Source organism: Apilactobacillus ozensis DSM 23829 = JCM 17196 (genome assembly GCF_001435995.1).
GTDB classification, from domain to species: Bacteria; Bacillota; Bacilli; order Lactobacillales; family Lactobacillaceae; genus Apilactobacillus; species Apilactobacillus ozensis.
The window spans coordinates 1-49,078 of the sequence record NZ_AYYQ01000036.1; the positions used below are offsets into that span (position 1 = coordinate 1).

General features: G+C 31.7%; 52 protein-coding genes. 19 read left to right on the plus strand and 33 right to left on the minus strand.

All coding sequences use genetic code 11. The features are described from left to right. The 3 genes from FD06_RS07685 to FD06_RS06645 all read left to right on the plus strand — a co-directional run. Nucleotides 1-396: MFS transporter (locus FD06_RS07685; RefSeq protein WP_162256017.1), on the plus strand; the 396-nt coding region annotated here is incomplete at its 5' end. Between the two features lie 106 nt (nt 397-502). Beyond that, nucleotides 503-934 (plus strand): MarR family winged helix-turn-helix transcriptional regulator, encoded by a 432-nt coding sequence (locus FD06_RS06640; RefSeq protein WP_056966948.1) that lies wholly within the window; start codon nt 503-505, stop codon nt 932-934. A 5-nt stretch (nt 935-939) separates the two neighbouring features. Then, nucleotides 940-1,374, plus strand: a complete 435-nt coding sequence (locus FD06_RS06645) for a GNAT family N-acetyltransferase (protein WP_054658105.1) — start codon at nt 940-942, stop codon at nt 1,372-1,374. Between the two features lie 36 nt (nt 1,375-1,410). On the opposite strand, the gene FD06_RS06650 is transcribed toward FD06_RS06645, so the two are convergent. After that, a complete protein-coding gene (locus FD06_RS06650; RefSeq protein WP_056966950.1) occupies nt 1,411-2,271 on the minus strand; it encodes an NAD(P)-dependent oxidoreductase in 861 nt (286 codons plus the stop codon). Between the two features lie 448 nt (nt 2,272-2,719). Between FD06_RS06650 and FD06_RS06655 the strand changes: the two genes are divergently transcribed. After that, nucleotides 2,720-4,057: an FAD-dependent oxidoreductase gene (locus tag FD06_RS06655; RefSeq protein WP_056966951.1), complete on the plus strand. Its 1,338-nt coding sequence runs from the start codon at nt 2,720-2,722 to the stop codon at nt 4,055-4,057. 120 nt (nt 4,058-4,177) lie between these two features. On the opposite strand, the gene FD06_RS06660 is transcribed toward FD06_RS06655, so the two are convergent. Further along, nucleotides 4,178-4,408 (minus strand): hypothetical protein, encoded by a 231-nt coding sequence (locus FD06_RS06660; RefSeq protein ID WP_054658107.1) that lies wholly within the window; start codon nt 4,406-4,408, stop codon nt 4,178-4,180. Nucleotides 4,409-4,786: 378 nt separating this feature from the next. Between FD06_RS06660 and FD06_RS06665 the strand changes: the two genes are divergently transcribed. Continuing rightward, complete coding sequence (locus FD06_RS06665; protein WP_056966953.1) at nt 4,787-5,380, plus strand: tyrosine-type recombinase/integrase; 594 nt, start codon at nt 4,787-4,789, stop codon at nt 5,378-5,380. Nucleotides 5,381-5,467: 87 nt separating this feature from the next. Beyond that, nucleotides 5,468-6,913, plus strand: a complete 1,446-nt coding sequence (locus FD06_RS06670) for a catalase (RefSeq protein ID WP_056966955.1) — start codon at nt 5,468-5,470, stop codon at nt 6,911-6,913. Nucleotides 6,914-6,966: 53 nt separating this feature from the next. Here FD06_RS06670 and FD06_RS06675 read toward each other — a convergent pair whose 3' ends face one another. Both FD06_RS06675 and FD06_RS06680 read right to left on the minus strand, forming a co-directional pair. After that, nucleotides 6,967-7,668, minus strand: coding sequence for a CPBP family intramembrane glutamic endopeptidase (locus tag FD06_RS06675; protein WP_054658112.1), 702 nt, complete (start codon nt 7,666-7,668; stop codon nt 6,967-6,969). A 97-nt stretch (nt 7,669-7,765) separates the two neighbouring features. Next, nucleotides 7,766-8,287 (minus strand): hypothetical protein, encoded by a 522-nt coding sequence (locus tag FD06_RS06680; RefSeq protein WP_056966957.1) that lies wholly within the window; start codon nt 8,285-8,287, stop codon nt 7,766-7,768. A gap of 163 nt (nt 8,288-8,450) precedes the next feature. On the opposite strand from FD06_RS06680, the gene FD06_RS06685 reads away from it, so the two are divergent. Beyond that, the gene (locus FD06_RS06685) at nt 8,451-9,104 is read left to right on the plus strand and encodes a nitroreductase family protein (RefSeq protein ID WP_056966959.1); all 654 of its coding nucleotides are present in this window, start codon (nt 8,451-8,453) and stop codon (nt 9,102-9,104) included. Between the two features lie 48 nt (nt 9,105-9,152). On the opposite strand, the gene FD06_RS06690 is transcribed toward FD06_RS06685, so the two are convergent. The 4 genes from FD06_RS06690 to FD06_RS06705 all read right to left on the minus strand — a co-directional run bounded on the left by FD06_RS06690 (nt 9,153) and on the right by FD06_RS06705 (nt 12,592). Next, nucleotides 9,153-9,479: an AzlD domain-containing protein gene (locus FD06_RS06690; protein ID WP_056966961.1), complete on the minus strand. Its 327-nt coding sequence runs from the start codon at nt 9,477-9,479 to the stop codon at nt 9,153-9,155. Beyond that, nucleotides 9,466-10,173 (minus strand): AzlC family ABC transporter permease, encoded by a 708-nt coding sequence (locus FD06_RS06695; RefSeq protein WP_056966963.1) that lies wholly within the window; start codon nt 10,171-10,173, stop codon nt 9,466-9,468. Before FD06_RS06695 ends, FD06_RS06690 begins: the two co-directional genes overlap by 14 nt. Nucleotides 10,174-10,282: 109 nt before the next feature. Continuing rightward, entirely contained in the window at nt 10,283-12,016 is a 1,734-nt protein-coding gene (locus tag FD06_RS06700) for a hypothetical protein (RefSeq protein ID WP_056966965.1), read from the minus strand. 114 nt (nt 12,017-12,130) lie between these two features. Further along, entirely contained in the window at nt 12,131-12,592 is a 462-nt protein-coding gene (locus FD06_RS06705) for a MarR family transcriptional regulator (RefSeq protein WP_054658124.1), read from the minus strand. A gap of 114 nt (nt 12,593-12,706) precedes the next feature. On the opposite strand from FD06_RS06705, the gene FD06_RS06710 reads away from it, so the two are divergent. Beyond that, complete coding sequence (locus FD06_RS06710) at nt 12,707-13,312, plus strand: NADPH-dependent FMN reductase (RefSeq protein ID WP_056966966.1); 606 nt, start codon at nt 12,707-12,709, stop codon at nt 13,310-13,312. A 14-nt stretch (nt 13,313-13,326) separates the two neighbouring features. Next, nucleotides 13,327-13,899 carry an NAD(P)H-dependent oxidoreductase gene (locus FD06_RS06715; RefSeq protein ID WP_056966968.1) on the plus strand — a complete coding sequence of 191 codons (573 nt, stop codon included), beginning with the start codon at nt 13,327-13,329 and terminating at the stop codon, nt 13,897-13,899. On the opposite strand, the gene FD06_RS06720 is transcribed toward FD06_RS06715, so the two are convergent. From FD06_RS06720 to FD06_RS06730, 3 genes are read right to left on the minus strand one after another with little or no spacing between them, the layout of a single operon-like run. Further along, on the minus strand, nt 13,894-14,850 hold the full coding sequence (locus FD06_RS06720; RefSeq protein ID WP_054658127.1) for a zinc-binding dehydrogenase: 957 nt from the start codon (nt 14,848-14,850) through the stop codon (nt 13,894-13,896). The genes FD06_RS06715 and FD06_RS06720 overlap by 6 nt on opposite strands. A gap of 9 nt (nt 14,851-14,859) precedes the next feature. Further along, complete coding sequence (locus tag FD06_RS06725; protein ID WP_056966971.1) at nt 14,860-16,371, minus strand: ABC transporter permease/substrate-binding protein; 1,512 nt, start codon at nt 16,369-16,371, stop codon at nt 14,860-14,862. 50 nt (nt 16,372-16,421) lie between these two features. Further along, nucleotides 16,422-17,144, minus strand: a complete 723-nt coding sequence (locus FD06_RS06730) for an ATP-binding cassette domain-containing protein (RefSeq protein WP_056966973.1) — start codon at nt 17,142-17,144, stop codon at nt 16,422-16,424. 148 nt (nt 17,145-17,292) lie between these two features. Here FD06_RS06730 and FD06_RS06735 point away from each other — a divergent pair, with 148 nt between their 5' ends. After that, the gene (locus FD06_RS06735; RefSeq protein ID WP_056966975.1) at nt 17,293-17,748 is read left to right on the plus strand and encodes an Rrf2 family transcriptional regulator; all 456 of its coding nucleotides are present in this window, start codon (nt 17,293-17,295) and stop codon (nt 17,746-17,748) included. 100 nt (nt 17,749-17,848) lie between these two features. Here the strand turns inward: FD06_RS06735 and FD06_RS06740 are convergent, their stop codons facing one another. Together FD06_RS06740 and FD06_RS06745 are read right to left on the minus strand one after the other, a co-directional pair. Further along, nucleotides 17,849-18,043, minus strand: coding sequence for a hypothetical protein (locus FD06_RS06740; RefSeq protein ID WP_054658131.1), 195 nt, complete (start codon nt 18,041-18,043; stop codon nt 17,849-17,851). A gap of 132 nt (nt 18,044-18,175) precedes the next feature. After that, a complete protein-coding gene (locus FD06_RS06745; RefSeq protein ID WP_054658133.1) occupies nt 18,176-18,841 on the minus strand; it encodes a type 1 glutamine amidotransferase in 666 nt (221 codons plus the stop codon). Nucleotides 18,842-18,959: 118 nt separating this feature from the next. On the opposite strand from FD06_RS06745, the gene FD06_RS06750 reads away from it, so the two are divergent. Next, complete coding sequence (locus FD06_RS06750; protein ID WP_054658135.1) at nt 18,960-19,361, plus strand: hypothetical protein; 402 nt, start codon at nt 18,960-18,962, stop codon at nt 19,359-19,361. Nucleotides 19,362-19,579: 218 nt separating this feature from the next. Here FD06_RS06750 and FD06_RS06755 read toward each other — a convergent pair whose 3' ends face one another. The 10 genes from FD06_RS06755 to FD06_RS07610 form a co-directional block, all read right to left on the minus strand. After that, on the minus strand, nt 19,580-21,214 hold the full coding sequence (locus FD06_RS06755) for a peptide ABC transporter substrate-binding protein (RefSeq protein ID WP_420834755.1): 1,635 nt from the start codon (nt 21,212-21,214) through the stop codon (nt 19,580-19,582). Nucleotides 21,215-21,543: 329 nt separating this feature from the next. Further along, nucleotides 21,544-22,815, minus strand: a complete 1,272-nt coding sequence (locus tag FD06_RS06760) for an NRAMP family divalent metal transporter (RefSeq protein ID WP_237757244.1) — start codon at nt 22,813-22,815, stop codon at nt 21,544-21,546. Between the two features lie 62 nt (nt 22,816-22,877). Continuing rightward, nucleotides 22,878-24,278: a Fe-S cluster assembly protein SufB gene (gene sufB / locus FD06_RS06765; protein WP_056966978.1), complete on the minus strand. Its 1,401-nt coding sequence runs from the start codon at nt 24,276-24,278 to the stop codon at nt 22,878-22,880. Beyond that, complete coding sequence (sufU, locus tag FD06_RS06770) at nt 24,268-24,708, minus strand: Fe-S cluster assembly sulfur transfer protein SufU (protein ID WP_056966980.1); 441 nt, start codon at nt 24,706-24,708, stop codon at nt 24,268-24,270. Before sufU ends, sufB begins: the two co-directional genes overlap by 11 nt. Next, entirely contained in the window at nt 24,698-25,912 is a 1,215-nt protein-coding gene (locus FD06_RS06775) for an aminotransferase class V-fold PLP-dependent enzyme (protein WP_056966982.1), read from the minus strand. Before FD06_RS06775 ends, sufU begins: the two co-directional genes overlap by 11 nt. Next, on the minus strand, nt 25,902-27,065 hold the full coding sequence (locus FD06_RS06780; RefSeq protein ID WP_054658147.1) for a SufD family Fe-S cluster assembly protein: 1,164 nt from the start codon (nt 27,063-27,065) through the stop codon (nt 25,902-25,904). Before FD06_RS06780 ends, FD06_RS06775 begins: the two co-directional genes overlap by 11 nt. Beyond that, nucleotides 27,065-27,838, minus strand: coding sequence for a Fe-S cluster assembly ATPase SufC (gene sufC / locus FD06_RS06785; RefSeq protein ID WP_054658149.1), 774 nt, complete (start codon nt 27,836-27,838; stop codon nt 27,065-27,067). Before sufC ends, FD06_RS06780 begins: the two co-directional genes overlap by 1 nt. An 18-nt stretch (nt 27,839-27,856) precedes the next feature. Further along, entirely contained in the window at nt 27,857-28,438 is a 582-nt protein-coding gene (nrdG, locus tag FD06_RS06790) for an anaerobic ribonucleoside-triphosphate reductase activating protein (RefSeq protein WP_056966985.1), read from the minus strand. Further along, the gene (gene nrdD, locus FD06_RS06795) at nt 28,383-30,560 is read right to left on the minus strand and encodes an anaerobic ribonucleoside-triphosphate reductase (RefSeq protein ID WP_056966987.1); all 2,178 of its coding nucleotides are present in this window, start codon (nt 30,558-30,560) and stop codon (nt 28,383-28,385) included. Before nrdD ends, nrdG begins: the two co-directional genes overlap by 56 nt. A 377-nt stretch (nt 30,561-30,937) precedes the next feature. Beyond that, complete coding sequence (locus FD06_RS07610) at nt 30,938-31,105, minus strand: hypothetical protein (protein WP_156403109.1); 168 nt, start codon at nt 31,103-31,105, stop codon at nt 30,938-30,940. A 469-nt stretch (nt 31,106-31,574) separates the two neighbouring features. Here FD06_RS07610 and FD06_RS06805 point away from each other — a divergent pair, with 469 nt between their 5' ends. The 3 genes from FD06_RS06805 to FD06_RS06815 are packed head-to-tail and all read left to right on the plus strand — an operon-like array spanning nt 31,575 to nt 32,302. Next, entirely contained in the window at nt 31,575-31,814 is a 240-nt protein-coding gene (locus FD06_RS06805) for a hypothetical protein (protein ID WP_054658151.1), read from the plus strand. Between the two features lie 12 nt (nt 31,815-31,826). After that, a complete protein-coding gene (locus FD06_RS06810; protein WP_054658153.1) occupies nt 31,827-32,045 on the plus strand; it encodes a hypothetical protein in 219 nt (72 codons plus the stop codon). 11 nt (nt 32,046-32,056) lie between these two features. Further along, nucleotides 32,057-32,302 (plus strand): hypothetical protein, encoded by a 246-nt coding sequence (locus FD06_RS06815; protein WP_056966990.1) that lies wholly within the window; start codon nt 32,057-32,059, stop codon nt 32,300-32,302. An 86-nt stretch (nt 32,303-32,388) separates the two neighbouring features. On the opposite strand, the gene FD06_RS06820 is transcribed toward FD06_RS06815, so the two are convergent. Continuing rightward, nucleotides 32,389-34,017, minus strand: coding sequence for a malolactic enzyme (locus FD06_RS06820; RefSeq protein WP_056966992.1), 1,629 nt, complete (start codon nt 34,015-34,017; stop codon nt 32,389-32,391). Between the two features lie 128 nt (nt 34,018-34,145). Here FD06_RS06820 and FD06_RS06825 point away from each other — a divergent pair, with 128 nt between their 5' ends. After that, nucleotides 34,146-35,024 (plus strand): LysR family transcriptional regulator, encoded by an 879-nt coding sequence (locus FD06_RS06825; RefSeq protein WP_056966994.1) that lies wholly within the window; start codon nt 34,146-34,148, stop codon nt 35,022-35,024. A gap of 68 nt (nt 35,025-35,092) precedes the next feature. Further along, entirely contained in the window at nt 35,093-36,769 is a 1,677-nt protein-coding gene (locus tag FD06_RS06830; RefSeq protein ID WP_056966996.1) for an alpha-glucosidase, read from the plus strand. A 40-nt stretch (nt 36,770-36,809) separates the two neighbouring features. Here FD06_RS06830 and FD06_RS06835 read toward each other — a convergent pair whose 3' ends face one another. The 3 genes from FD06_RS06835 to FD06_RS07615 form a co-directional block, all read right to left on the minus strand. Continuing rightward, complete coding sequence (locus FD06_RS06835; protein ID WP_056966998.1) at nt 36,810-37,664, minus strand: phytoene/squalene synthase family protein; 855 nt, start codon at nt 37,662-37,664, stop codon at nt 36,810-36,812. Next, nucleotides 37,657-39,165 carry a phytoene desaturase family protein gene (locus FD06_RS06840; RefSeq protein ID WP_237757245.1) on the minus strand — a complete coding sequence of 503 codons (1,509 nt, stop codon included), beginning with the start codon at nt 39,163-39,165 and terminating at the stop codon, nt 37,657-37,659. Before FD06_RS06840 ends, FD06_RS06835 begins: the two co-directional genes overlap by 8 nt. A gap of 203 nt (nt 39,166-39,368) precedes the next feature. Continuing rightward, on the minus strand, nt 39,369-39,521 hold the full coding sequence (locus FD06_RS07615) for a hypothetical protein (RefSeq protein ID WP_156403110.1): 153 nt from the start codon (nt 39,519-39,521) through the stop codon (nt 39,369-39,371). 331 nt (nt 39,522-39,852) lie between these two features. On the opposite strand from FD06_RS07615, the gene FD06_RS06845 reads away from it, so the two are divergent. Further along, complete coding sequence (locus FD06_RS06845) at nt 39,853-41,202, plus strand: dihydrolipoyl dehydrogenase family protein (protein ID WP_056967000.1); 1,350 nt, start codon at nt 39,853-39,855, stop codon at nt 41,200-41,202. Between the two features lie 50 nt (nt 41,203-41,252). Here the strand turns inward: FD06_RS06845 and FD06_RS06850 are convergent, their stop codons facing one another. After that, on the minus strand, nt 41,253-42,224 hold the full coding sequence (locus FD06_RS06850) for a hypothetical protein (RefSeq protein ID WP_056967002.1): 972 nt from the start codon (nt 42,222-42,224) through the stop codon (nt 41,253-41,255). A gap of 112 nt (nt 42,225-42,336) precedes the next feature. Continuing rightward, nucleotides 42,337-43,848, minus strand: coding sequence for an ATP-binding cassette domain-containing protein (locus tag FD06_RS06855; protein WP_156403111.1), 1,512 nt, complete (start codon nt 43,846-43,848; stop codon nt 42,337-42,339). Nucleotides 43,849-44,041: 193 nt separating this feature from the next. On the opposite strand from FD06_RS06855, the gene FD06_RS06860 reads away from it, so the two are divergent. Then, on the plus strand, nt 44,042-44,659 hold the full coding sequence (locus FD06_RS06860) for a hypothetical protein (protein WP_056967006.1): 618 nt from the start codon (nt 44,042-44,044) through the stop codon (nt 44,657-44,659). A gap of 44 nt (nt 44,660-44,703) precedes the next feature. Here FD06_RS06860 and FD06_RS06865 read toward each other — a convergent pair whose 3' ends face one another. The 4 genes from FD06_RS06865 to thrC all read right to left on the minus strand — a co-directional run bounded on the left by FD06_RS06865 (nt 44,704) and on the right by thrC (nt 48,332). Further along, nucleotides 44,704-45,369, minus strand: a complete 666-nt coding sequence (locus tag FD06_RS06865) for a CPBP family intramembrane glutamic endopeptidase (protein ID WP_056967008.1) — start codon at nt 45,367-45,369, stop codon at nt 44,704-44,706. A 167-nt stretch (nt 45,370-45,536) separates the two neighbouring features. Next, complete coding sequence (locus FD06_RS06870) at nt 45,537-45,971, minus strand: ACT domain-containing protein (RefSeq protein WP_054658195.1); 435 nt, start codon at nt 45,969-45,971, stop codon at nt 45,537-45,539. Next, a complete protein-coding gene (gene thrB / locus FD06_RS06875; protein WP_054658197.1) occupies nt 45,964-46,854 on the minus strand; it encodes a homoserine kinase in 891 nt (296 codons plus the stop codon). The genes FD06_RS06870 and thrB overlap by 8 nt, the downstream gene beginning before the upstream one ends. Continuing rightward, nucleotides 46,851-48,332 (minus strand): threonine synthase, encoded by a 1,482-nt coding sequence (thrC, locus tag FD06_RS06880; protein ID WP_056967010.1) that lies wholly within the window; start codon nt 48,330-48,332, stop codon nt 46,851-46,853. The genes thrB and thrC overlap by 4 nt, the downstream gene beginning before the upstream one ends. A gap of 102 nt (nt 48,333-48,434) precedes the next feature. On the opposite strand from thrC, the gene FD06_RS07750 reads away from it, so the two are divergent. After that, the coding region (locus FD06_RS07750) for a homoserine dehydrogenase (RefSeq protein WP_237757246.1) at nt 48,435-49,078 on the plus strand (644 nt) is incomplete at its 3' end.

Consider the following 49,078-nt stretch of genomic DNA (forward strand, 5'->3'; position numbering starts at 1 on the left):
ACAGTTCTGGGCGGTGTTACTAATTTTAAGCTCATTGATCAATTATCATTTAAAGTAACTACAGTGTTTGAAACAATACTACTTATTTTGATTTTCGTAAACTTTGCACTGCTAAAAAATTATTGGATATTGCTTGTGATGCTCTTTCTAGGTGCGTTTTTTGTTAGTAAGGCTAATGCTAAAATTAATGCTTTAATTATTGAGATGACTGAACCAGATATGTTAGCTACAGTGAGCGGCACTATTACTAGTATGGCCATGATTGCGGTTCCAGCTGGTACTATAACGGTTGGAGTTTTATACAATGTGGTTTCCCCCATTGTAACTTATCTGTTTGGGATGGTTGTTTTAATAATCGCATTGGGTTGTGCTGTCTTTTCCAAAAGTAACGCTTGATGCTTAATAAACTATCTTATCTTAATAAGATGGTTTATTTTTAAGCATTTAGTTGACAATGTCAACTAAATGCTATACTTTATTAAACAAAGGAAGAAGTGATTGTTTGCTAAATCAAAAAGAGTTAGAAAAAATCCGCCAATTTAACCGTCAATATACTAATAAATTAGGCATTATGAATAAGAATATATTTGAGACTGGTTTAAAATGGTCTGAAGCTCGTCTATTGTTAGAAATATATTTAAATCATTTTAAAACACCTAAGGATTTGGTTAACCAATTAAACTTGGATAAAAGCTATGTTAGTCGGACGGTTAATAGTTTAGTTAAAAAGCAGATGCTTAATAAGGTTCAATCAAAATCAGATTTGCGTGCAGTTAATTTGGCGCTAACTGAAAAAGGTATATCAGTTAGCAAAAGGTTAAACAATGAATCAAACGAGCAAATTATTTCGATGTTAAGTAATTTGAGCGAGCAGGAACAAAATAGTTTTTATAATAGTATATCTAATATAAATTCAATACTATTTAAGGAGTGATTATTATGTGGAAAATTAAAAATTTTAATGATTTAAGTATAGAAGAATTTTACAAAATTATGCATTTAAGGATTGAAACATTTATTGTCGAGCAAAAGCGTATCTATCAGGAACTGGATGCGCATGATTTAAAAGCAAAGCATATTTTCTATGAAAAAGACGATGAAATTATAGCGTACGCACGTATTATGGAAGAAGATGTACACGTAACTTTTGGAAGAGTCGTAGCTAGTTCTAAGCACCGTGGAGAAGGCTTAGGGAAACAACTTTTGGACAACATAATGAAAGCTATTAAGCAGTATTTCCCTAACAAATTAATTGAAATAGAAGCACAACAGCAAGTGGAAAAATTCTATGCTAAAGCTGGCTTTACATCGCAAGGCGACTCATTTATTTTTGCTTCCACTCCACACGTAAAAATGATTCATCAACCTTTATAGTAAAAAAATTCACCTAATACATAGGTGAATTTTTTACTATTTATATACTTTTATAAGTCCTTGAGTTCCATCATTTCCTAAATGCATCTGATCAACCATTTTTTCATACAGTTTTTTGGCTAATTTAGTTGATGGTAGTTGAATGTTCATCTCTTGAGCACATTCTAGAGCAATTCTCAAATCTTTTAAGAAATGTTTAGCAGCAAAGCCGGGTTTAAAATCGTCCTTTAACACTCTAGGTGCATAGTTTTTCAAACTCCAGTTTCCAGCGCTTCCATTTTCCACAATGTTGACTAACTTATCTAAATCTAAGCCGGCTGCTTTACCATACTCAAGCATTTCGGTCATTCCAGTCATCGTACCGGCAATCATGATTTGATTTGCCATTTTGGTGTGTTGACCGCTACCAGCGGGTCCGAAGAAATTAATTTGCTGTCCCATTGATTTAAATATGGGCATTACGTTTTCAAAAGTTTCACGATTACCGCCTACCATAATGGTAAGCGTACCATTTTTAGCACCGACATCACCGCCTGATACAGGAGCATCTAAAGCACTGATGCCATTATCTTTAGCTACTTCGTAAATCTTTTTGTCTAAACTAGGTTTACTTGTTGTGGAATCAATTAATACTTTACCTTCACTAGCACCGTTCATAATTCCATTGTCACCAAAATAAATATCTGCAACATTTTGGGGAGTCCCGACCATAGTGATTATTACGTCATTTTCCTGTGCAACTTGTTTAGGCGTATCTATCCAATTGGCCCCTAATCCCATTGCGTATTCAGCATGAGCTTTGGTGCGGTTAAAGACACTAACTTGGTACCCAGCTTTAATTAAATTAGCTATCATACCATTACCCATAACACCTGTTCCGATAAATCCAATTTTCATAAAATCACTTCCATAAGCATAATGTTATTCCTATTAACAATAATTGCAAATGTTTGGATTATAATTTTACTTATTATTAGAGGAGTTGAACATATTAGTAATTAAAAAGAATATAAACAGTCCCACTATCGATTCAAAAACTTTGCTAAAATTAAGCCATGGGAAATTAACATGTCCAATGTAATGTAATAACGGTAATAGAATAGCCGAAAACATTCCTGCTATAATTACTACAATTAACCATTCTATAATTGTATTCTTTAATATATCTAAAATTTTATGAATATAGCATTCCCCTAATTATATATTTATAAAGCAATTTTAACATATCTAAAATTTTACTTAACTTCGCGTTAAATAATTGTGTTTTTTTTCACAAAGTTTATAATTATGTTTGTAAACTAATGTGTTAAAAATAATTTGCACATTATACAAAGGAGTTAAGAATATGAAAATTATTGTTATTGGATGTACCCATGCTGGTACTTTTGCAGTAAAACAAATTTTAAAAGAGCATCCAGATGCTGAAGTTACTGTTTATGAAAGAAATGACAACATCTCCTTCTTATCTTGCGGAATTGCTTTATATTTAGATGGAAAAGTTGCTGACCCTAAAGGGTTATTCTATTCAAATCCACAAGAGTTAAGCACGCTAGGTGCTAATGTTAAAATGTTACACAGTGTAGTTTCAATTGATAATAAAAATAAAAAAGTTGAAGTCAAAGATATTAAAAAAGATAAAGTCTTTACAGATAGTTACGACAAGTTAGTTATGACCACCGGTTCACTACCTGTTTTGCCACCAATTAAAGGCGCCGATAATAAACGAGTTCATTTTTGTAAAAATTGGTATGATGCTCAAAAGTTATTTAAGATTGCTAAAGATAACAAACGTGTAGCTATTGTTGGTGGTGGTTATATTGGAGCAGAGTTAGTTGAAGCTTATTCTAACCATGGCCATGATGTTACTTTAATTGATACTAATGACCGTGTTATGCATAAGTACTTTGATAAATCCTTTACTGATAAAATTGAAGAGAGCTATTTGGAACATGGTGTAAAGCTTAATTTAGGTGAACGGGTGCAAAGCTTTACTGGTGATGATGAATTGACTATTACTACTAACAAAGGGAATACAGTTGTAGATATGGCCATTTTATGTGTAGGATTTAAGCCTAACACGGATTTACTCAAAGGGAAGGTAGATATGATGCCTAACGGTGCTATCATTACTAATGAGTACATGCAAAGCTCTGATCCAGATATATTTGGAGCTGGTGACAGTGTTGCAGTTCACTATAATCCAACTAATACATCTGCTTATATTCCATTAGCTACAAATGCCGTACGTCAAGGAATTTTAGTAGGTAATAATATCGAAAAACCAACTACAAAATATATGGGAACTCAGTCATCGTCTGGTTTAGAACTATACGGTCATACAATTGTTTCGACTGGTTTAACCATGAAAATGGCAGAAGACGATAATGTGCGGGCACATCAAGTAGTTATTAAAGATAATTATCGTCCTGAATTTATGCCAACAACTGAAGAAGTATTAATGTCATTAGTATATGATCCAGATACGCGTCGTATACTAGGTGGAGCATTAATGAGTAAACATGACGTTTCACAATCTGCAAACGTTTTATCTGTATGTATTCAAAACAAAAACACAATTGACGATTTAGCTATGGTTGATATGCTATTCCAGCCAAACTTCGACCGTCCGTTTAATTATTTAAATATTTTGGCGCAAGCAGCTCAAGATAAAGAAAATAAATAATTGTTAAAAGAACTCTTAAACGAGTTCTTTTTTATTTAGTTAAAATGTCATTTGTTACTTTAACAAAATAAAAAATAAATAAAAAAATAGCATGACTCATTTCATGCTATTCGTCAATGCTCAGAATTTTCTTTCGATTTTATATGCTTTTGCTTTATCTTTGTCACTGTCTCCTAATTGATCGCGCATCTCAAATAAAAAGTGTTCATTATTATTATGATCTTTAACCATTACCAAAGTATCTTTTTGTTGACGCTTATCTGCAGTAATTTGTGCGGTACGAATAATATCATTTGGATTTATATCTGAAACAATTGCATTACCTGGATTAAATAAAATATCTTCATTCATAATTGTCCCCCCTATTAACTGACTTAATAATATTCCAATGGTTCATTCATAGCTAGTAATTAGGCTAAAAAATCATCGCGCTTTTAAACGCTTATGTTAATACAATTACTCATCAAAATTTTGAACGTGTTGTTAGAAAACGCCTATAAATTTTAGAATATTTTATTTACAAAACACTAGCTAGAAATATAATTATAAGTTTGAATTCCTACTTTTGCCTAAAACAAGGAATTCAAAAGGCTGATATATCAACGAAATAGTAAAGTTAGAAAAGTTTATGAATTTCTTATTGAATTCCTAAAAATGTTGTTATTTAAATAAAAATAGGAATTAAATATGGTATACTTAGCTTTAATAATAAGTATCGGAGTCATTAATATGATAAACAATCGCAAGAACAAAAAGCTATTAATAACTGATGTACAACCATTAAGAACCAAAGAAGACATCGCAAATGTTAAAAAGTTTTTAAGTAAGGGGCATTTCGGCGAACGAGATTTAATGATCTTTATGGTAGGCATTAATACCGGGTTACGGTGTAGCGATATCGTACAACTCAAAGTTGGAACAGTCTTACATGATAAAACCCCTTATATATATGAACAAAAAACTGGTAAAAAACGTCAAGTTAATTTAAACAATATCGCCAAAGAGTTGAATTTATATATTAGACATCAAGATTTTACATCACCTGATGATTATCTGTTTCCTTCTAGAAAGCATAATGTTTCCCAACATATTACTGTAAATGGATTTTATAAAGTTATTCGACGCGTTGAATTTCAAATGGGACGACATGATTTAGGAACGCATACTATGCGTAAAACTTTTGGGTATCATTTTTATAAAAAAACCAATAGCATTGCAATGGTTATGCAAGTACTTAATCACAGTAACCCATCAATCACCAAACGTTATATTGGAATTTCAGATGAAGAAGTTAATAATCAATTAAGTGATTTTGTGTTATAAAAACTTTCAGTGTGAGCTAAATCCTTTAATATAAAAGATATATCAGATATAATTTATTGGAATATAATTAAAGAAAGAAGTAATTTTATGTCTGATAAGTTAACTACTAACGAAGGACAACCATGGGCTGACAATAATCACTCACTAACTGCTGGCAATCGTGGTCCTGTACTTATGCAAGATTATCAACTAATTGAAAAGCTTGCTCAATTTAACCGTGAACGTATTCCTGAAAGAGTTGTACATGCTAAAGGTGCTGGTGCTAAAGGTATTTTTACATTAACTCATGATATGAGTAAGTATACCAAGGCTGACATTTTCAACGGTAATAATAAAAAAACGGATATGATTGTTCGTTTTTCAGAAGTTGCTGGAGAATTAGGATACCCTGATACTTTACGTGATGTCCGTGGATTTGCCTTGAAATTTTACACTAATGAAGGTAATTATGATATTGTTGGTAACAATACTCCTATTTTCTTTATTAATGATCCGCTAAAATTTCCTGACTTTATTCATTCGCAAAAACGCGAACCTGATTCACACTTACGTTCTCAAGATATGCAATGGGATTTCTGGGCTCATTCTCCTGAATCTGTACATCAAGTTACTTACTTAATGGGTGACCGTGGTAATCCAGCTAGCTATGCCAATATGAATGGCTATGGTTCACATACATTTAAGTGGGTTAATGAAAAAGGCGAACAATTTTGGGTTAAATACCACTTCATCTCAGAACAAGGCGTCAAAAATATGACTGAAGAACAAGCTACAAAGACTGCTTCATCTAACCCTGATTATTTAATCCAAGACTTGTATGATCGCATTAAACAAGGCGATTTCCCCAAATGGAAAGTTTGTGTGCAAATAATTCCATTTAAAGATGGATTAAACTATAAAGATGATATTTTTGATGTAACTAAGACAGTATCTCATAAGGATTATCCTTTGCAAGAGGTTGGAGAGTTTGTTTTAAATCAAAATCCTGATAACTATTTTGATGATGTTGAAGAAGCTGCTTTTTCGCCTGCAAACTTAGTTCCCGGTATTGAGGCTTCACCTGATAAATTGCTTCAAGGTCGCTTATTTGCTTATAAAGATGCTGAACGTTATCGTCTAGGTGCTAATTATGAGAAGCTACCCATTAATCGTCCTAAAAATAATGTCAAAAATTATTCTAGAGATGGTTTTATGTCCCAAGGTCAAGATGGTTCTGTAAATTACGAACCAAATAGTCAAAATGGTCCTGTGGAAGACTCATCAGCTAAAACTGCCCCCTTTGATATTAGTGGAAATGCTGGCAACTATAACACTTACGCCAATGATTATTACTCTCAAGCGGGTGCTCTATATAATGTTTATTCAGAAGATGAAAAACAACGTTTAATTGAAACTATAAAAAGCACTTTAGGTTCAATTAATAGTCATGAAAATAAGGTTTTAGAAACTAAACAATTTTATCAAGCAGACCACGACTACGGAACTAGAGTAGCAAAGGCTTTAAACTTAGATTTAAGTGAAATCACTAATTAGAAAAAAACAAAAAATCGACTAACTTAGAGTTAGCCGATTTTTTATTCAATAAGTTAAATAGTTCCAATAATTTTAAATACTATCAATATAACTGTAGAAACTACTGCTATTCCATTAAATAGCATGTGAGTAATTATAGGAACCCATATGTTTTTACTTACTATATAGGCAATAGATAAAACAACCCCAGCTACTGCATAAGAAAGTGATGCAATCAGACTTCCACTGAAATTGTAGTAGTGAGAAAATCCAAATAACAAACTTGATATGACAACGGACAATATCATTAGAGATTTGTTACTTCCAAAACGGTACATCATTTCATGTCTAAAAGCTAGTTCCTCAACAAAGGCAACTCCTAAGTTAACAACTCCTACATATATAGACATTATTAATCCTATCCAAGTCTCAACTGGGAAACCATAGCTAGGATATGGGTTATGTGCTGGTGCAAATCCATTAAAAATCTTACCAGCTATCATGACAGCTATTTGCAAAATTATATAAAATAATGCTATTGCTATTATATATTTCAGCTTATTTTGCTTAAATGCTTGCCATTGTTCACTAAGATAAGACTTAATATGCTTTAATTCATATATTAATACTCCCAGGAACCAAACTGATAATATAGCTATATATACATAAGAGTTACTACCAGCTATTTTAATATCTATAGTTAGAATAACTAAAGACATAATAAAGTATATAAAAATCGCTTTCAGAAATCTTAAATCATATTTTTGACTAAACATAAATTTCACCTCCAATTTTCAAGTATATCATTATATAAAAGCCTTTTAATTTATTTAAGACAAAATAAAAAAACGTTATAAAAACGTCTTTTTTAAATTATTTTTGTAATGGTGGTAAAGTTATGGTTGTTTTACCGTCATTAACTTCTAAAATTACCAGTAACCAACGTTTAGCTTGTTGTGTTAAATTATTTAAATCAGATGGTTTAACTTGAGTAAATGCCTTGTACATTGCTTTTAATTCACGATTTAAAGCTTTAGTTGACACTTTTTGAGCTTGTTGGTTATTTTTCATACCTTGTTTAAAAGCTTTTTTAAAGTCTTTTTTGAACTTCTCTTTAGAAGTATTTAAGTCTAACATTTGTAACATTATGTCTCTAGTTTTTTTACCCTGTTCGGTTGTAGGTTGGTAATCTCTAACTGTTGGTAATAAGTCTAAGCTCATTACGGTTACAGCATCATACATCTTATTAGAAATTTTGTTAACAACTACTTTTTGTTCTTTTGTTTGAGACACATTTTTAGCATTAGCATTGCTTAATCCAACTGTACTTAGTGTTAACGGTGCAATCAATGCAACAATTGCCGTTCCTTTTAGTAATTTTGCTTTGATACTCATTAATAATCCACCTCATAATTAAGATTATTTTAATGTTATCATATATTTCTAATTTATCAAGTCCATTTGTTAAAGTAACAACGTACAAAACTAGGTATTTGAAGTATCCTGAATTATCTTGTACTATATTTTAGTAAGTAAACATGGAGAGGAGAATTTATTTATGGATGCAATTAGCGCCATCAATCATCGTAAATCAATTAGAGCTTTTAATGAAAAAGTTCCTAGCGATGAAGATTTATTAGAAATCGTAAAAGCAGCTCAAAAGTCACCTTCTTGGATTAATTCCCAACCTTCTAGAATTGTGATTGCTAAGGGGGATAAGTTAAATCAAATTCGTAAAGAGCACAAAAACCTTAATGAAAATCCTGACATCCACACTAAATCTGATATAAAATTCACGCCCATTAAAGACTGGGATATTGAATCTCAAAATAATATGAGTAATAAACGTAAATCAGATTTAGAAATGTTTGGTAATGAATTTGATAACATGAAGCAAATTCAGGCTAATAATCTATTTGATGCTCCTGCTGTCGCTTATATCACATTACCTAGTAACTATACAGAATGGTCATTATACGATGCTGGTGCTATGGGAGAAGCATTAATGATTGCTGCTCAAGACAAAGGCATTGATTCAATGCCTGCATTTGAATTTATAAAATACCCTGATCGTTTACGTGAACATTTAAATGTTCAAAATCGGGCTTTCTTATTGGGTATTGGATTAGGTTTCCGAGATGAAGGTAATCCGATTAATAAAATTGAAGGTAATCGAATGAACTTGTCTGATGTTGTAACAATCATAAAATAATATACGAAAAAAACCTATCAAATATTTTGTTGATAGGTTTTTTTATTTTTAAAAAATGATCTGTACTATCGCTAAAGATATAACACCAACGATTACGACTACTAATAAGCTGCGTGTTAATATTGCACTTACAATTGTTGGGAATGTGGCTAATAGATTATTGTAATCTATTAAAGGTAGTTGACCCAGCCTTTGATGAAACAAATTCTCAAACCATAGCGCTGACATAATTACGATTGGAACAAAGCTTAAAAACTCTACTACCTTGTTAGAAAGTTTAAATTTTTTAAGTAAAATAAACGGTAACACACGTGATAAAAAAGTAACCACCCCACTAGCTATAATTGTGGTCACTATAAAGTTAAAAGAAGGCATGTTTAATCACCATCCCTAATGAGCATCCCACAATAGTTACTGCAATAATTAATAAATTACTGGGGATAAAAATTAACCCTAAGTAAACTAATCCTAACACTATCAAAACAACTATCAGTTGTAGTTTGAATGGAAGCTCTTTATCACCAATCATTTGTAAATATAATAATCCAATGAACATAGCTACTAAAGCAAAATTCAGACCTAACTTATCTGGATTAGTTATAAATCCACCTAATAATGCTCCTAATATTGAAGATAATACCCATGTACAATATGAAACAATATTAGCCGTATTTAACCAGGAAAAATTTAAAATCTTGTTAGTATAGTTAACTTTACTCATACTTAAAGCAAAACTTTCATCAGTTAACAAACTACCTACTAAAATATTTTTTAGCATCGATTCTTGCTTTAAAAATGGTGCTACTGTCATACTCATTAAAATCATTCTAGAGTTTACTAAAAAAACTGCTAGAACAATTCCAAGCATTGCATTCCCAGATGCTAACATACTAACTAATATAAATTGCGCAGAGCCAGCATATGTAATAATGGAAACTAATGCAACTAATAGTACATTCAAACCAGCTGCCTTTGCTACAATTCCAAAGGCTAACCCAATTCCAATATATCCAAAAACCGTTGGTAATGCATCCCTCATCCCTGATGAAACATCTAACTTATCATCCATTTTATCACTCTCCCACCAGTATTATCATTGAGTATATCCACATATAATCAAAAAGGCAATAATGAATCCATAATAAAAGAACCGTAAGTAAATACGGTTCTTTAGTTATTTAAAAGTTAGCCTTAAATTCAGTTACGCTACCATTGGATTCATCTTCCACTACACTAGCTTTAAATTCAACCTTATCACCTGGTCGAATTAAAGCGGTGCGGTTATTCTGAGCTGGATTAGCAGTAAAAATAGTTTTATTGCCTTTTAACATAAACTCAACTACTGACTTTGAACCATCATTTACAATAGCCATCCGGTCCACAACTCCTTGATACTTTTTATAGTTCATCGAGTTATGGTTCCCGTTCGTCCCAGCCTTAGTAATTAAAGCTTGTCGAAAGGCAGCTAAAGTAGCATTAGCAGTTGAACTATTAGCGTATAAGTTCTGATTAGCAGCGTCTAAATAGTAATATCCACGTAGTGTATTGGTGTTATCTAAAATGCTCATAACCCAAGTAGGATGTCCATAAACATTGTATAAAATTGGCATTTTAGCTTGCCATTTTTGAGCTCGATAATTTTCATTCGCATTATCAGTTGCCGAATCCGAATCCATTACGTTTTGTAATTTATAGTACGTAATTTTACCAGTACGAGCATCAGTAGTTGAATACCCAATAGCTGATTTACTAGAATCACTACTGGTATAATCTTCAACATATTGAATTCGACCATTTTTATCGAACATACTAGTAACACCGTCTTCAGTTCCGTTATGCGTAGGTTTAGCTACCCCTTGCTTAGCACCAAAAATAGTAGTATTCCAAAAGCCATGATTATATTTACCATATATATCATTCATTCCAGAAGCCACGTCAGAAGTAAAACCTTCATCAATAAATTTAGGCGCATCTTGCGGTTTATATAAAGTAGACTTACCGGTTTCGGCGTTCAATACAGCAATTTTAACTTGTTTGTAGTTTACACGACCATTAATGTTCCCCTTTTTGTAAAGTGTATCTACATAGTAAGGAGTTCCATTATCGTCAATCTCTAATTGTTCACCATCACTTAGTTCCTTGTAACCCAAACTTTGACGCGCAATAGCTCGGTCTGATTTGTGATTAAACCAAAAGCTTGGCGCATACTTAATTGGCTTTTTGATGAATTGCGGTTGTGCGTCTGGATCAGTTGCACTAATCATAAAATATCCTGGTAATTCGTGCATCTTGTTATATTGCATAAAGCCTTTAAAGTCAATTCCAGCAATGTATACTGGTTTACCCTTGTAGTATTGTGCTTGGATATTGTCATTCAATACATAGTACTGTGAATTATCAATGTCACTCATTGCCTTACGCATTTCTGAGCGGGCTGTATCCGTTGAAATAGCCACTGGTGTTTCGTCTTTTTTCATAGTCGGTACATCTTCGGTATGTGCAGTTTGCGTGGTCAATGAATTATAACTAGTCATTGGTGATAATGCAGTTGCTGCTAAGATTACGAATGACAGTAAAATACTTAGTCCAAAAACTGTCCCGAACAGCTTATAACGAAAATTAGCTAACTTATCACTGATGCTCGTCTTTTTAGCTAGATCTAGTAACACGAATGGTAATACATAGAATATAGCGGTAAAAAAGATACTAGCAAAACAAATGATTCCTGTAATGTTAACTAATAAAAATGGAATATAAGCCAACACCGCCAGTGATATTGCCATTAAAATAAGTCTAATTAGACTGCCCAATAGCGTGAAACGTTTCTTATACTTAAAGTTGGCAATGTTTAATAATATTTCCATAATTATTGGAACTATTAAGCCAATCAAAATGATATTAAAATAACCCATAAATAAAATAATCTCCCCCTAATTGAAATAATCAATTAATAAGAAAGATAATAACATACTTATTACTACAATGGAGAAGTATCTCAAAAATTGCTAAATATATTTTAAGATAAATTAAACTTTACTTAACTTCTGTAAGACTTCAGTTACTTGATTAATCTCTTCAGATGAATATTTAGCTAAAGCCTGCGTTAATCTATGATTAATATGAAGTTCTAATTGTGCATGAATTTCAGCAATTTTATTACCTAAGCTAGTTAAATTAACAATGATTTCTTTACCGTTATGTGTGGCTTTATAGCGTGATAATACATTCATCCCGGCTAATTTATTAATGGCACGTGAAATCGTCGGTTGTGATAGTTTTAGTTTGTCGGGTAATCTTTTAACTTGCATTGGTTGCGATTGATAAATTTCAGCAATCACATGTAAATCACGGGTACTTAATTTATTAATTACGTTTCTAGCATTTTCATTATCCATATGCTCAATTAACCATGCTTTTTCATGGTCTTGCTGACTGTCTTGATTAATTAAATTATCAAGGGCTTGTTTTAGGTGTTTAACATCTGGCAAATTCTCTACTCCTTTTTTATTCAAGTGAATAAATATTTGACATATATACATTTTAAACTATAATAACTTTGTATTCAACTGAATAAATAATACGAATTAAAGGAGTAACAGTATATGACTAAAATTAATATTATCCTGGGCAGCTCTAGACAAACTGCGCTTGGAAAAAACGTAATTAACTTTTTAGAAGAAAATGTTAGTGCATACGAAAACTTAACCGGAGCACAATTTAACTTTATAAAGTTACAAGATTATCAATTACCATTCTTCTATGAATCAATTCCTCCAATGGCTAATAAAAATCGTCAGCTACCTGATAACGAACAACAATGGATTAATGATATGGAAGATGCCGATGGCTACATTTTTTTAACTCCTGAATATAATCACTCATTTCCAGCTATTTTAAAAAATGCTCTAGATTATTTATCTAATCAAATTAGTGGAAAAGCTGCTTTTATTATCTCCTACTCAAATAATATGCGTGCTGGTCAATTTGGTGGTTTAGAACTATCAACTGTGTTGTCAAAATTAGGTGCTTTTGTAATGCCATCAACTGAAATGATGTCCATTCGTAATGTTCAAGATACTTTCGAAGCCAATGGTGAGCTAATTAGCGGCTCTGCATCAGCTGACTATTATTCAAAGAAGTTAACAACCACCATTCGTAAATCCGTGTTTTATAGTGAATTATTTCAAAACAATAAATTTAAAAATTAAGAGGTAACTTAATTATGAACATTTTAGTTATTCAAGGGCATCCCGATTCTAAATCTTTTACACGTCAAAACGCCCTAGCTTATTATAAAAAAGCTAAACAACAAGGTAATACAGTAACCATAGTAGATCTCAGTCAAAGTGATTTTAATCCAGTTTTACAATACGGCTATCGACAACACATGTCAGACGAAACATATCCTAAAAGGGTCCAACAGCTAATTCAACAAGCTGACCATTTGGTATTTTTCTTTCCGGTCTGGTGGTCTGCTGAACCAGCCATCTTAAAGGGACTAATCGATCGAGTTTTTACCCCTGGTTTCGCATATAAATACGATAAAGATAGTGGCAAGCAAATTAAGCTTTTAAAAGGTAAGACTGCCGACATCTTTATGTCCAGCCACGCTCCATCCTTATTCTACAAACTAGGGCTTAATTTAGTTTTTAGATGGAAAAAGTTAGTCTTAGGATACTGTGGTATAAAAGTTAAAAATGTACTTATCTTAGGTAGCATGGATAAAGCTAAGGATACCGCACAAAGAAGGCAAACTTTTATACAAAAGTGTATCAATACGATTAAAATTCTATAAAAATGAAATTACTACTTTGCCAAAGCTTTTTTTGCTAGATAAATAGTCGTGGGCCTCTTTTATTTGATTCAATTTAAAAACTTTATTGGGCTTAACACTAACACTATGTTCATCAATAAAGTCAAACATTCCTTGCAATAAGTTGGTATCAACGTCCCCAGAATAAAAACTTGTTAGATATTTATCATTAGGAATATCAAAAATTGGGTCAAATCGTTCAATATTCCACTGATTACCCAGTTCTCCAGTTTGCGATAATATACCTTTTTTGTCTAAATGTATAAAAGAATCAAATATAGTTTTAGGTCCTATTAAATCTAAAATTTTATCGTACTTATTTTTTGTCTGGAGTTGATAATTGTGATCTAAAACAACTTTTTTTGCTCCAGAACCAATTAAAAGTTCTCTCTTTTTCATAAATCTTGTCGTGGCTGTAATATTTATGAGCTTACTGGATGATTTGGCTAAATTAATTGCAGCTACACCGACACCACTGGTTCCTCCCCGGATTAAAAGATTATCTCCATTTTGTAAATTTAGACTTTTTAATGATCCATATGCCGTGTAATATGTTTCTGGAACTGCAGATAAATCTTCCCAATTTAACTTAGTTTTTATTGTATATATTTGATTATTAGGAATTAAGACATACTGAGCATAACTTCCATTAAACTCACGACCCATCTCTCCCATGATAGAAATAACCTTTTTACCTACAGGAAGTGATAACTCATCAGTAGTTTTATATATTATGCCAGCAACTTCAATACCTAAAATTATCGGAAACGATACACTCGGTGACTTCCCCTCTCTAGTAAATATTTCAGACCTATTGATTCCAAAACCTTTAACCTTAATTATTGACCAACCTTTTTTTATTTTAGGAATTGGAACATCCTTAAGCTCTAAAACATCAGAACATCCTGGTTTGTTAACAACAACTGCTTTCATATAAAACACCTAATTTCTTATAAGTTTTTTTCTTAACAAATATTTTCTAGCAACATCACTTGCTTTTTGATGCTTTGTATTAACCAAATAATTCATTCTAATCATGTCTTTGTTTGTTATTTTATTTTGCAATACTTTTAAGCTCTTTACTATTTTATAGTTTTTATTATAGAAATCATTTCTAACTAGAGGTGCTCCTTGATAAGGCGGAAAAAAGTTTTTATCATCTTTTAAAACTAAAACATTTTTGCTCCTCAGTTGCGAGTCTGTAGTGTAAGCGTCAGTTATGCTTATCTCTTTTTTGTTCAGAGCTTTATACTTCAAGCCAGCATCCATAGATACAACTTTTCTAAACTTAAGATTATATGTTTTTCTTAACCCCTTATTGCTAGTATATTCTTTCATAAAATCGGGATCAAACCCAGCTGTTAAACTACTGTTTTTTAAATCAGATATTGTTTTAATATTATAAAATGATGCGTCTTGTTTATTTATCGCCAAGCAATATCTATTTTGATATTTCATAGGCTTTAAATAAACTAAATCGTATCTTTTTTTTAATTCATTTTTTGATTTTAAATAATAAGAAAGCGGATTCTTAGGAATATTTTCATTAGTTTTTAGAACATCTTTTATAACTGTACCAGTAAATTCAGGGTAAATATCAATACTATGATTTCTTAATGCATTGTATAAAAAAGACGTTCCACCAAAATTTGGTTTTAAAACAACATCAATGTTATTGGAATTTTGAATTAATTGCTTATACATATTAATTATTATTTCTGGTTCACTCCCCATTTTACCTGCTATGGTTATGGTTTTTTTACTAGAAAAATTATTATACAATGTTAAAGAAGAAACGATTAGTAATACTGAGATAGAAGTTAAAATAACCATTTTATGTGAAATTTTACTAATTAAATTAATTAAAAATGAAAATAGCAACGTTAGTAACGCTGATATAGTTGCTCCAACTATTATTTCTGAATTGTTATTGGTTTGTATTCCAGACATAATAAAAGTACCTAACCCACCACCTCCAACAAAAGAGGCTAAAGTTGCAGCACCAACAGTCATAACAGTTGAAACTCTTATACCGGCTAAAATATCTTTGTATGCTAATGGCAATTTTATATGAAAAAGTTGAAAAGTTTCTGAAAGTCCCAAAGATTTTGCAGAAACAAGTAGTTTAGGGTCAATATTATTTAAGCCAGTATAAGCATTTTGGAATACAGGCATAATTGCATAAACTACTAAAGCTATTATGGATGGTTTACTTCCTATTCCTACGATAGGAATCAAAATTCCTAGAATAGCTAAGCTAGGGATTGTTTGTACAACTCCAAATAAGTTCAAGATAATTTGACTAACTTTCTTATGATTTATTAATAAGCAAGCTAAAAATATAGAAATAAAAGTTGCAATCACAATAGCTGTTATAGACATAATAATATGTTCTTTTATTGCCAAAATAATTTCGTGATGTTGATTGACTAAAAAATTTTTTATTGATTCCATAGACAGTTCCTTTTAATAAATATTATTATAAATAAACTAATTTAAAGATTTTAATAATAGTTTTCAAAAAACGATGATACAAATTTATTTTTAGGGTTATTAATTATAACTTCAGCTGTATTAACTTGTTGTAAATTGCCATTATAAACGATAGCAATTCTATCACCTAATTTAACAGCTTCATTCATATCATGAGTTACAAAGACTATGGTTATTTTATATTTTTTATGAAGTTTAAGAATTAATTCCTGCATTTTATTTCTTGATATAGGGTCTAAAGCACTAAATGGCTCGTCCATTAATACAATACTATTACCCGTAGACAGTGCTCTAGCTATAGCAACTCTTTGTTGTTCTCCTCCTGACAACTGAGAGGGCATCTTATTAGCATATTTCTCATAATATAGTCCGACTTCATCTAATAAATGTTTCACTTTGATTTTGCGGCTTTTAAGACCCATCCCAGAATATCTAAGCTTAATACCTGTATTTTGTGCAATATTCATATTTGGAAACAATTCATATGACTGTAAAACATACCCAATACTGTAACGTAGTTTTTTCAAGTCGTAATCTTTATTATCTTTCAAGTCAATGCATATTCTACCATTCGTGGGCTCTACTAAACGATTAATCATATTTAATATTGTAGTCTTTCCACTCCCACTAGGCCCTATCAATACAAAAAATTCGCCACTTTTTATATTAAAATTCAAATTATGCACAATTACTTGATTATTATATTTTTTTGAAATATTATAAAAACCAATCAATTTATTTTCACTTCCCAAACTTAATTTATATTACTTGGTAATTCTAGTATCATAAAAAAATTTTTTCTAGAAAAAAAGCTAATATTACAAATATATAAACAAAATAGTGTAAAATATATGTAACTTTTGAAGTTACAGGAGGTTAAAAATGAGAGTTTCTACAAAATTTAGCGATTCTATACATCTGTTAGCTTTTATTGAGGTGTACAAAGATATAAAAATAACAAGTAGTGTGATAGCAATATCTATTAATACATCACCAGTTGTAGTAAGACGTTTAATTATTAAATTAAGGAAAGCTAATATTATTGTTAATGATGAAAATAAACAACCGTCAATTAATGGTGAACCCAAAAATATATCTCTTTTTGATGTATTTATGGCTACTGAAGGCTATGCTGATTTATTTAAGATAGATAAAGATACAAATCCATTATGTATAGTGGGGAGAAACATACAGGATATACTAAAGAAATATTACACAGAAGCTCAGAATGCCGCATATTCTAAACTAAATAGTTTAAATATGCAGGATGTTATTGATAATATGTTAATTAACGATAAAATAAAAAAACAAACAAAAAACAGCTCTGAATTTAAATGATTAGAAATCCATACCATACTAATTTCATTTTATTAAAAATAATTTACGTGCTAATTAAATAAAACAAAAAGCGGCAACCTAATCGTTACCGCTTTAATTTTTAGTTTAATTTTAAACTGCGTCTATAGAATGGTAGGGCAATCACCGCTATTAGTATCGAAAGTGTTGTAGCTGATAATTTGTCATTAACATAGGTACCAACCATTATCGCTAGCATTAGTTGAACCATCCCCACTAACGATATAGCTATGATGACTTTCATCAATGAAGCACGTTTATTTTTATCTAACTTCATAGTTATCCCCACCTTTTCTATCATGGTGTCCCACATTATAAACGCAACCAATATAATTTAAAAGAATTTAAATTACAAGTTCATTATAACGTTAGCACATTAATTGATTGTAAAAGTTGGGTAAAATAATTGTTAAGCGTTAATGTAATCCAATAGTTTATACATAACCGCTTTATTTTCAGCAGGTACCGAATGTGAAAGTATATCATCAGCACTTTGTCCTAAAACATTGTCCCTAGCATAACTTCCATCATTTACAACAATTTCGCGAACATCATTTTCCGTGGGCTCAAAATGAAATTGTAATCCGATAATTCGATGATTCATGACAAAACCTTGATTGATAAGGTGGTCGCTAGAAAACAATAGTTGTGCTTGATGTGGTACTTCAAACATTTCTTCGTGCCAATGTAATGCAGTTAACTGCTTAGGAATATCTTTAATTACATCACTTTGTAAGTATACCGGTGCCCAGCCAACTTCTTTAACCGGTCCCTTAGTAACACGATACCCTAGTGTTTTAGCAATTTGTTGAGCTCCAAAACAAGCTCCAAATATAGGAATATCTTTTTGAATAGCTGCTAAAATCAAGTCACGCTCTTTGCGTACCCAATCTGAATCATCATTAGGACTCATCGGTCCGCCTAAAATAACTAACATATCTGTTTCATCAATGCTAGGTAAAATACCAAATTGATAGGGATGGTAAACAAACATTGAATGATTATGATTTTCTGCCCATAATTTAATTGAACCAGGGCCCTCATTAGGAGTGTGTTGCAATACATTAATACGCAAAATAATAACCTCACTTTACTTATTTTATGTAATTATTATAAACTTTCTAATCAAAAACTAGAAATATATCGCATAAACCTTTATAATTTAAATCAAATAATGGAGGTTTGTTACGAATATGAAAGTCAAATTAACAGCGTTAATCGTTATTATTTTAATAATATTTGGAATTACGAGTTTTAAAAGAGTAAACCGACTCAGCAAGGGCAATTATATTAACATTTATAATGCTAAATCGGATTTAGTAAAAAAAGATTATAATAAAAATAACGTTAATTTTTTAACTAATTTTATTAACCAACAGGTAAACAATAATCTCAAAAGTGATGCAAGTTTACCGAAAAAAGCCCAAAAAGAATTTAGGTATCGTGTAGTTAATGTCAATAGTGATTCAGCACTATCAATAACTACTTACAAAAATAAATATGCTAAGCTGACCTCTAAAAGCTCGCACTCATACATTGATTTTTATGTTAAGTTAACTGATAAAGAGTACCAACAAATTAATAAAATACGCTAAAAAGGAAATTTCATGAATAGAGTCACTATTTCAATATTGATTGTCTTAATTTTAACCACATTATATATTTTGATTAAAACAAGCGATTCAAATAATTTGTTATTAAAATATATAGCTTTAATAATCTTTATAGCTATTGGAATTATATTATATAATGCTTTCCAAAAGAAATAATAAAAGACCATTTACAGTAGTTGTAAATGGTCTTTTTGCTAACACTATTTAATGTAAGTGTATTTATAGCTCCATTGTGTTCCGGCAGTATTATGAATAACACCTTCTACCTTTGGTTGTTTCAAGTAGTAAGTGTCATCTTGGAACAGTGGTGAAACCCCTTGTGTAAGATTTAGTTCCTTACTTGCGTTTACTAAATCTTGCCAACGCTTACCGGCATCATTAGAATCAACGTTTTCAGCTTTGTTAACTAAATCATTGTATTTCTTACTGTCATATTTACCATAGTTATAAGAAGTCCCACGTTGTGGAATTTGTAAGAAAGTAATTGGGTCATTAAAGTCACCACCCCAAGTGTCTAAACTGATGTCAAAATCGCCACTTTGTTCACGTTGACTAGCAATTTTAGATGGTACACTTGTAAGGTTTAAAGTTAAGCCAGACAAGTTACTTTCTAATTGTTCTTTCAAGTATTGAGTAGCTACAGTGGAATTAGCATTTTCATTACTAGTTAACAAGTTAAGTGATATATTTTTAACCCCTAATTCCTTTAATCCTTTGTTCCATAATTGTTTAGCTAACTTAGGATTATAATCTAGTGTGTCTTTAACACCTTGTTGGTCAGCAAAATCTTTCCCTGTCTCAGGGTCACGAGCTAAACCTTTAGGTACAAAACCAGTAATTGGGTCTGATTTCAAATATAGTACCTTTTGTGATAACACTGAACGATTAATTGATAATGAAATAGCACGACGAATATTATCATTATTGATAATAGCTTTCTTTTGAGCATCCTTATCATTAAAGTTGTATCTTAAATATGAAATCATTGAATATGAGTAATCTTTTAAGTTTGGATCATTTTGATAATTCTTTAATTGATCAGTTGCTAATGGAGTAATATCAATACTACCCTGGTTGTATAGGTTTAGGCTTGTTGCTGGGTTGCTAACTAAACTGTAATTAATCCGGTTTAATTTAACTACTTTTTTATCCCAGTATTGATTATTTTTAACATATGCCCATTTATCACCAGTTCCGTTCCAGTTAATCATCTTAAAAGGTCCAGAATAAACCATATATTTAGAATTAGTACCGTATTTATCACCGTATTTTTTAACCGCTGCTTCACTTTGTGGTCCAAATAAAGGATAAGCCATTAAAGTCTTAAAGTATGCGACTGGCTTAGTTAAATGAATTTTAACCGTATGTTTATCAACGGCTTCAATCCCTAATTTATCTGGATTCATCTTACCAGAACGAATGGCATCCCCGTTTTTAACTGCATTGAATAAGTAAGCATATTGTGCTTTAGTGCTAGGGGTAACTGTTCGACGCCATGAGTATACAAAGTCGTTAGCGGTAATTGGACTACCATCACTAAATTTGGCATCCCTTAATTTAAAAGTCCATGTTTTACCGTCTTTACTACTATAACCCTTAGTAGCTAAACCGGGGGTTATACTACCTTTTTCACCCAAGCGATAAAAACTTTCATAAACGTTTCCGGTTGATCCATAGCCACCCGCTTTAGAAATATCAATAGTATCTAGCCTGGTACTGGCTGCTAAATTCAAAGTCTGTGTCTTAGCATCATTACTAGATTGACTATTATTTTTAGAACCACAAGCAGTTAAACCCACTCCTAAAGCAACTGCAACTGCTGATAAGCCTAATATATTACGTATCTTCAATTTCTTTCACTCCTAAAATATATATATTGTACTAATAGTTAAAAAAGAGCCACCACTTTCAGACTAACGTATCCGCTAGCTTGAAAGCAGTGACTCTTTTATCATGAAATCTTCACAGATTAAATCATTGTCAAATTAATCTTATAAAGAATCGCACCTTAAAAGGGTTACCACATTCGTGCTAACGTACATTTGACAACAACATTCGCATTGGTTAAACATAGTTTTCATCATGTGATAATCCTCCCTCAACTAATTTAGTATCATAACTATAATTAATTTATTAATAAATGTCAATTATAAAGCTCTCACTTTTACCAAATCCCAATCATAGGACCCACCATATATAATCCAAATGCCATCACAACAAGGGATAATCCAATAACTACCCAACGATAAATCCCATGCATCCGATATTTATCTGGTAAAGCTTTTGCTTCTAAAATTAGTAAAAATCCCAAAACAATTGGAATCATTAGTGCATTAATAACCTCAACTGTAATCGAAATTGAAACAATATTTTTACCTAGTAAAGACGTAAAAGCACTAACTACAATAATTAAAATATACATCGTATAAAATCCAAAATTATGCTTATTAAGTTTTTCATTTAGACTATGACGCCATTTCAAAGTTTCAGTAATGCCCCAAGCTCCCGCAAGCGCAACTACTAAAGCGGCTACTAAGGCCCCACCTAGCAAACTAGAACCTAATATCAGGCGTGCTGCATCCCAACCAATGTAACTAGACAATGAATTAACGAGATTAAAGACCGTTTCTTCAGTTGAGTTAGTGTTATCTTTAAACACAGTTGCTGCAAATAATACTACAAAACCAATCATAATTCCTTGGGTAATAAAAGTTCCTATCAGCGTATCACCTTGTTCTTTACGAATCATGTTAGGTTTCAAGTGTTTATCCACGACCGCACTTTGTTGATAAAAAATCATCCATGGCATAATTACTGCTCCTACATTCGCAGCTAGTAAATAAACGTATGAGTTATTATGTAAAGGCATTGATTTCATTCCTTGATATATCTCATGTACTGATGGATGAACCATAAACAGTCCAATAATAAAGGTTAACTCAAATAATCCTAAAGTAACCCCAATCTTCTCTACTCGTCGATAGTTTCCAGTCAAAGCAATCGCAATTAAAAATAGTGCAGTTATAGTTACTGTAAACCATTTTGAAATTCCAAATAATTCGCCTACGCCGATAACTCCGATAAATTCAGTTAACAAAGCCCCCATGATTGAAATTAATAGCGTTCCGGCTGATAAATAGGCCCAACCTTTGCCAAAATAATCTCGAATAAGTTCACCATGGCCCTTTTGAGTAATAATACCTAACCTAACTGTAATCTCTTGAACCATAAATAAAATTGGAATTAATAAAATTTGTGGTAAAACCATTGAATATCCAAAGCTACTGCCTGACTGTGCCGCTGTGATTAGACAGCCAGCATCGGTATCTGCCAACATTATAATTAAACCTGGCCCCATAACTGTTAACCAACTTTTTAAACGTTGCTTAAAAGTATTATCGTATGTATTAACTGCGGATTTATTAAAATTTAGCATATTCATCACCCTTTTTTGTAAAATAAAAACACCCTAGTTCAATAACTAGAATGTTCAATAAATTAACCGACTGAATCTTCCATCTGGTAATCAATCAAACGATTTAATTCAACTGCATATTCCATTGGCAATTGTTTGGAAAATGGTTCAATAAAGCCCATAATAATCATTTTAGTCGCTTCCGTTTCGGTTAGCCCACGACTCATCAAGTAATACAAGTCATCTTCTGAAATTTTAGAAACTTTTGCTTCATGCTCCAAAGTAGTATCACCATTTTGGATAATATTAGTAGGAATAGTATCGCTTTTAGAATCATCGTCCATAATAATGGTGTCACATTCAATATGTGACTTAGAGCCTTCACTATTTGGACGCATTCTAATCTTTCCACGATAGTTACAAACCCCACCATTTTTACAAATAGATTTAGAAATCACATTTGAAGATGTAAACGGTGCATTGTGTCGCATGATGCAACCAGTATCTTGATAAATATGATTACTAGCAAACGCTATTGATAACATCATTCCAGTTGCATGCGGACCATTTAAATCCACACTAGGATACTTCATCGTAACTTTAGAACCCAAATTGCCATCAACCCACTCCATTGTGGCATTTTCATCCGCTGAAGCGCGTTTAGTTTCTAGACTGTAAACATTATCAGACCAATTCTGAATCGTGGTATAACGTGCAAAGGCATCTTTTTTTACAAAGACTTCGACAATCGCCGCATGCAAACTATCTTCTGAATAATTAGGGGCCGTACATCCCTCGACATAGTTAACACTAGCCCCTGCTTCTACTACTAAAATTGTTCGTTCAAATTGTCCGGTACTTCCGTTATTAATTCTGAAAAAACTTTGAATAGGAATTTTACAATGAACACCTTTTGGCACATATAAAAAAACGCCCCCAGACCAGACGGCTGTATTCAAAGCCGCAAATTTATTATTTTCTGGACCGATTAATTTACCAAAGTATTCTTTAATAAGCTCTGGATATTTTTGTAATGCAGTGTCCGTATCGCAAAAAATAATCCCTAACTTAGCATATTCTTGCTTTAAGCTAGCATATACAGCTTCAGATTCATATTGAGCCTCTGCGCCAGCTAGATACTTTCGTTCAGCTTCTGGAACTCCTAATTTTTCAAAAGTTTGTTTCATACTATCAGGGACATCTTCCCAATCACGTGCCACTTGATCTGTAGCCCGTTGAAAATAATTGATACTTGATAAATCTAATTTAGATAAATCTGGACCAAATTTGGGCATCGGTAACTTTTGATAAATTTTAAAAGCTTTCAAACGTAAATCTAGCATCCATTTAGGCTCATTTTTATGAGCTGAAATTTCACGCACAATTTTTTCATTTAAACCTTTCCCAGTTGAATATACTGGCTGATAACTATCTTTGAATCCATACTGATATTCGTCATTACTATTCAAAATGTCATCTTGCATTGTTTTCACCTTCATTCAAAACTTGATAAATGGCTTTCCAGGGTAACATCGCACACTTAATTCGTACTGGTAGTTTCACGACTGATTGTAGAGCTATCGCATCGCCTAAGTTTTCAATATCATCAATATCTTTTTGCATCATCATTTGAGAAAATTGGTATTCTAAACGCTTAATTTCTGATATTGAACGGCCTAAACAAATTTTATCCATCATTGCGGTAGCCGCTTTGAAAATCACACAACCATCCGCTTGATAAGCAATTTTACATACTTTGTCATTCGATATTAATACACTTAAAGTTAATTCATCGCCACAAGTGGGATTATTTAAACTAATTTGATAAGTGTTTAAACCACTTAGGAGCGAATTGTTATGTGCTTTAATGGCATAGTCCATAATTGTTCGTTGATAAATTTCATTAATGTCCATAGGAATTAAAAAACTCCTTTGTTAAATTAATCGCTTCAATAAATCGATCAATTTCATTTTCAGTGTTATAAAAATAAGTGCTGGCCCGCACGGTTGAATTGGTATGTAAAGCCTTGATTAATGGTTCTGCACAATGATAACCGGCTCGCACCGCAATTCCACGTAAATCAAGAGCTGAGGCTACATCATGAGCATGAATACCATTAATATTGAAAGTTACAATTCCAGTATCACGAATGGTACTACCATATACAGTTACATCATCTAATTTGGATAAACGATTATAAATTTTTTGGCCCAGCATCTGACAGTGCTCTTGTACATTTTGCATTCCAACCGAATTTAAATATTCAATCGCAGCGCCTAAACCCAACACTCCCATCACATTAGGAGTACCTGCTTCAAGCCGAATGGGAATTTGCTGTTGCGTAAAATGTTCACGATCAACACTTAACACCATTTCGCCACCCACTGCTGGTGGTAAAATTTGTTCTAATAAATCTGGTTTACCATACAAAACTCCAACTCCAGTCGGTGCTAACATTTTATGCCCCGAAAAAACTAACCAATCTGGTTTCAGTTCACTAACATCAATAGGCATCTCGGGCGCCCATTGTGCTGCATCAATTAAAATTTGTGCATGGTGTTGATGCGCTAGCGTAGTTAATTGTTCAATTGGATTAAGTGTTCCTAAAACATTGGATACTGCAGCGACTGCCACTAATTTAGTGCTATCATTAATAACTTCAGCAGCTTGATTTATGTTTAATCGACCATCAGTTGTTATTTCAATGTAGCGTAAATGCGCCTGCTTTTGTTTAGCAATTCGTTGCCAAGGCAATAAATTACTATGATGTTCACTAATTGCAACTACTATTTCATCACCAGCTTGAATCTGATTAATAAAGTAACCATTGGCAACTAAATTAATTCCATCAGTTGTACTATTAGTGAATACAATTGATTTATCATTTTGGGCTCCAATAAATTTAGCAACCGCATGTCGAACGTTTTCATAGGCATCGGTAGTCTTTTGAGCTGCCATATAATTACTACGGTGGACGTTAAAGCTATTATTTACATAATCATTAGTTAAACGGTCAATGACCATTTGTGGCTTTTGGGTAGTAGCCGCGTTATCTAAATAAATTAAATCGTTATCCTTAAAAAAGGGGAAATCATTGCGAATCTCATCATTTAACATTAAAACGCGCCTCCAATTTAGCTAACATTTGATGTCGCATTTGCTTGTTAGGAAAAGAATCGATTAATGGTAATAAAAAGCCGCGTGTTAATAACAACTTTGCTTGGCGTAGGGGAATTCCGCGACTATTAAGATAATACAATTGGTCAGCATTCACTTTCCCTACGCTAGCTGCATGTCCAGCCACTACATCGTAATTATCAATTAGTAAAACCGGATCAACTTGACCTTGACTAGTGCTGTCTAAAGTTAACAAACGACTAGCTTGGTCGGAATAAGCCCCATAACCAGTTTTTGAAATAACTCCATTAGTATGAAAATTAGTCTTAGCTTGATTAGCTACAATTCCACGTTCTTGAATTTCACCATGAGTGTTACGACCATTATTGACAATTTCAGCATTAATAGTTTGTTGTTGGCTATCAACACCTAAACTAATAACGTTTAGATAGCCTTCACTTTGTTCACCATCAAGGTTAAAACTACTATCATAAAGTGTATTATTAGAATTAAAAATACCCACAAAGATTTTTAGTGAAGCATTGCGCGCAAGGTAAGCATTTAATACCCGATGATGATAATCACTGTTGGCGTTGCTATCATCAAAATATTTCACATGCGCATTATCACCTAGTAAAACCTCAACCATTAAACAATCTTTAGTATTTGAACTAGTCTTGTCGTTAAAAGTAAAGGTTACCTCTGCATTAGCCCCCACAATAATTAATAAATGTTTTTCAACCTGCTGATGATTAATTAATGTTGAAAGATTAACTGGTTCTTCACACACTACATTGGATGGTATAAAAATAAATGCTCCTGAATTTAAATAAGCTAAATGGCGTGCGTTTAAAGCATTCTCACGCCATGGAATGGCTTTTTCCATTAAATTTTCTTGGATAAAAGTGGGGTATTGTTGAGCAGCAGCTAATAAATCCATCATAATAACTCCACTCGCTTTTAAGCTGGTTGATGCTAAATTATCATAATTAACGTTAGTAGCATTTAATTTAGGATTTGGAATTTGATATGGTCGTTGTTGAGCATTTAAAGGTAGCGATTGGTAAATTTCACTTGCTACCTGACGTTTTGCCATCAGCCAGGCGGGTTCACCATGACTTTTGGAAAATTGTTCAATTGTTAATTCGGTCATTATTCATCCACCAACTTAATGTCTAGGCCTAACTTGTCACGCAATTGTGCATAACCACCTTTTTCCAAGCTTTCAGCCAAATCCATCCCACCACTTGCCACAACTTTACCATCCATCATCACATGGACTACATCTGGTTTAACATACCTTAAGATACGATCATAGTGAGTAATTATCAAAGAACTAAAATGAGCACCACGCATCGTATTAATGCCCTTTGAAACCACTTTAAGGGCGTCAATATCTAATCCTGAATCAATTTCATCCAGAATCGCTAACTGTGGTTTAATCATCATCATTTGTAGAATTTCGTTTCGTTTTTTTTCACCACCAGAAAAACCTTCGTTCAAGTAGCGACTGGTGCAATCAGATTTAATATCCAATACATCCATATCATGTTCTAAAGACTTCATAAATTCTAAGACACTTGGTTGTTCATCATTTGGTCGCATAGCATTTACAGCTGCGCGGATAAAGTCAGCATTTTTAATCCCAGGAATTTCAGTTGGATACTGCATTGCTAAAAATATTCCTAAACGAGCACGTTCATCAGTTGATAGTTCAGCTAAATCAGTCCCATTAAATTTAATCTGACCTTGTGTAATTTCATATTTATTAGAATTCATAATAGTTTGTGATAAAGTTGATTTACCCGTTCCGTTCGGTCCCATAATAACGTGAATCTCACCATCTGGGATTACTAAATTTAAACCCTTAACAACTTCTTGATTAGTTTCAATTATTTTTACATGTAAATTTGTAATTTTAAGCAATGAGCATTCCTCCTAATCCTAATGTACCAATCGATCCCAAATAACCACCTTATTTTGTTGTAGTGATTCTGGAACTTCGATAATACGCTGATTGGAACTACCACGAAATTGTAAAGTTAAATCTTTTTTATCTTCTAAAAATCGACCATCTACTAAAATATCAATTAAAGATAAAAGTTTTAATTTATCATATGATTCTTGCATTAATTCTTCCCATTTATAACCTGTCCAAGACCAAATATCTTTATCATGTCCAAATTCTTTACGAACTCTTTGGCACAATTTAATACATACTTGTGTATTTAAAAAAGGTTCTCCGCCTAACAAAGTTAAGCCTTGTACATATGGTTTACGCATATCTTCAATGATTTGGTCTTCTAATGCTTGTGTATATGGCTGACCATAATGGAAATTTTGGGCAGCAACGTTATAACAACCAGGACAATGGAACAAACACCCGCTCACATATAAGCTACAACGCACTCCTTCACCATCAACAAAGTTAAAAGCTTTATAATCAGCAACATACTGTAAGCTTAAATCTTTAGCCATCCATTCTTTGGGTGTCGGATTGTTTGGCTTTCTCATATTGTGCGACATTTTGTACCATCCCTTTTGTCATATTTTTAACTCGTGCTGAAATTTCTTCATGTCGACCATGAACCATTGGACGTGCTTGTGGATTTCCTAGATAGCCACAAGTTCTTTTAACCACATCACAATATTTAGGATTATGATTGCCACATTGTGGACATTCAAAGCCACGCGCAGTAGGTTTAAAATCACCTTTGAAACCGCATTTAAAACATTGGTCAATTGATGTGTTAGTTCCTAAATATCCCACATGGTCATAAGCCCAATCCCAAACTGCTTCTAATGCTTTAGGGTTTTGTTTCAAATTAGGATACTCACAATAATGAATAAAACCAGCTGAAGCGTAATGTGGATATTCTTCTTCAAACGATAACTTTTCAAATGGAGTCGGATTTTTACGCACATCATAATGAAAACTATTGGTATAGTATTCTTTATCAGTAATATCAGTAACTTTGCCAAACTTTTTGATGTCATCCTGGCAAAAAGTATCCGTTAATGACTCGGCAGGGGTTGAGTATAAACTATAGTGATAACCACTTTCTTTTGACCAAACTGCACAAAGTTCATTTAAACGTTTAACAATTTCAACCGTAAAGGCATGTGCTTGTTCATTGTGTTCCCAATCTGGACCAAAGAAACTAGTTCCAACTTCATACAAGCCGATATATCCAACTGATACCGTAGCACGTTCGTTTTTAAATAATTCATCTACACTATCATCATCATTTAAACGTTTTCCAAATGCCCCATATTTATAAAGTAAGGGCGCATTATATGGTTTGGCTTCTTTACAACGTTCAATTCGATATGCTAAAGCTTGATGGATAATATTCATTTTGTCATTAAAAATCGTCCAAAACTGTTCTACATTACCTTTGGCATATAAAGCAATTCTGGGTAAATTAACTGTAACTACCCCTAAATTCATTCGACCAGCATTAACTTCATTCCCTTGTTCATCAGTCCATTTTGGTAAAAATGAACGACAACCCATAGGTGCTTTAAAATTACCTGTGATGTCTGATAAAACATCGTAATTCAAAATATCCGGATACATACGCTTAGTAGCACAATCAATCGCTAGTTTCTTAACATCATAATTAGGGTCACTAGGAGCTAAATTTAGACCACGCTTTAAAGCGAAAGTTAATTTAGGAAAAATAGCAGTACGACGTTCTACGCCCAAACCTTTGATTCGAATCTTAAAGATGTCTTTTTGAATTTCTTTTTCAAACCAATTCGTCCCTAAACCGAAGCTCACCGTTGTAAATGGAGTTTGACCTTGTGATGAGTATAAAGTATTTATTTCATATTCAAGGGCTTGCATGGCATCGTAAATATCTTTACGTGTACGGTCTAATGCGTATTCTGCTTGTTTGGATTCTGGAATCCACTGTTTAGCAGTAGCTAAGTGTTTCTCGTAATTCAACTTAGCAAATGGTGCTAGAACTTCATCAGCGCGGTCGAAAGAAATTCCACCGTATTGCAAGGAGGCAACATTAGCAATAATTTGTGCAACTTGAGCGGTTGCCGTTTGAATAGATTTAGGGGATGATACTTGAGCATTTCCAATTTTGAAACCATTATTCAGCATATTTTTAAAATCAACTAAACAGCAATTAGTTTCAGGTGTAGCCGGTGAATAATCCAAATCATGCCAATGAATATCACCACGCAAATGTGCCTTGGCAACTAACGATGGCAACATTTTTAGTCCTATCGCCTTACTAGAGCGCCCTGCTTGTAAATCACGTTGTGTATTAAAAACTTTGCTATCTTTGTTAGCATTTTCATGGACAACACGCGAGTTACGATCAAACAATTGTTTAATATTATCTTCAATGTCAGTAGCTTTGGCCCAGATACTGTCATCTTTCTTCTTAACAGCTTGATATTGTGATAGCGCTGTTAATAAATTATTGTCTGTTAAATAGTTTTCGATTATCCGACGAATAGTCTTAACATTAATTTCATTATTAATAACTTGTTCAAAAATAGCTTTGTAAATGGCTTCAACATGGTCTTGAGATAAGTTTAATTGTTCAAAAATATAATTTAATTTATATATGTAAAATGGTGTTTTTTGGTTATTCAGTTTAATAACCTGAATCTTTTTGTTTTTCAAATGGAGTCGCTTCTTTCTGAATCAATATATATTGTGCAATTAAAAATTGTAGCACCCATATATTGTATGAACAAGACTTGACTTTAGAAAAACTTAAGATTTTATTCGGAAATAATAAATAAAAAGACTAGCAATTATAAGCATTGCTAGTCTTTTTGAATGTAATTTTTAAGGTTATAGATTTATTGGTTTTGGTGTAAAAATGAATACATATTTGAAACTTTGGGAGGTTTAATATAAACGTCTTTGCTTAATTTTTAATATAGAAATCAACAATTTGATTTCTATAAATAATGTTAGGTAAACGACTAATTTCATATAATTTTAAAAATATAATTAACCATCTCCAGACATGCTATAAAGTGAGTCACACCTCGTTAGATTGGACTATCTCCAACAAAAGTTGAACGTGGATTGTAGTATTCACTGTAACCATTGGTTTTCACAAATACACTACCGCGTCCATCTCTGTAAATGCCGGTCGGAAGATTAATCTTTTCTGAAATAAATCGTGAAAGATTAATTGATTTACTAGTTTGTTTCATAATAATCTCCTCCTAACAATTAAGATTATTATCATTATATTCTAATTTTAATTTAATGAAAGCTTTTTATGAATCTTTTTTAAATTTATTTTTTTAGCATTAAAAAATAATTAGCTTAACGGCTTTACGTAGTACAGTAATAGTTTAAATGTATATACAATTTATTTCTTAATTATTACTAATTTGATATAATTCATGCATTAAGAATAAGAAACTAAAAATGATAAGTACAGGAGTATTTATGAAACTTGTCTGTTTTAAAAATTATAAATTTTATTATAATCCACAATATTCAAATTATTTTATCAATGAAGATAGCTTAACGTTTTTTGCTTCCGAATATGAAGTTAGAATTCATATAAGTATTCATAAGGGTAAAATATTATTTAGACCTCGGTATGGTGTAACGTTACAAAGAATTAATTCTAAAGTTTACACTGTAATTGCAAATATTTGATGGAGAAGAAATATGAAAAATACGATTAGATTCAATCAGTTTGATTTTTATTATGATAATTTAAAAACACCTATCGTAACAAACAAAGATAAGAGTGTTTTATTGTTTCTAGACGAAGATTACTCTGATGTACTCGTAAAAATTACATTTAATGACCAGCAATTGCTATTTACTATTACTGAAAATATAGATTTTCAAAAATTGAAAATTTCAAAATTATCAAAATTAGAGTATGAAATTCGCTCATGCTAAGGAGAATGTACGATGAAAGTGGCAAAAATCAATAAATATCAGTTCAAATATGACGATGGGAATATGTTTTGCTTTGAAGATAGTGATAATAATAAAATTGCATTCATTAATGGATCTGAAATTCAACTTGTTATAGATATAAATAACAATCGTCTAACATTTCACCCAAGTCAAAGCGTTAATATTTACGAATTAGATGAGTATACTTATAAAATTGAATCTTTCTTTTAAGGGGAAAACTTATGAAAAAAACAATTTTAAAAAATTATATCTTTTATTACGATGATGAAATGACATACTTTTATGATTCAAGATATAATAACGTCCTATTCGTTAAAATATTTGATAGAAAAAATAAAGTAATAAACTATGATGGCGCTCAGTTAATAGTTTATTTTAATGACAATTCTATAAAATTCAATTCCCTTTGGAATGTAAATATTATTCAAAAAAACAGCGGAACCTATGTTCTAAAACCAGAAAACTAATATATTACAAATTCTAAAATATAAGTTCATAAATAAAAAACCGTTTAGCAATAAAAACAGCTAAACGGTTTTTTATAAATTATTTTTTAATACTCGGGATACCATTTCATATCAGCAATAACTTGTTTAACATCCCTAATTGGTTCCTTATTCAAATGTTGATCAACAACACTTTGCGCTACTACTTCAGCAATCTTTTGTGAAAATTCCGTAATTTTAGATACAGGTGGTAAAACCGCTGCTCCTGGCTTACTAGTATCAACGATTCCTCCCAGCGCATGACAAGCGGCAGATAAAGTTTGCGCGTTTAAAATTTTAGCAGTTGCCGCAATTAATCCAAACCCTAATCCGGGATACATCAAAGCATTGTTACCCTGCCCAATTTGATATTTAACGCCTTTATATTCAACATCATCGACTGGAATCCCAGTTGCTACTAATGCCTTACCATCGGTCCATCGAATTAAATCTTCAGCCTTAGCCTCAGCTAGTTTAGTTGGGTTAGACAATGGAAAAATGATTGGACGTTCGGTATGTGCCGCTATAGTTTTAACTATCGATTCGGTAAATGCACCCGGTTGAGTAGAAGTTCCTATCATAATAGTAGGATGCACAGTTTCTACTATTGAGGCTAGATTAGTCAATTCATCAGCATTAGTAAATTCAGCTCGCTTATGTGTAAATGCGGTTTGGGCGGGAGTTAAATCGTCAGTATCATCAAATAACAATCCTTGCTTATCAACTGCATAGAAATGCGTTTTAGCCTCATCAGGCGTTAAACCGGCTTGAACTAATTCATCCATAATTTGATTGGCAATGCCCATGCCAGCAGTTCCAGCACCAAAGATTAATATTTTTTGGTCATTCAGTTTAGCATGTGAAATATTCAAAGCACCCAAAATACCTGCTAAAACTACCATTCCAGTACCTTGAATATCATCATTAAAGGTCGCAATGTCATTCTTATATTTGTCTAAAATAACTTGAGCATTACTGCGACCTAAATCTTCCCAATGCAATAGTGCATCTGGAAATAGTTGCTGGGTGGATTGTACAAACTTATCAATTACCTGATAATATTTATCTCCATAAACCCTTTGATGTCGATTACCTAAATACAGCGGGTCATCCAATAATTTTTGGTTGTTAGTACCTGCATCGATACTAACTGGTAATACTTGTGATGGGTTTACCCCAGCCGCTGCCGTATATACCATTAGTTTACCTACAGCAATATCAACACCGTTAACGCCCCAGTCACCAATGCCTAGAATCCCTTCCGCATCAGTCACTACGATTAAACGAATGTCACGGCCATCAGCTGCATTTTCTAATGTTTCAGTAATGTCATCGGGTCGATCAATTGAAATAAAAGCGGCATTTTGTGGATTTGAAAAAATTTCATTGTACTGTTCAATTGATTCAGCGACCACAGGGTCATACACAATGGGCATAAATTCAACTAAATGTTTATCCATTAAGCTAAAGAACAAAGTGCGATTTTCATTGAATATATTCATCAAAAAAATACGTTGTTCTAGTTTAGTACTTTTACGTTTAAATTGAGCATATGTTTGATTACATTGTTCCTCTAGTGTTTGTACTTTACTAGGCAGAGTTCCCACTAAGCCAAGCTGCTTACGTTCAGCTTCCGTAAAAGCCGTCCCCTTATTTAAAAATGGATTATTTAAAATTTCACTAGTATGTTTGTTCATTATATTAAAGCCTCCAACTGGTCTATGTAATTAATGTAAAGCTTATATAATCTTATAGTCAAACTTGTTGAAGACTATAAAATTATTTTATACTTAGTTTAAAATAACAATATTATCAGGAGCTTAAGATGAACATTAGAGATTTAGAGTATTTTAAAAATTTAGTTGAGCAAAAAAACTTTTCAAAAGTTGCAGCAAAGTTTAAAGTTAGTCAACCAACTATTACAACGGCTATTAAACGTTTGGAAAATGAATTTAACGCTAAATTATTTATTCGTGACCGTAGACATAATACAATTGAAGCCACTGCAAGCGGTGTGCAATTGTTCAAACATTGTCAAACTATTTTAAATGAACTAAGCATCGCCCAACAAGAATTACATAACATTACACATCAAAAATTAGTGTTAGGATTACCCCCTATTATTGAAAATCATTATTTCACCCAAGTATGTTCAAAACTAGCCCAGCTTAATTTATTAAAAAGCTTAACAACTGTAGAGGGTGGTTCAGTGAGCTTAACTGATTCCCTCAGGAAGGGACAACTTGATTTAAGTCTACTCGGCTCAATTAATCCCATTAATTACACCGATTTAACTGCTACCGAAACTGACCGGCAGCCATTTTGTATTTATGTATCTAAAAAACATCAGCTAGCTAAAAGAAAACAAGTTAGTTTTCATGAGTTATGTAATGAAAGATTTGTCTTTTTTGACCAAAACTTTATTCATAATCAAGCATTTAATCAATTAACTCAGCAAAATCATTTCCGTGCTAATATTATTTTCAAATCTAACGATATTCACATTCTAATGAAATTAATCGAGCAAAATTTAGGTATCGGCTTCTTTACCAAAATTATCGATTCTAAATCCTATAATCTTAAATGCTTGCATATATCAGATGCTAAACAACCAGAGTTCATAACTAGTTTAGCGTATCGTAAAAATCACATTCTAACGCCTAATCAATTGAAACTAGTTCAAGTGTTGCGGGATAATTTATAGACATTTTAAATGAATCTACATATAAATACTGTTAAGATAATGTTAAACAAAACGATAAAGGTGATAACATGGAAAATAGAAATTGGTGGAAAAATGATGTATTTTATCAGATTTATCCACGTTCATTTAAAGATTCTAATGGCGATGGAATTGGTGACCTTCAAGGAATCATATCAAAATTAGATTATATCAAGAGTTTACATGTTGATGACATTTGGTTATCACCTATTTATAAATCACCAATGATTGATATGGGATATGACATTGCTGACTATCAAAAAATTGACCCCATATTTGGTACTATGGAAGATTTTGATGAACTATTATTGAAAGCTAAACGTTTAAACATAAATATAATTATGGATTTAGTAGTTAATCACACTTCGGATCAACATAAATGGTTTAAAGAAGCTATTTCTAACCCTAAAAGTAAATATCGTGATTACTATATCTTTAAGCAAACTAAAGATGGTAAGGCTCCTAATAACTGGCGCTCTATTTTTGGTGGTTCAACTTGGGAACCAGTGCCTAATGAGCCAGGAACGTTTTATTTTCACACCTTTGCTAAACAACAGCCCGATTTAAATTGGGAGAATCCAAAACTACGTCGTGAAATTTATAAAATGATTAACTGGTGGTTAGATAAGGGAATTGGTGGATTTCGAATTGACGCTATCACACACATAAAAAAGGATTTAGATTGGGCTAATATTAGTCCAGATGCTGATGATGGGTTAGGTTCAGTCGTTCGAAAGGGTCGAAATCGTCCTGGTGTAAACGATTTGTTAGATGACTTATATTCAAACACTTTCGCTAGGCACAACGCTGTAACTATTGGAGAAGCTTATGGATTAAAAGCAACTGATTTACCTAAATTTGTTGGTCCTAATGGTTACTTTTCAATGGTATTTGATTTTAGTTATATGAACATTGATGTAAAAGATGTTGATGAATGGTTCCGTGGTCAACCAAAATGGTCTATCGATGATTTAAAGCGTACGATCTTTAACAGCCAAAAAAGTATCAAGCAAGCTAATGGTTGGTACGCAAATGTCTTAGAAAATCATGATCAACCACGTGTTTTATCTAAGTTAATTAAAAATAAGGATGAACAAAATCCTAAATCTTCTCAAGCATTAGGTTTGATGTACTTTTTCTTACCTGGAACACCGTTTATTTATCAGGGACAGGAATTAGGCATAAAAAACTTTCATCGCAATTCAATTAATGATTTTAACGATATATCTTCAATTAATAACTATCATTTAGCTATTGAAAATGGGATTGATAAAACTAAAGCTTTAAACATTGTAAATCAAAAATCTCGTGATAACGCCCGAACTCCAATGCAATGGGATGATTCTAAATTTGGTGGATTTTCTGAAAACACCCCTTGGTTAAAAATGGGAAATGACCGCGAAAATATTGATGAACAAAATGAAGATACACTTGAAAACTCTGTGCTAAACTTTTATCGAAAAATGATTAGCGTTCATCATGAAAAAGGAGTAAGTAAATTAATAACTGAAGGTACTTTTACAGAAATTAAAGAAGTTCCTGAAGATGTAATTGCTTATAAATTAACTAATATTGAACATTGTATAACCATATTAGTTAACTTGAGTAATACCGAACAGACTTTAAAACATTCGTTTGAAGGATTAGAAAAGTTAAATAACTACTCTGATGTTGCTAAAAGAAATAACACGTTATTACCATACCAAGCTATAATGATTTATAAATAAAAAACTTTAAGTCTAACAAATGTTAGATCTTAAAGCTTTTTTAGTCTAATATTGAATTTTTTAGGTATAAGATTAATTTACTAGTCTTATTAACATACACGCGACTATCTAAAACGTCATATTTTTGCTTAATAATATTAGTTAAAATTTTATGATATCCATCAACTGCTAACCCAACTGCCACCTTAGCATTTCGATTATCAATTGACTTAAGAACAACTTTTTTATCACTATATAAGTTATTAGCATAGTCAGCTAAATATTTTAAAAGCGATTTTAAGTTATCACTAGCATGGTCTCTTATCAAATCCTTACGTTCAACATGAAAAGTTTCCATTAATTTTTGTGGCAAATACAACCTACCTGCTAGGGCATCTTCTTTAACATCGCGAATAATATTAGTAATTTGCATAGCAATTCCAATATTATTAATATGACTATAAATACCACTGACATCATGATTAGTTAAAATCGGCATAATTAATTGACCTACAGTGCCAGCAACTTGATAACTATAGTGTTTTAAATCATTCATGTCTTTAATTTTAACCCCGTATAAATCAGCCTTTTGCCCCGCAATCATCTGATTCATTTCATAAAATGACAAATTAAAAACATCAAAAACATTCCATAGATTCCGACCGAGCTGATTTTCAGGAGAATTAGCTTTTATATTATCCCATGCATTTAGCATTTGATTAAAACGAGCTGCTTGACGATTGTCAGCACAGTCATCTAGTTCTCTTAAAAAATGATATAAAACAAAAATACTATTAGCACGATAATCAGGCAATTTTGAAAAAGCATAGTAAAAAGTTGTGGAATTTGCTTTAATAACTTTTTTGCTTTCTTCCATCCCGTCAGTGTATTTGTAGATTTTTTCGGCTTTATTCATGCGCTTTCAAATCCTTTTTTAACTCATTGGCTGTTAAATATCCACTAGTTACAACAATTGGCACACCTGCTCCAGGATGAGTGCTGGCGCCAGTGAAGTAAAGGTTTTTAATTTTACCAGCCTTGTTATGTGGTCTAAAATAGTTACTTTGCATCAAAGTTGGTTTCAAGCCAAAAGCAGTCCCAAATTTACTATTATACCTATTTTCAAAGGTACGTGGTGTAAAGCGACATTTAGTAACAATGTGACGACCTAAGTCTTGCAACCCTAACTCATTTTGTACTTTATTAATAATAAACTCTTCAAAGTTATCACTGTTGTAATCATCCCATTTATCATATTTTTGCAAATTCGATACTGGTACTAATATATACAGTGATGATTGGCCTTTGGGAGCGAATGAATCGTCTAAAACACTAGGATTATAAATATAATAAGATGGATCAGTTGGTAGCTTCCCATTATCAATTTCCGCTACGTTTTTACTAAAGTCGTGAGCCATTCTGATAGTATGCAATCTCAAATCATCGTACTTTTTATCCACTCCCAGATATAGCATAAAACAAGACATCGAATAATCCATATTGTCGACTTTAGTCTTAGTGTACTTAGCTTTATATTTTTCTGGAACATCTAATAAATCATTCATTACATATGGAAAATCAGCGTTAGCAACTACTCCATCAAATTGATGTTTTGTTCCATTAATTACAACGCCTTGGGCCTCACGTTTAGCATTAACTATAATTTGACTGACCGGACTATCGTACTCAACGTGACCACCTAATTCTAGATAACGTTTTAATAATGCCGTTGCATATGATGACATGCCACCCTGAATAAACCAAACTCCATACAATAGCTCAATCATTGGAATAATGTTGTAGATGGAAGGACCATTGAATGGTGATATTCCTATGTACAAAGTTTGAAAAGATAGCAAATACTGTAAGTTAGTATTTGAAATGTACTTTTGAATTGCACCATATGAAGAAGAGAATGTTTTCAATTTATAAGCTTGCCATAATGTCTTAGGATTGAAAAAATCCTTAGGTGAACGAAAACTCTTATAAATAAAATTATCTTTAGCATTTAAGTATTTTTCATAAATATCAGTTAAATACTTCAAAAAACCTAACATTTGCGATTCATCGACACTTTCAAACTCATTTGTTAAGTCGACTAAATCCGTAGATAGCGGAATCGTTTGATTACCAGTCCTAATATCCATGAATGGATTGACACGTTGCATCGTAAAATAATCGCGTGGATTAACGCCGGTATCTTTAAATGGTTGATCATAAACGTGGGGCATCATGACAATCGTGGGTCCTGTATCGAACTTAAAACCATCTTTTTCAATTAAATCCATTTTGCCACCGGCATGATGATTTTTTTCAAAAATTGTAACTTGGTATCCAGCATGTTGTAAGTAAATTGCTGTGGTCAAACCACCAATTCCAGCACCAACTATAGCTATGTTCTTTTTAATTATGATCACCTTCTAATATATGATATGAAACATTCTGAGTACTATTTTGGCATTAATATGGCGCTATTTAAAGAATTTAGATTGAAATAAAGAAAATCTTATACAAGTACTATGATTAAAAGGTAAATAAATTAAAAACAATTTCCAGTATATTTAGAATAATATCCACAACATCCCATATTTCATATTTTTTCATAAAATCACCCGATTTATTATAAAAATTCTACAACTGCAGATACAATAAATACCAAAAGCCTAAAAATAATATTTCCAATAAATCTAGCAAATACATCAAAAATAATTTCAATTATTCCTGTAAATAAAAAATCACCTATTTTTGCAATAATTTTTTTAATTTTGTTCATCCGACCATCACCTTGCTTGGAATATGTAAGTTATTTAGTTCGATATTTGTAAATATATAACTATGTTTTTAATAATTCAATATGATTATTATATTTATAAATATAATCGTTTGTATATCAATGTTTATGTACAAAAAAAGCCACTCAGAAAAGTGGCTTTTTAGTTACTATTTAACCCATTTGTAACCGTTAAATTGATAATTTAAATTTAAAACACTAACAAAACTTTTACGTCATAAAAATAATCATAAGCATTATAATATCATTTTAAAATTAATATTGTTATACTGCTCAACACTTAATAAAAATCAAGACGAAAGGAATCTTAACTATGAATAAAAAATATGATGTAATGTTTTTAGGTAGTGGCCACGCTAATTGGCATGGTGCTTTAAAATTAGCTAAAAATGGTAAAAAAGTTGCATTAATTGAAGGCGACAAGATTTTTGGAACTTGTACAAACTATGGATGTAACGCTAAATTTCTATTAGATCGACCTGCTGATATTATCAACCAAGTAGATAGTGATAATGCATTAAAAGGTAAAGTTCAAATTGATTGGAAAGTTTTAATGAATCATAAACACAAAATGTTAGATTCCAATCCTGACCACCAAGAGGTCCGTAAATCATTTCCTAAATTAGGCGTTGACATTATAAATGGGTGGGGCACTATTAAAGACGCCCATCATATTGAGGTAGAAAATGACACTTATGAGACTGATTACATTGTAATTGGGACCGGTTTACGTGCATCCAAATTAAACATTGATGGAAAAGAATACTTGAAGGAAAGTCGTGATTTCCTAAGCATCCCTGATATGCCAAAGCACATAACCATTATAGGAACTGGAGTAATTGCTTATGAATTTGCAGATTTAGCTAATGCTGCTGGTGCTAAAGTTGAAGTAATTGGTCATTCCGATAAGCCACTACGTAATTTTGATTCAGAATTTGTAAATAAATTAACTAGTAGAATGAAAAATAGAGGTATCGAATTTCATTTTAATCAAAATATTGAATCAGTAAGTAAATCTGATAATGGATTTATACTTAAAACCAAAGAAAAGTTAAATATAAATACTGAATATGTTTTAGATGCAACCGGTCGTGTAGCTAACTATGAAAAATTAGGATTGGATAAACTAGGAATTGAAGCTAGTCCTAAAGGAATTAAAGTTAATAATCATTTAAGAACTAGTGTATATAATATTTTTGTAAGTGGTGATGCAATTGATAAAAAGCAGCCTAAACTAACTCCTACTGCTACTTATGAATCAAATTATATTGCTAAAGACATTTTAAGTAACCATAATCCATCAATTAAATATCCACCAATTGTAGAAGCATTATTTTCATTACCACGTTTAGCTCAAGTTGGTGTAAAGCCTAATGATGTCAAAGATAACAATGATTATACAATAAAATCATTTAAATATGGACTATTAGTATTTGAACCTTTGAATGATAACACCTCTGAAGCAAAAATCGTTTTAAACAGTGAAAATCAAATCGTTGGAGCAACTATTCTTGGTTCTCAATCAGTTCAAATTGCTAATGCATTATCAATTATAATCAGTAATAAGATGACACCAGAGGAAGTTAACGATTCTGCAATAATGGCTTTTCCAGATGAAATTTATGGTTTAGTTCAATTACTTACAGGTGAGATTCCAGGCTAATAACAAATACTAATAAATAAAAGCCACTCTTTCGAGTGGCTTTTTAGTTACTATTTAACCCATTTGTAACCGTCATATGTCCAAGTAATTTGTTTGCCTTGACTTGTTTGATTCCATTTTAAACCTTTAAATAAGTAAATTTCATCTCCGTAAGCAAGCACTATCTTTTTATAGTCATTAGGTGATTGATTAGAATCAATATCTGACCAGTTAACTACAGTATTATATGGCCTTAGGTTAGAAAAATCAGTAAAGTAAATTTTATTGTTATAGTATATTTGGTAAACCGAATTTTTATTATCCGGTTTAACTAAGTATTGCTTTTGTGAATCAGTCAGCTTAATTGCTTTAGATAAATATAACTGACGCTGCTTTTTTACATTATTAAAAAACTCCAAGTCAGAGGCAGATGAGTCACTCACATCGCCATCACTTGCCTCCAAGAACTCAGAATATTGACCATCGTATTTTTCATATTGTACTAAATCACTCTGGTTTTTAAATAATACTTTAAAACACTGGATACTATAATCGTAAGAATTTTCAATATTTGCTAAAGACCAGGTATTTCTAGGGAAGTCTCTGAAATTAGCACTTTTATATTGAGTAGCTAACTTAACTGAACCGTTAAATTTTTCATCATTCAATAGTTTAAAAGTCATTTGATTACGTTTAAATAAATATCGCCAACTTTGCTTCCCTAATCCTGCAGGTGCTTTGGTTGTATTGGGTTTAGTTATCGAAACCGTCATATGGTCTAAATATTTAGTAATATAAACCTTACTACCAGTAGGTAAAATTCGAGTTTTAATGGTTCTACGATCCCAGCCTTTTGTTTTGGGGTCCTGATATCTTTGCGATAGTTTTATTTTCCATGGAGATGTTAATTTAACATGGCGCCATTTTGCATTCCAGTATTGGCTATCTACCTTCGGCGTTGTTTGTGCATTTGCTGAAGTGCTGAAAAATAATGTAAGCATGAAAGCTAGAGTAATAATTAAAAAATTTTTGCGTAATTGCATATGTAACCTCCTAAATTATAACAGTAATATTTTTATCATATTAAACTCAACTAATCAACAACAAAAAGCACTCTTAAAAAGAATGCTTTTCGTAACTTTATATAAAAAATATTCAACTATTTTCTAAGCTGGTTATACGTGCTTTAATTTTACGTAGTTGATCAATGTTCACACCTTCATCTAACATCATTAAATCTAGTTTATGCTTTAAGTTTAAGATTAATTCTTGGTTGCTATCACTAAATTTTTGTGTACCTAATTCACTTAATAAATGATTATCTTCTATGGTGTAAAAATAACCGTTAACTTGATTTGTAAATGACACATCATGACTAACTAAAATAATGGTCCCTGGGTAATTATTTAAAAAAGTAATTAATGCTTGATTAGCTCTTAAGTCTAAGTAATTAGTTGGCTCATCTAAAATTAAAATCTGATGATTTCCTAATAACACCTTAGCTAACTGTAACCTTACTTTTTGCCCACCACTTAAACTCGCAACCAATTTTTGCTGTAATTCTAATAGACCTAACGCAGATAAAACATGAAGAACAACTTGATTATTTTGATTAGAAATTGAAATTGCATTTTGCCAGACCGTTTTGCTAGCTTCCAAGTTCTGATTCATTTGATCAAAGTAACCAACCTTAACTGACTTATTTATAAATGTATCTTTGTGAGCTAAAATGTTTTTAATTAAAGTAGTTTTGCCCACCCCGTTATTACCTTTAATAAAGATATGTTCTCCATATTTTAACAATAGATGTACATTGTTTATTAAAGTTCTACCATTAAATTTAATATCACAATTATCGATGTTTAAAACTGTCTTTTTGCTCAAATATTTACTACTTGGGTCTACAAATCGTACCGGTTTGGATTGCTTAGGTAATGTAATTTTATCAATCTTATTAATGCGGCTTTCTAACGCAGACGCCTTCTTCTGCATTTTCTTTTCCATAGAATCATGATGAGTTTTAGCATTTTTAAATTCTGAAGAACTAATTTTCTTACCATTTCCATGCTTAATTCGATTAGCAGTCTGTTTACGTTTAATGACCTGTTTTTTTAATCTATCAATTTCCTGTTTTTGTCTTCGATAAGCTAAATGTAATTTTTGATTTTTCTTACTTTGTATTTCAACATAATTTTTATAATTAACGTTAAAATCGTTCAATTTACGATATTCAATGGACCAAATACGATTTGTTAACTTCAATAAATTTTCATCATGCGTAATCAAAATAACAGTTCCTGAATAGTGCTGGATTTGTCGAAAAAGCCATTTTTGCTGAATAACATCCAAATTTGTAGATGGCTCATCTAAAATCAACAAATCAGGGCTTTTATGCAATGCATTGACAATTGCCCGTTTGGTAATTTCACCCCCACTACCCGTATCAACAATGGGTTGAATTTGTTCAACCAAAGCAACTGTTCCAGAAAAGTTTGATACTACATCCTTATTTTTTAAACTATTAAATAAATTTTTCATGAAAGTAGTTTTACCTGAACCATTGTTACCAATTAATCCTATCACATCACCAATATTAATGTTTAAAGTCGGATATTCAAACAAATATACCCCACTGATAAAAAGTTTGCCGTTCCTTATGTTTAACAATTAAATCCACCTCAGTAAAATAATAATCTGATTTATAATTTAATTTTTTCATTTTCTTTCTCCTTTTAACTTTATTTTAATTATATTCTAATTTATTTTTAATTAAAATCAATAGTTTTATTGATAACTCATTTTATAAGCAGTAGTATTGAGTTGTAGATAAATAAAAATACATAGAAAGAAGTAATACAATATGAATAAACTAAATAAAATTGGTATCACTGTAATATCTCTTTTAGCAATTAGTCCTATTTTTTCAGGAATACAACCTGTTCAAGCTGATAACACTAAATATGAACAAGAAAAGTCAGTCGTTTTAAAAAAGTTATCCAACAGATTATCTAAAGCTGGATATGTTTACAAAATTTCATCATTTAAAAAAGATGATATTCATTTTAAAAATATGAAGTTGGATAACAAGGCACTTAAAGTATTACGCAAGGAAAACCCTAGTTTTAAAGTTAAAAATGTAATTGAAAACGTTGGTGCAACAGCATCTCTACACATTAATCTAGTTTCTAAAGATAATAATTATAAGCTAAGTGTTGATTATTTAAATGGTCTATATAATAAACATGTTAATAACAAAAATGTTAAACCTGTTGTTAAGATGGAAATGGATATGATTAACCAACAAAACCACCTAAAATTAGATAAATTAGGTTTTGAAAAACTTCATAAAACAATTAATAATATTAAATCTGAATCTGATCACAAAATTGCCCTAGATTCATACCAACAACTAAAAAAATATGCTAAAGATAAAACACAAAATCTACCTTCATTGTTATTAGGGCAAGGTATATATTAGTTAAATCAAAAAACACCTGCTTGTAAATATACAAACAGGTGTTTTTATCTATAAAATTTTTTATCTAATAACCCATGATAAATGGTAGGAGTGATAATAATTGAAGTAATTAAAATACATATAATTGTATAATCAAATGTAGTTATTCCTGATAAATTATATTTTAAAAAATATACTGTAAAATCATATACAAAATGAAAAAACATACATGGTATTATGCTGCCTATAGAAATATATATCGAGCCAAGTATTATACCGACTAAAAATGTAACTAACATTTCAGTCCAAGAATTAGATTCTAATGCCTCGATTATATGAAAGCAAGAAAAAATAAAGCTTGCTACAATAATAGAAATAATTATGCCTATTCTTTTTAAATCTTTATTTATAATCAAAATTGCTCTTAATAAAATGCCTCTAGCAAAATATTCCTCATATATAGCTGCACCCAGGCAATTAGCTATATTTAACCAAAACACTTGATTGAATTGAATGGAAGAATTCAGATTATTAGGTCTTAACAAGTACAACGAAACTATTAACAAAGTTAGATAAGGTATAATTCTATATCTAACTGGGATTGTAGACTTAACCATTATTTTTTTCCTAGATAATTTTCTATTAAGTAAAATATAAACAAGTATTAAAATAAAAGATTGCATATAAGCAGCCCAAAAAATAGGTATTTTCACACTAGCAACAAAATTCAAAACGAGAATGTTCGTTGCTATAGAAGCAATAAAAACTAAAATCGAAAATAAAAGTATAGATTTATAATTCTTTAAATCTTTGATATTAATGCATCTCCTTATGAATTTATATTACCATAAACAAAAAACGTTCATTCTATAAACTTTCAATAGAATAAACGTTTTTATTAATCTAACGACACTAATTTAACCATGCTAGCTCCAGGAATCGTTTTTATACTATCAATTAAATCATTAATCTCACCACTTAAACGACTAATATCTAAAGAAATCACTACACTAGCAATATTATGAATGGGAATATTTTGATTAATGGTTAAAATACTGCCGTTCATTTCAGAAATTTCATGTAGAACTTTAGAAAGCATCCCTTTTTCATTATCTAACATAAATGAGATAACCGCCTTACGGTCCCAGTCATTATTACTGCCATCAAATACCAAATCTTTATACTTATAGTAGGTGCCTCGGCTGATACCTACTTTTTTTGTTGCTTCGCTAATCTGTGTTACCTGTCCCGTATCTATTAGCTTTCTGGCCTCAATCACCTTCTCAAATGAATCCGGTAAGATAGACCTGTCAACGATATAATACTTATTTATTTTCAACGACCTCACTTTTTACTCCAGTGTTATTTATGCTAATAGGTTTTATATGCCAATCAGGATAAATACTGGATAACTCATTAATAATTTTATCACGATTTATATCATTATCAGTAATAGAAATCATCGTTGAACCGCTACCACTAATGTACATACTACTACCGTATCGTGATATTAAGTTCTTAACATCTTTATAATCTGGAATTAGTTTCGAACGATATGGTTCATGTAATAAATCCTTTAAGCCTTCATCTAAATCCACTAAATTGCCACTAGACAATGATTGCATTAATAAAATAACTCGACTCAACTGTAAAGTTATATCGCTATACCTTAAACTATCCGGCAAAATCTGACGAGCCTTAGCTGTACTAACCTGATAGTCTGGAATAATCACGGTAAATTTAAATTTTTCACTAATCGCATGCTGAATTACTTTTGAGTCACCCTGCTCGATTTGATGAGTTGAACATAATTTACCATAAATGGCCGGAGCTAAATTATCTGGGTGTGGTTCCAAATTCATTGATAATGCCAATAACTTGTCTTTTGAAATTTCTGATTGAAACCAATCAGCAGCTTGAATACCAGCTACAATACAGCTTGCTGAACTCCCTAACCCTCTGGAAATTGGAATTCCATTTTCGATTTTAATTTGAACGTTAGGAACCGGTTTTCCTAAATAGTCACAACCAATTTTAAAAGCTCGATAGACTAAATTATTTTCGTTTTGAAACTCAACAGGACAGCCTTCAATTGATAACTTACCTTGGTTATTATCACTAAAGTAAAAAGTATTATATAAATTTACCGCTACGCCTAAGCAATCAAAGCCTGGGCCAAAATTAGCACTGGTAGCTGGAACTGTAATTTTAATCATTTCCATAGCTCCTTTACGTTGTTTTCTACATATTTTTTCATATCCTTAACGGCAATATGGGATGGTCTTTGACTAGTTTGTTTCCATAAGTTTTCAATGTTTGTAGGTATTGGAAAACCTGTTTTTGCATGAATATTTTGAATACTTTCTTGATCACTAGAACCACCTGATAAGCCTAAAGCTTTTGACACTGCTTGAATAAATTTATATGGACTAGCTGTGCTAAGTAAAATATTTAGATGCTGGTCATCTGATTTTTGATATTCACGCATTACTTTATATCCAACCGCCGTATGTGGGTCCATTAAATATCCATATTGATCAAAAACTGTACGAATTTCTTTTTTGATATCTTCATCACTACAATAATTACAATAGAAATCATCTTTTATGCTAGCCAAAATGTCCGGTTCAACTTGCATTCTTCCTGTTGTTTCTAAATTTTGCATAATTGATTTTACATAGTCGGCATTCCCATTGCTCTTGTAATAAAGTAATCTTTCAAAGTTACTGGAGATTTGAATGTCCATACTAGGTGCCAGCGTCTTAATAAAGTCACGATTACGGTCATACACTCCATGATTAAAGAAGTCAGCAATTACATTATTTTGATTGCAGGCAATGATTAGCTTATTAATTGGCAAACCCATTAACTTAGCATAGTAGCCTGCTAAAACATTACCAAAGTTTCCAGTTGGAACTGTAAAGTTAACTTTTTGGCCGTTTTTAATATCACCATTTTGTAAGAGCTGTTTATAAGCATCGAAATAATAAACAATTTGCGGAATTAATCGACCAATATTTATAGAATTAGCACTTGATAAGCTAACATTTTTACCGATTGCCTGTTTTAAAGTTTCATCGTTAAAAAGTTTTTTAACGTTTGTTTGAGCATCATCAAAATTTCCACTGATGGCCGTGACATTCGTATTTTTACCAAAAGTAGTATACATTTGCTTTTCTTGAATATTACTAACCCCATTCTCTGGGTAAAATACAGAGATGCCAACATTATTAATATCTTTGAAGCCTTTCAAAGCTGCAGTCCCCGTGTCACCACTAGTGGCTGTTAATATCATAACTCGTTCTTCGTCATTAATTACTCGATTCATTAGTTGTGGCAGCATTTGTAAGCCTACATCTTTGAAAGCACTAGTTGGCCCATGAAAGAGTTCTAAAATATGAAAATCCGCTACTTTTTTTAAAGGCGTAATTTTATCATCATCAAAACTATCATGATAAGCACCTTGAATACTAGCTTTAATTTCTTCTGCTGAAAAGTCTGGCAATAAAACTTTTAAAATCTGGTAAGCAATTTCTCCATAACTTTGTGTTTGTAAATTATCAATATTTATTTTTATATCCTTTAAGTTCGGTAAAACAAATAACCCTTTGTCATCGGAAAAACCCTTGTAAATGGCCGCCTTAGCATCAATGGCTACTTTATCATTTCTAGTACTTGTGTATTTATTTTGCATATGTACGCCTCCTAAATTTATTGCATATGTTATTTATATATGATAAAGTGTTTATCAAATAAAAACAAGTGTTTATTAAAAATGAACAAAGAGGGTAATATTATGAATATAGCAATTTTAGGATTCGGTACTGTCGGTAGCGGCGTTTACAAAATTATTCAAGATCAAAAACAACAAAAAGAAAATAATCTAAACGTTTCAAAAATATTCGTTCGTGATACTAGAGAAAAAACATTACCTGAAATGACCTCAAACATTAATGAAATTTTACATAATCCCGACATTGATTTAGTCGTAGAAACCATGGGAGGAATTCACCCTGCTCATGAATACATTCTAGCTGCATTAGAAAATAAAAAGCATGTCGTTAGTGCTAATAAAGCGGTAATTGCACAATACATGCAAGAATTTTTAAAAACTGCCGCAGCACATGATGTTAAGTTCAGCTTTGAATCTAGTGTCGGTGGAGGCATTCCTTGGATTAAAAATTTGCAAAGAACGCTGCGTATTGATGAAATTTCTTCTATTGAGGGTATTTTTAATGGAACTAGTAATTTCATTTTAGACAAGATGCACTCTACTGGCGATAAATTCAGTGATGCTTTAAGTGATGCTCAAGCTATTGGATATGCTGAAGCTGACCCTAGTGCTGATATTGATGGGTACGATATTGTCAATAAATTATGTATTAGTTTGAACATTGCATATAATACATTCATCCAGCCTGCACAAATTTCCGCCATTTT

Coding starts and splice junctions, on each gene's coding strand:
- FD06_RS06665 (WP_056966953.1), top strand. CDS start 4,787: ATGATAAACAATCGCAAGAACAAAAAGCTATTAATAACTGATGTACAA.
- FD06_RS06815 (WP_056966990.1), top strand. CDS start 32,057: ATGAAAAAAACAATTTTAAAAAATTATATCTTTTATTACGATGATGAA.
- FD06_RS06780 (WP_054658147.1), bottom strand. CDS start 27,065: ATGACCGAATTAACAATTGAACAATTTTCCAAAAGTCATGGTGAACCC.
- FD06_RS07615 (WP_156403110.1), bottom strand. CDS start 39,521: ATGAACAAAATTAAAAAAATTATTGCAAAAATAGGTGATTTTTTATTT.
- FD06_RS06860 (WP_056967006.1), top strand. CDS start 44,042: ATGAATAAACTAAATAAAATTGGTATCACTGTAATATCTCTTTTAGCA.
- FD06_RS06725 (WP_056966971.1), bottom strand. CDS start 16,371: ATGGAATCAATAAAAAATTTTTTAGTCAATCAACATCACGAAATTATT.
- FD06_RS06700 (WP_056966965.1), bottom strand. CDS start 12,016: ATGGGTTATTTTAATATCATTTTGATTGGCTTAATAGTTCCAATAATT.
- thrC (WP_056967010.1), bottom strand. CDS start 48,332: ATGCAAAATAAATACACAAGTACTAGAAATGATAAAGTAGCCATTGAT.
- FD06_RS06775 (WP_056966982.1), bottom strand. CDS start 25,912: ATGTTAAATGATGAGATTCGCAATGATTTCCCCTTTTTTAAGGATAAC.
- FD06_RS06850 (WP_056967002.1), bottom strand. CDS start 42,224: ATGCAATTACGCAAAAATTTTTTAATTATTACTCTAGCTTTCATGCTT.
- FD06_RS06690 (WP_056966961.1), bottom strand. CDS start 9,479: ATGCCTTCTTTTAACTTTATAGTGACCACAATTATAGCTAGTGGGGTG.
- FD06_RS06660 (WP_054658107.1), bottom strand. CDS start 4,408: ATGAATGAAGATATTTTATTTAATCCAGGTAATGCAATTGTTTCAGAT.
- FD06_RS06735 (WP_056966975.1), top strand. CDS start 17,293: ATGAGAGTTTCTACAAAATTTAGCGATTCTATACATCTGTTAGCTTTT.
- FD06_RS06675 (WP_054658112.1), bottom strand. CDS start 7,668: ATGTTTAGTCAAAAATATGATTTAAGATTTCTGAAAGCGATTTTTATA.
- FD06_RS06830 (WP_056966996.1), top strand. CDS start 35,093: ATGGAAAATAGAAATTGGTGGAAAAATGATGTATTTTATCAGATTTAT.
- FD06_RS06655 (WP_056966951.1), top strand. CDS start 2,720: ATGAAAATTATTGTTATTGGATGTACCCATGCTGGTACTTTTGCAGTA.
- nrdG (WP_056966985.1), bottom strand. CDS start 28,438: ATGTCGCACAATATGAGAAAGCCAAACAATCCGACACCCAAAGAATGG.
- FD06_RS06710 (WP_056966966.1), top strand. CDS start 12,707: ATGACTAAAATTAATATTATCCTGGGCAGCTCTAGACAAACTGCGCTT.
- FD06_RS06695 (WP_056966963.1), bottom strand. CDS start 10,173: ATGGATGATAAGTTAGATGTTTCATCAGGGATGAGGGATGCATTACCA.
- FD06_RS06750 (WP_054658135.1), top strand. CDS start 18,960: ATGAAAGTCAAATTAACAGCGTTAATCGTTATTATTTTAATAATATTT.
- FD06_RS06740 (WP_054658131.1), bottom strand. CDS start 18,043: ATGAAGTTAGATAAAAATAAACGTGCTTCATTGATGAAAGTCATCATA.
- FD06_RS06820 (WP_056966992.1), bottom strand. CDS start 34,017: ATGAACAAACATACTAGTGAAATTTTAAATAATCCATTTTTAAATAAG.
- FD06_RS06720 (WP_054658127.1), bottom strand. CDS start 14,850: ATGAAAGCAGTTGTTGTTAACAAACCAGGATGTTCTGATGTTTTAGAG.
- FD06_RS06650 (WP_056966950.1), bottom strand. CDS start 2,271: ATGAAAATTGGATTTATCGGAACAGGTGTTATGGGTAATGGTATGATA.
- FD06_RS06835 (WP_056966998.1), bottom strand. CDS start 37,664: ATGAATAAAGCCGAAAAAATCTACAAATACACTGACGGGATGGAAGAA.
- FD06_RS06805 (WP_054658151.1), top strand. CDS start 31,575: ATGAAAAATACGATTAGATTCAATCAGTTTGATTTTTATTATGATAAT.
- thrB (WP_054658197.1), bottom strand. CDS start 46,854: ATGATTAAAATTACAGTTCCAGCTACCAGTGCTAATTTTGGCCCAGGC.
- FD06_RS06685 (WP_056966959.1), top strand. CDS start 8,451: ATGGATGCAATTAGCGCCATCAATCATCGTAAATCAATTAGAGCTTTT.
- FD06_RS06645 (WP_054658105.1), top strand. CDS start 940: ATGTGGAAAATTAAAAATTTTAATGATTTAAGTATAGAAGAATTTTAC.
- sufB (WP_056966978.1), bottom strand. CDS start 24,278: ATGCAAGATGACATTTTGAATAGTAATGACGAATATCAGTATGGATTC.
- FD06_RS07610 (WP_156403109.1), bottom strand. CDS start 31,105: ATGAAACAAACTAGTAAATCAATTAATCTTTCACGATTTATTTCAGAA.
- sufU (WP_056966980.1), bottom strand. CDS start 24,708: ATGGACATTAATGAAATTTATCAACGAACAATTATGGACTATGCCATT.
- FD06_RS06670 (WP_056966955.1), top strand. CDS start 5,468: ATGTCTGATAAGTTAACTACTAACGAAGGACAACCATGGGCTGACAAT.
- FD06_RS06715 (WP_056966968.1), top strand. CDS start 13,327: ATGAACATTTTAGTTATTCAAGGGCATCCCGATTCTAAATCTTTTACA.
- FD06_RS06825 (WP_056966994.1), top strand. CDS start 34,146: ATGAACATTAGAGATTTAGAGTATTTTAAAAATTTAGTTGAGCAAAAA.
- FD06_RS06760 (WP_237757244.1), bottom strand. CDS start 22,815: ATGCTAAATTTTAATAAATCCGCAGTTAATACATACGATAATACTTTT.
- FD06_RS06680 (WP_056966957.1), bottom strand. CDS start 8,287: ATGAGTATCAAAGCAAAATTACTAAAAGGAACGGCAATTGTTGCATTG.
- FD06_RS06845 (WP_056967000.1), top strand. CDS start 39,853: ATGAATAAAAAATATGATGTAATGTTTTTAGGTAGTGGCCACGCTAAT.
- FD06_RS06810 (WP_054658153.1), top strand. CDS start 31,827: ATGAAAGTGGCAAAAATCAATAAATATCAGTTCAAATATGACGATGGG.